The 57,671-nt window shown below is 69.1% G+C and carries 50 protein-coding genes and 1 pseudogene (2 of these 51 only partly in view); 27 read left to right on the top strand and 24 right to left on the bottom strand.

Features of this window, described 5'->3' with window-relative positions; genetic code table 11:
• Window positions 1–647: the 3' portion of a sulfate adenylyltransferase subunit CysD gene (gene cysD / locus LOK44_RS26120; protein ID WP_237572994.1), read on the top strand. 274 nt of this gene lie to the left of the window's left edge; the window shows 647 of its 921 coding nt (coding positions 275–921); its start codon lies beyond the left edge, outside the window; the stop codon is at window positions 645–647.
• A complete protein-coding gene (gene cysC, locus LOK44_RS26115) occupies window positions 622–2,553 on the top strand; it encodes a sulfate adenylyltransferase subunit CysN (protein WP_308192798.1) in 1,932 nt (643 codons plus the stop codon). The genes cysD and cysC overlap by 26 nt, the downstream gene beginning before the upstream one ends.
• Before the next feature lie 10 nt (window positions 2,554–2,563).
• Here the strand turns inward: cysC and LOK44_RS26110 are convergent, their stop codons facing one another.
• Together LOK44_RS26110 and LOK44_RS29870 are read right to left on the bottom strand one after the other, a co-directional pair.
• The gene (locus LOK44_RS26110) at window positions 2,564–3,328 is read right to left on the bottom strand and encodes a trans-aconitate 2-methyltransferase (RefSeq protein ID WP_237572992.1); all 765 of its coding nucleotides are present in this window, start codon (window positions 3,326–3,328) and stop codon (window positions 2,564–2,566) included.
• 22 nt (window positions 3,329–3,350) lie between these two features.
• Window positions 3,351–4,766: a serine/threonine-protein kinase gene (locus LOK44_RS29870; protein ID WP_283817925.1), complete on the bottom strand. Its 1,416-nt coding sequence runs from the start codon at window positions 4,764–4,766 to the stop codon at window positions 3,351–3,353.
• 81 nt (window positions 4,767–4,847) lie between these two features.
• Between LOK44_RS29870 and LOK44_RS26100 the strand changes: the two genes are divergently transcribed.
• Together LOK44_RS26100 and LOK44_RS26095 are read left to right on the top strand one after the other, a co-directional pair.
• Window positions 4,848–5,741: an amidohydrolase family protein gene (locus tag LOK44_RS26100; protein WP_237572991.1), complete on the top strand. Its 894-nt coding sequence runs from the start codon at window positions 4,848–4,850 to the stop codon at window positions 5,739–5,741.
• 10 nt (window positions 5,742–5,751) lie between these two features.
• Window positions 5,752–6,960, top strand: a complete 1,209-nt coding sequence (locus LOK44_RS26095; protein ID WP_237572990.1) for an alpha/beta hydrolase family protein — start codon at window positions 5,752–5,754, stop codon at window positions 6,958–6,960.
• 9 nt (window positions 6,961–6,969) lie between these two features.
• On the opposite strand, the gene eccE is transcribed toward LOK44_RS26095, so the two are convergent.
• The 12 genes from eccE to LOK44_RS26035 form a co-directional block, all read right to left on the bottom strand.
• The gene (gene eccE / locus LOK44_RS26090; RefSeq protein ID WP_237572989.1) at window positions 6,970–7,902 is read right to left on the bottom strand and encodes a type VII secretion protein EccE; all 933 of its coding nucleotides are present in this window, start codon (window positions 7,900–7,902) and stop codon (window positions 6,970–6,972) included.
• Window positions 7,902–9,284 (bottom strand): type VII secretion-associated serine protease mycosin, encoded by a 1,383-nt coding sequence (mycP, locus tag LOK44_RS26085; protein WP_372481324.1) that lies wholly within the window; start codon window positions 9,282–9,284, stop codon window positions 7,902–7,904. The genes eccE and mycP overlap by 1 nt, the downstream gene beginning before the upstream one ends.
• Window positions 9,281–10,732: a type VII secretion integral membrane protein EccD gene (eccD, locus tag LOK44_RS26080; protein WP_237572988.1), complete on the bottom strand. Its 1,452-nt coding sequence runs from the start codon at window positions 10,730–10,732 to the stop codon at window positions 9,281–9,283. Before eccD ends, mycP begins: the two co-directional genes overlap by 4 nt.
• A complete protein-coding gene (locus tag LOK44_RS26075; RefSeq protein WP_237572987.1) occupies window positions 10,705–11,574 on the bottom strand; it encodes an ESX secretion-associated protein EspG in 870 nt (289 codons plus the stop codon). Before LOK44_RS26075 ends, eccD begins: the two co-directional genes overlap by 28 nt.
• A 21-nt stretch (window positions 11,575–11,595) precedes the next feature.
• Complete coding sequence (locus LOK44_RS26070; protein ID WP_237572986.1) at window positions 11,596–11,889, bottom strand: WXG100 family type VII secretion target; 294 nt, start codon at window positions 11,887–11,889, stop codon at window positions 11,596–11,598.
• A 29-nt stretch (window positions 11,890–11,918) separates the two neighbouring features.
• A complete protein-coding gene (locus tag LOK44_RS26065; RefSeq protein ID WP_163919501.1) occupies window positions 11,919–12,212 on the bottom strand; it encodes a type VII secretion protein EsxS in 294 nt (97 codons plus the stop codon).
• Window positions 12,213–12,279: 67 nt separating this feature from the next.
• A complete protein-coding gene (locus LOK44_RS26060) occupies window positions 12,280–13,863 on the bottom strand; it encodes a PPE domain-containing protein (RefSeq protein WP_237572985.1) in 1,584 nt (527 codons plus the stop codon).
• A gap of 1 nt (window position 13,864) precedes the next feature.
• Window positions 13,865–14,173 carry a PE family protein gene (locus LOK44_RS26055; protein ID WP_237572984.1) on the bottom strand — a complete coding sequence of 103 codons (309 nt, stop codon included), beginning with the start codon at window positions 14,171–14,173 and terminating at the stop codon, window positions 13,865–13,867.
• Window positions 14,170–18,141, bottom strand: coding sequence for a type VII secretion protein EccCa (gene eccCa / locus LOK44_RS26050; RefSeq protein ID WP_237572983.1), 3,972 nt, complete (start codon window positions 18,139–18,141; stop codon window positions 14,170–14,172). The genes LOK44_RS26055 and eccCa overlap by 4 nt, the downstream gene beginning before the upstream one ends.
• Before the next feature lie 30 nt (window positions 18,142–18,171).
• The gene (eccB, locus tag LOK44_RS26045; RefSeq protein WP_237572982.1) at window positions 18,172–19,752 is read right to left on the bottom strand and encodes a type VII secretion protein EccB; all 1,581 of its coding nucleotides are present in this window, start codon (window positions 19,750–19,752) and stop codon (window positions 18,172–18,174) included.
• Window positions 19,749–21,560: a type VII secretion AAA-ATPase EccA gene (gene eccA / locus LOK44_RS26040; protein WP_237572981.1), complete on the bottom strand. Its 1,812-nt coding sequence runs from the start codon at window positions 21,558–21,560 to the stop codon at window positions 19,749–19,751. Before eccA ends, eccB begins: the two co-directional genes overlap by 4 nt.
• A gap of 334 nt (window positions 21,561–21,894) precedes the next feature.
• Complete coding sequence (locus LOK44_RS26035; protein ID WP_237572980.1) at window positions 21,895–22,788, bottom strand: oxygenase MpaB family protein; 894 nt, start codon at window positions 22,786–22,788, stop codon at window positions 21,895–21,897.
• 83 nt (window positions 22,789–22,871) lie between these two features.
• Between LOK44_RS26035 and LOK44_RS26030 the strand changes: the two genes are divergently transcribed.
• From LOK44_RS26030 to LOK44_RS25980, 11 genes are all read left to right on the top strand, one after another.
• Window positions 22,872–23,507 (top strand): TetR/AcrR family transcriptional regulator, encoded by a 636-nt coding sequence (locus tag LOK44_RS26030; protein ID WP_237572979.1) that lies wholly within the window; start codon window positions 22,872–22,874, stop codon window positions 23,505–23,507.
• A gap of 318 nt (window positions 23,508–23,825) precedes the next feature.
• Window positions 23,826–24,962 (top strand): alpha/beta hydrolase, encoded by a 1,137-nt coding sequence (locus LOK44_RS26025; RefSeq protein WP_237572978.1) that lies wholly within the window; start codon window positions 23,826–23,828, stop codon window positions 24,960–24,962.
• The gene (locus LOK44_RS26020; protein WP_237573010.1) at window positions 24,953–25,924 is read left to right on the top strand and encodes a 2-hydroxyacid dehydrogenase; all 972 of its coding nucleotides are present in this window, start codon (window positions 24,953–24,955) and stop codon (window positions 25,922–25,924) included. Before LOK44_RS26025 ends, LOK44_RS26020 begins: the two co-directional genes overlap by 10 nt.
• Before the next feature lie 54 nt (window positions 25,925–25,978).
• Window positions 25,979–28,171 (top strand): acyl-CoA dehydrogenase family protein, encoded by a 2,193-nt coding sequence (locus LOK44_RS26015; protein ID WP_237572977.1) that lies wholly within the window; start codon window positions 25,979–25,981, stop codon window positions 28,169–28,171.
• Between the two features lie 22 nt (window positions 28,172–28,193).
• Entirely contained in the window at window positions 28,194–30,950 is a 2,757-nt protein-coding gene (locus tag LOK44_RS30015) for an ATP-binding protein (RefSeq protein ID WP_237572976.1), read from the top strand.
• Between the two features lie 106 nt (window positions 30,951–31,056).
• Window positions 31,057–31,485: a thiol-disulfide oxidoreductase DCC family protein gene (locus LOK44_RS26005; protein ID WP_237572975.1), complete on the top strand. Its 429-nt coding sequence runs from the start codon at window positions 31,057–31,059 to the stop codon at window positions 31,483–31,485.
• 171 nt (window positions 31,486–31,656) lie between these two features.
• Window positions 31,657–33,783: a hypothetical protein gene (locus LOK44_RS29855; protein WP_283817924.1), complete on the top strand. Its 2,127-nt coding sequence runs from the start codon at window positions 31,657–31,659 to the stop codon at window positions 33,781–33,783.
• 64 nt (window positions 33,784–33,847) lie between these two features.
• Window positions 33,848–34,825: a LysR family transcriptional regulator gene (locus LOK44_RS25995; RefSeq protein ID WP_308192795.1), complete on the top strand. Its 978-nt coding sequence runs from the start codon at window positions 33,848–33,850 to the stop codon at window positions 34,823–34,825.
• A gap of 91 nt (window positions 34,826–34,916) precedes the next feature.
• On the top strand, window positions 34,917–36,419 hold the full coding sequence (locus LOK44_RS25990; protein ID WP_237572973.1) for an APC family permease: 1,503 nt from the start codon (window positions 34,917–34,919) through the stop codon (window positions 36,417–36,419).
• A 22-nt stretch (window positions 36,420–36,441) separates the two neighbouring features.
• Window positions 36,442–37,458, top strand: coding sequence for an aminotransferase class IV (locus tag LOK44_RS25985; RefSeq protein WP_237572972.1), 1,017 nt, complete (start codon window positions 36,442–36,444; stop codon window positions 37,456–37,458).
• A gap of 192 nt (window positions 37,459–37,650) precedes the next feature.
• Window positions 37,651–37,875 (top strand): acyl carrier protein, encoded by a 225-nt coding sequence (locus LOK44_RS25980; RefSeq protein ID WP_237572971.1) that lies wholly within the window; start codon window positions 37,651–37,653, stop codon window positions 37,873–37,875.
• Window positions 37,876–37,935: 60 nt separating this feature from the next.
• Here LOK44_RS25980 and LOK44_RS25975 read toward each other — a convergent pair whose 3' ends face one another.
• Both LOK44_RS25975 and fadD2 read right to left on the bottom strand, forming a co-directional pair.
• Window positions 37,936–38,724, bottom strand: a complete 789-nt coding sequence (locus LOK44_RS25975; RefSeq protein WP_237572970.1) for an SDR family NAD(P)-dependent oxidoreductase — start codon at window positions 38,722–38,724, stop codon at window positions 37,936–37,938.
• Between the two features lie 29 nt (window positions 38,725–38,753).
• On the bottom strand, window positions 38,754–40,538 hold the full coding sequence (gene fadD2, locus LOK44_RS25970) for a long-chain-fatty-acid--CoA ligase FadD2 (protein WP_237572969.1): 1,785 nt from the start codon (window positions 40,536–40,538) through the stop codon (window positions 38,754–38,756).
• Window positions 40,539–40,619: 81 nt separating this feature from the next.
• On the opposite strand from fadD2, the gene LOK44_RS25965 reads away from it, so the two are divergent.
• Window positions 40,620–41,867 (top strand): DNA polymerase domain-containing protein, encoded by a 1,248-nt coding sequence (locus LOK44_RS25965; RefSeq protein WP_237572968.1) that lies wholly within the window; start codon window positions 40,620–40,622, stop codon window positions 41,865–41,867.
• A 123-nt stretch (window positions 41,868–41,990) separates the two neighbouring features.
• The gene (locus tag LOK44_RS25960) at window positions 41,991–42,446 is read left to right on the top strand and encodes an STAS domain-containing protein (protein WP_237572967.1); all 456 of its coding nucleotides are present in this window, start codon (window positions 41,991–41,993) and stop codon (window positions 42,444–42,446) included.
• A gap of 105 nt (window positions 42,447–42,551) precedes the next feature.
• Here LOK44_RS25960 and LOK44_RS25955 read toward each other — a convergent pair whose 3' ends face one another.
• From LOK44_RS25955 to LOK44_RS25945, 3 genes are read right to left on the bottom strand one after another with little or no spacing between them, the layout of a single operon-like run.
• Entirely contained in the window at window positions 42,552–43,220 is a 669-nt protein-coding gene (locus LOK44_RS25955; protein ID WP_237572966.1) for an NAD(P)H-binding protein, read from the bottom strand.
• Between the two features lie 23 nt (window positions 43,221–43,243).
• Window positions 43,244–43,408, bottom strand: coding sequence for a hypothetical protein (locus tag LOK44_RS25950; RefSeq protein WP_237572965.1), 165 nt, complete (start codon window positions 43,406–43,408; stop codon window positions 43,244–43,246).
• 56 nt (window positions 43,409–43,464) lie between these two features.
• Complete coding sequence (locus tag LOK44_RS25945) at window positions 43,465–43,896, bottom strand: VOC family protein (protein ID WP_372481323.1); 432 nt, start codon at window positions 43,894–43,896, stop codon at window positions 43,465–43,467.
• 147 nt (window positions 43,897–44,043) lie between these two features.
• On the opposite strand from LOK44_RS25945, the gene LOK44_RS25940 reads away from it, so the two are divergent.
• Window positions 44,044–45,174, top strand: a complete 1,131-nt coding sequence (locus LOK44_RS25940) for a ferredoxin reductase (RefSeq protein WP_237572963.1) — start codon at window positions 44,044–44,046, stop codon at window positions 45,172–45,174.
• Window positions 45,175–45,183: 9 nt separating this feature from the next.
• Window positions 45,184–46,413 carry a fatty acid desaturase family protein gene (locus LOK44_RS25935; RefSeq protein ID WP_237572962.1) on the top strand — a complete coding sequence of 410 codons (1,230 nt, stop codon included), beginning with the start codon at window positions 45,184–45,186 and terminating at the stop codon, window positions 46,411–46,413.
• Window positions 46,414–46,432: 19 nt separating this feature from the next.
• On the opposite strand, the gene LOK44_RS25930 is transcribed toward LOK44_RS25935, so the two are convergent.
• The 3 genes from LOK44_RS25930 to LOK44_RS25920 form a co-directional block, all read right to left on the bottom strand.
• The gene (locus LOK44_RS25930; RefSeq protein WP_237572961.1) at window positions 46,433–47,125 is read right to left on the bottom strand and encodes a TetR family transcriptional regulator; all 693 of its coding nucleotides are present in this window, start codon (window positions 47,123–47,125) and stop codon (window positions 46,433–46,435) included.
• A 129-nt stretch (window positions 47,126–47,254) separates the two neighbouring features.
• Complete coding sequence (locus LOK44_RS25925) at window positions 47,255–48,121, bottom strand: LysR family transcriptional regulator ArgP (protein WP_237572960.1); 867 nt, start codon at window positions 48,119–48,121, stop codon at window positions 47,255–47,257.
• A gap of 23 nt (window positions 48,122–48,144) precedes the next feature.
• Complete coding sequence (locus LOK44_RS25920; RefSeq protein ID WP_237572959.1) at window positions 48,145–49,935, bottom strand: putative bifunctional diguanylate cyclase/phosphodiesterase; 1,791 nt, start codon at window positions 49,933–49,935, stop codon at window positions 48,145–48,147.
• A 148-nt stretch (window positions 49,936–50,083) separates the two neighbouring features.
• Here LOK44_RS25920 and LOK44_RS30165 point away from each other — a divergent pair.
• Window positions 50,084–50,194 (top strand): annotated as a pseudogene (locus tag LOK44_RS30165) (hydroxypyruvate isomerase); the annotation flags it as partial.
• A 20-nt stretch (window positions 50,195–50,214) separates the two neighbouring features.
• A complete protein-coding gene (locus tag LOK44_RS25915; protein WP_237572958.1) occupies window positions 50,215–50,679 on the top strand; it encodes an acyl-CoA thioesterase in 465 nt (154 codons plus the stop codon).
• A gap of 7 nt (window positions 50,680–50,686) precedes the next feature.
• Here LOK44_RS25915 and LOK44_RS25910 read toward each other — a convergent pair whose 3' ends face one another.
• On the bottom strand, window positions 50,687–51,358 hold the full coding sequence (locus LOK44_RS25910) for a hypothetical protein (protein WP_237572957.1): 672 nt from the start codon (window positions 51,356–51,358) through the stop codon (window positions 50,687–50,689).
• Between the two features lie 52 nt (window positions 51,359–51,410).
• On the opposite strand from LOK44_RS25910, the gene LOK44_RS25905 reads away from it, so the two are divergent.
• From LOK44_RS25905 to LOK44_RS25890, 4 genes are all read left to right on the top strand, one after another.
• The gene (locus tag LOK44_RS25905) at window positions 51,411–52,823 is read left to right on the top strand and encodes an NCS2 family permease (RefSeq protein ID WP_237572956.1); all 1,413 of its coding nucleotides are present in this window, start codon (window positions 51,411–51,413) and stop codon (window positions 52,821–52,823) included.
• 54 nt (window positions 52,824–52,877) lie between these two features.
• Window positions 52,878–53,828 (top strand): DUF808 domain-containing protein, encoded by a 951-nt coding sequence (locus tag LOK44_RS25900; RefSeq protein ID WP_237572955.1) that lies wholly within the window; start codon window positions 52,878–52,880, stop codon window positions 53,826–53,828.
• Between the two features lie 107 nt (window positions 53,829–53,935).
• Window positions 53,936–54,937 carry a YihY/virulence factor BrkB family protein gene (locus tag LOK44_RS25895; protein WP_237572954.1) on the top strand — a complete coding sequence of 334 codons (1,002 nt, stop codon included), beginning with the start codon at window positions 53,936–53,938 and terminating at the stop codon, window positions 54,935–54,937.
• Between the two features lie 210 nt (window positions 54,938–55,147).
• Window positions 55,148–56,119, top strand: a complete 972-nt coding sequence (locus LOK44_RS25890) for a helix-turn-helix domain-containing protein (RefSeq protein WP_237572953.1) — start codon at window positions 55,148–55,150, stop codon at window positions 56,117–56,119.
• On the opposite strand, the gene LOK44_RS25885 is transcribed toward LOK44_RS25890, so the two are convergent.
• Entirely contained in the window at window positions 56,116–56,595 is a 480-nt protein-coding gene (locus LOK44_RS25885; protein WP_237572952.1) for a hypothetical protein, read from the bottom strand. The genes LOK44_RS25890 and LOK44_RS25885 overlap by 4 nt on opposite strands.
• Window positions 56,596–56,755: 160 nt before the next feature.
• Between LOK44_RS25885 and LOK44_RS25880 the strand changes: the two genes are divergently transcribed.
• Both LOK44_RS25880 and LOK44_RS25875 read left to right on the top strand, forming a co-directional pair.
• A complete protein-coding gene (locus LOK44_RS25880; protein WP_237572951.1) occupies window positions 56,756–57,238 on the top strand; it encodes an RNA polymerase sigma factor in 483 nt (160 codons plus the stop codon).
• Window positions 57,235–57,671, top strand: the 5' portion of a protein-coding gene (locus LOK44_RS25875) for a methylated-DNA--[protein]-cysteine S-methyltransferase (protein ID WP_237572950.1). The gene runs 154 nt beyond the window's last position; the window shows 437 of its 591 coding nt (coding positions 1–437); the start codon lies at window positions 57,235–57,237; its stop codon lies beyond the right edge, outside the window. The genes LOK44_RS25880 and LOK44_RS25875 overlap by 4 nt, the downstream gene beginning before the upstream one ends.

Raw genomic sequence — 57,671 nt, 5'->3', positions numbered from 1 at the left:
TGATCGTCGGCTCGGTGCAGGAGACGATCGACAGCGGACGCGTGCCCGATCCGGGGCCCGGTGCGTCACGCAACCGCCAGCAGACCCGGACCCTGCTCGACGCGCTGGAGGCCGGCGGTTTCGACGCCGCGTTCGGTGGTGCGCGACGCGACGAGGAGCGCGCCCGTGCCAAGGAACGCATCCTGAGTTTCCGCGACGAGTTCGGGCAGTGGGACCCCAGGGCGCAGCGGCCGGAGCCGTGGTCGCTGTACAACGGCCGGATCCGCAAGGGGGAACAGGTTCGGGTGTTCCCGCTGAGCAATTGGACCGAGCTGGACATCTGGCGCTACATCGAGCTGGAGGGCCTGGAACTCCCGTCGATCTACTTCGCCCACGAACGGGAGGTCGTCGAGCGCGACGGCATCCTGCTCGCGGTCTCGGAGTACGTGCAGCCAAGGGACGGGGAGACCTCCGCGGTCGAGTGGGTGCGCTACCGCACGGTCGGTGACCTGACGATCACCGGCGCCGTGCGCTCGCGGGCCACCGAGATCGCCGGTGTCATCGAGGAGATCTCGGCGGCGACGGTGTCCGAGCGAGGCGAGACCCGTGCCGACGACCGGACTTCGGTTGCGGCGATGGAGGATCGAAAGCGCGAGGGGTACTTCTGATGGGGCGAGCGAAGCGACGAGGAATGTCATGACACGGCAACTGCTCCGCATCACCACGGCGGGGTCGGTCGACGACGGCAAGAGCACCCTGATCGGCAGGCTCATGCACGACACCGACAGCCTGCCGCTGGATCACCTCGACGCCGTGACCGACGAAGCGGGCGTGGCCGACCTCGCCGCGCTGTCGGACGGACTGCGTGCCGAGCGCGAACAGGGCATCACGATCGACGTGGCGTACCGGTTCTTCTCGACCAAGCGCCGCAGCTACATCCTCGCTGACACCCCGGGCCACGAGCGGTACACCCGAAACATGTTCACCGGGGCGTCCAACGCGCACGCCGCGATCCTGCTCGTCGACGCCAGGGCAGGTGTGCTCCGGCAGACCCGCAGGCATGCCCGCATCGCAAAGCTGTTGGGCATCAAGCACTTCGTGGCCGCGGTGAACAAGATCGACCTAGTGGACTTCGACCAGAACCGCTTCGACGAGGTGCGCGCCGAGTTGCAGCAGGTGGCCGACCGGCTGGGCTTCTCGGTGTCCAACGCGGATCTGGCCGTCATCCCCATCGCCGCCAAGCACGGCGACAACGTGGTGCACCGGTCGGATCGGACCCCGTGGTACGACGGTCCGACGCTGCTCGAGTACCTCGAGGGCATCGAACTGTCCGCGCCACACCCGGAACCGACGAAGCTGCGACTGCCCGTGCAGTGGGTGTCGCGGCCCACCGCCGAGCAGCGCCGCCGCTACACCGGCCGCATCTCGGCGGGAACGCTGCGCGTCGGCGACCCGGTGCTCTCGCTGCCAGCCGGGACGCGCTCCACGGTGACCGCGCTCGACACCCTCGACGACGCGAGGACGACTGGTGTCGCGCCGCTGTCGGTGTCGATCGAACTCGCCGACGACATCGACGTGGGCCGCGGCGACGTGTTCGTCAGCGGGGCCCCGGACGCAGTGCTGCCGGTATCGGCCCGCGAATTGTTCGCCACCATCTGCTGGTTCGCCGACACCCCGCTGCGGGCGGGCGACCGGCTGGCGCTCAAGCAGGGTGCACGCACCGTTCGGGCCACCGTCCAGGAGCTGCACAGCCGGCTCGACCCGGAGACGCTCGACGACCTCGACGGTCCGGTCGAGTTGGGGCTCAACGACATCGGTGCGGTGACGCTGCGCACCAGCTCCGTGGTCGTCGCCGACCCGTACGCCGACAACCGGGACAGCGGCGCCTTCATCCTGATCGACGAGACGTCCAACGACACCGTCGGCGCGGGCACCGTCACCGAGGCGCGCGAGATCAAGCCTGGCGAGCAGACCCGCAACGACATCCGTTGGCATCCATCGTCATTGGACCGGAGCTACCGCTGGAAGAAGACGGGACAGCGCGGGGCGACGATCTGGTTCACCGGACTTCCCGCGTCGGGCAAGTCCACCCTCGCCGTCGCGGTGGAGCGCGCACTGGTCGAGTCCGGTGACGTCGCCTACCTGCTCGACGGCGACAACATCCGGCACGGGTTGTCCGACGACCTCGGTTTCTCCGCGGGCGACCGGGCCGAGAACATCAGGCGCGTCGGTCATCTCACCCGGTTGCTCGCCGACGCGGGCGTGGTCGCCTTGGCGTCGCTGGTGTCGCCGCTGAACTCGGATCGCGAGATCGCCAGGACGCTCAACGAGGCGGCGAAGCTGCCGTTCATCGAGGTACACGTCGCGACGTCGCTGGCCGAGTGCGAGAAGCGCGACCCGAAGGGCCTGTACGCGCGGGCGCGGGCGGGCGAGCTGCAGGGACTGACGGGCGTCGATGCGCCCTACGAGTCGCCGGAGAACCCCGACCTGGTGGTGGACACGGCGGGCGCAGACATCGACGCGCTGGTCGTCCAGGTACTCGCCGCACTGCACGCCGCCAGGGACGGCAGCTAGCTCCCGCGAGTCAGACCACCTGGGCCACCACGAACACCCGCCGGAACGGGAAGAACGTCGTGCCGTCGGCGCGCATCGGATACGCCCGGGCCAGCACCGGAATGATCGCCTGCCGGTACTGCTCCCAGGCGTCGCCGGACAGCCTGCTTCTGACCTGGGTGAGCGCGGTACCGGTGATCCAGTCCAACACCGGCGTCTCGCCGGACAGCTGGTGCACGTAGGTGGTCTCCCACGCGTCGACCCGACAGCCGGCGTCGGTGAGTAGGCCGGCGTAGTCGGTGGGCGTGCCGACGACGTCGGCGTCGCGCCACGGCATGTCCGCCAGCGCATCGGCGAACTCAGCGCTCCTGGCGACCTCGCGAACGGCCTGGTGCGACGGGGCGTCGAAGTTGCCAGGCACCTGCATGGCGATCCACGACCCCGCGGGGAGTTCGCCCGCCCAGCGCACCATCAGGTCGGCGTGACCGGGCACCCACTGCAGCGCCGCATTCGAGACGACGACGTCGGTGTCGGGTCGCGGCGCCCACTCGCCGATACCGCCCAGGGTCGAGTCGAGCCCACGCTCACGGGCCGCGGCGACCATCTCCGGCGAACTGTCGAGGGCCTCGACGACCGCTCCGGGCCACCGATCGGCCAGCGTGACGGTCAGATTGCCCGGCCCGCAACCCAAGTCGACCACGCGGCGCGGGTTCTGCGCTCCGACCCGCGAGAGCAGGTCGAAGAACGGCCGGCCGCGATGGTCGGCGAAGGCTAGGTAGACGTCCGGATTCCACACGCGATCATCATCCTCCTCGGACTCATCCCCCGCCGATGCGTTGTGAGTCTTGAATCCGCAACTGGCCGCCGTCCGAGGTGATCTCGAACGACCGTCGCTCCGTGTCGGTGCCGCCGCCGGCGAGCGTGTAGGCCACCCGGGCGGTCACACTGGTGTCGGTAGCGGAACTGACGTCGGAGATCGAGACGGACCGGATGCCCGACCAGAAGTCCCGGTAGTCGCGCAGATTCGTGGCGGCCTGGTAGTTGGGACCCAGCCGCGTCCATGCCTCGTCCGCGTTCCCCGGGAGCAGCGCGTAGTAGTCGATCACGAAGTCGCGCATGGCCGCGAAACCGGCGTCGCCCGTCGTCGCCGACGTGGTCGGTGCCGTACTCGTCGGCGTGAGACGCGGTGTCGCCGTGGTGTCCTGGCCCCACGGGTCGAGGGCGACGACGACGAACGCGACCGCGGCGAGCAGGAGTACGGCGAGCACCGTCACCGCCGCGGGCAGCCGCGACTTCGCCTTCGGCGCGGCGGCGGGTCCCGGTGGTGTGGGGAGCACGGCGGTCGAGGCCCGGCGCACCGGTCCGGCATGCACGGGCGGAGCCGGCGGATGCCCTTGCGCGGGCGGCGCGGACAGTGCCCGGACGAAGGCCTCGCACGAGCGGAACCGGTCGGCGGGGTCCTTCGCCATGCCCGCCGCCAGGATCGGGTCGAGTGCGGCGAGGTCGGGCCTGCGCGCGGCGAGTGACGGCGGTGGAGCGGTCAGGTGGCTGCTGATGACCACCGCGGGGTTGGAGTGGTCGAACGGCACGGTGCCGGTCAACAGGTGGTAAGTGGTTGCGGCCAGGGCATATTGGTCGGCCCGGCCGTCGACCGATGCGTCCGTCAACTGCTCGGGCGCCACGTAGTTGACGGTGCCGATCGCCATGTTGGTCTGCGTCAGGCGGGACACCTCGGTGAGGCTTCGGGCGATGCCGAAGTCCGCCAGCAGGATCCGCCGTCGGCCGCGCTCGGGCCGGGTCAGCAGGATGTTCGCGGGTTTGACGTCGCGGTGCAGCATCGCGTTGGCGTGGGCGTAGTCCAGGGCATCGGCGACGGCGCCGACGATCTCGAGGACCTCTGGCAACGGCATGCCGTACGGGTGGTACTGCTCGAGCAGCCGGGCGGCGTCGGTGCCGTCGATGAAGTCCATCGATATCCACAGCTGCTCGTCGAACTCGCCACGGTCGTGGACGCCGACGATGTGGGGGTGATAGAGCTTGGCCGCGAGGTCGGCCTCACGGCTGAACCGCTCGCGGAACACCGCGTCGGCCGACAGCGCCCGTGGCAGCACCTTGAGCGCCTCTTGCCGCGGGAGCCGCGGATGTTGAGCGAGGTACACCTCGCCCATCCCCCCGGACCCGAGTTGCCGGAGGATCCGGAACCCCGCGAAGTCCGTACCGCTGGTCAACGGCATCAGGTGATCCTACCGATCCCCTGCCGCGGCTCCCGCGCCCGACGGTTGCCCGCCCCCGCGGGCCTGCGATCATCACAGACCATGGAGGAATCGGAGGCCGTCCGCCAGACCTGGGCAACCCTTGGGCTGGCCGGAATCGTCGACGTCCACACCCACTTCATGCCCAAGCCGGTCATGGACAAGGTGTGGCAGTACTTCGACGCCGCCGGTCCGCTGGTCGGGCGGCCGTGGCCGATCACCTACCGCAGCGACGAGGCGGAACGTCTCGAGGCGCTGCGCTCGTTCGGCGTCCGGGCGTTCACCTCGCTGGTCTACCCGCACAAGCCGGAGATGGCGGCGTGGTTGAACCAGTGGGCGGCAGACTTCGCCGATCGGACTCCCGATTGCCTCGCCACCGCGACGCTCTACCCCGAACCGGGCGTCGCCCGCTACGTCGGCGAGGCGATCGAACGGGGCGCCCGGGTGTTCAAGGCCCACGTCCAGGTCGGCCGGTACGACCCGACCGATCCCCTGCTGGACGAGGCGTGGGGCGTGATCGAGGACGCCGGGGTGCCCGTGGTGATCCACTGCGGCTCCGGCCCGCAGCCGGGTGAGCACACCGGCCCCGGCCCGATCCGGACGCTGCTGACCGCGCACCCGCGACTCCGCTTGATCATCGCCCACCTCGGCATGCCCGAGTACGCGGAATTCCTCGACGTCGGCGAACGGTACGACGGCGTCCACCTCGACACGACGATGGCGTTCACGCCGTTCTCCGAGGAGACGATGCCGTTCCCCACCGACGCGTACCCGCGGTTGCGCGACCTCGGTGACCGGATACTGTTCGGCAGCGACTTCCCGAACATCCCCTACCGCTACGTCGACGCCGTCGGGTCGATCACTCGACTGGACGGTTTCGACGACGCCTGGCGGCGAGGTGTCCTGCACGACAACGCCGCGCGACTGTTCGGTTTTGAACTAGCCCGCACGGGCTAACATCGCGCGTGTGGTCGATTTCCCGCCAAGCAATGCCGCTCCGGTCGACCCGCCGATCCCGATCCCGGACGTTCCCGGCGCCGATGCGACCAAGGGCGGGCTCCCCCGCCGGGAAGACCTGACCTGGGAGCAGAAGCTGATCGTCGACTCGTCGGCGATCGCGGACCTCGGTCTGCGCACTGCGCTCGCCTCGGTGATCGGCGCGGCGATGCTGCCCCGCATGGCCATGGCGGCGCTGCGCCCCGCACAGGTGCGCGCCGAGCGCGACGCCCTGGATTTCTATGCCGAGATGGCCGCGGCGAGGGATCCGGTAAAGGCCTTCCCCGCCCCTGTCGAACTCCCCCGCGTCTCGACGCGTCCGGCGAACCCCGTCGCCGAGTGGATGGCACATGGGCGGGTGGAGAACATCCGGTTCACGAGCAGCTTCGAGGCGGTCAATCCCGCCATGCGTGACCACCGCCGAAGCTATCTGCGCAACAACGTCGTTCACGCCCAACACTGGCGTCACGACGACGGGCCGCACCCCACGCTGTGCGTCATCCACGGGTTCATGGGTTCGGCGTATCTGTTCAACGGCCTGTTCTTCTCGCTGCCGTGGTTCTACCGAGCCGGATACGACGTCCTGCTCTACACGTTGCCCTTCCACGGCCGCCGCGCCGAGAAGGGTTCGCCCTACAGCGGTTATGGCTACTTCGCCGACGGCCTCGCCGGATTCGCCGAGGCGATGGCGCAGGCGGTGTACGACTTCCGCTCGGTGCTCGACTACCTGGAGTACACCGGGGTGGACCGGATCGCCCTGACCGGGATGTCGCTGGGCGGCTATACCTCTGCGTTGATCGCGGGTGTCGACGACCGTCTCCAGGCGGTGATACCGAATGTGCCGGTCGTGACACCCGACGCGGCGTTCGACGACTGGTTCCCCGCGAGCGTCCTGGTCAAGCTGGGCAATCGCCTCTCGCGCACCGACAAGGACCTGATGGCCGCGGCGTCGGCATTCCACTCACCGCTGAGCTACCAACCGCTGGTGCCGAAGGACCGAAGGCTCATCATCACCGGCCTCGGCGACCGGCTGGCTCCGCCGGAACAGGCCGAGATGCTCTGGGAGCACTGGGATCGCTGCGCGTTTCACTGGTTTCCCGGCAATCACATCGTGCACGTGAGTCAACCGGACTACCTGCGCCGGATGACCCGGTTCATGAAGGACTTCATGTTCGTCTAGCGCCACCCGCTACGACCGGGCATGCGCTCCCAGCGTCGAGTTGCTCGATCCGACGGGCCATTCGATCTCGTCGAGCAGACTCGACGGCACGGGTACCGCGCCGGTGTCGAGACGTTCGACCGACCGCGGGTCCAGCGCGGTCAGCAGCGGCCGGTGCCTGCCGTTGCAGCCCCGCAGGCCCGGCACGGGTACGACACTCGGTGCGTCGTCGGTGCGGATGGCACACAGTGCGGTAGCGGTCGGGCGGGTCGCGATGCCGCTGAACTCGATCGCCGTCCACGTCGCCCGGTTGGTGTGCGACCACACGTGCGTCAGCCGGGCCGCGAGATCGCCGTCGACCGGGATCGCGTAGGCGACCAGATACCCGTCGTCGTCGCGCATCCCGCGCCACGTCTCGCGTGCACTCGGCGTGCAGGGCCCTTCTGCGGTGTCGACGATCGTGGCGTCGAAGCCGAGTTCGCGCAGTCGGTCCGACAGCCGCCTGCCGACGACCTCGGCGGTGTCGTACAGCGGCAGCTCGGGTGATCGTGCCTGCAGCGCTGCCAGATTGTCGTTGGCGGCCACCGTCATTCCGATCCAGGTCCGTCGGGTTCCCGAGACGTCGAGGTTGGTCACGCGCACCTTCGCGCACCGGATGCCGAACCGGTCCACGTACCTGGCGACGAGGTGCAACGGCACCGTCGTGCCCGCAGGCGCCTCGACCGACAGCAGCACCGCGACCTCGTTCGTGGACGCCGGTTCCGACGTGCCGCGGTTGCGTCGCCACACCGCAAGCCATCTGCCGATCCGCGTGGTGAGGAACATGCCACCCCACCAGGCGAACGTCACCAGCACGACGGCGACGGCGACGCCGAGCACCCAGCGCTGCGTTGGCGTGTGCCATGGGTAGGCCATCGCGGCCGGGATGACGACCAAGAGGGCCAGGGCGATTCGGGCTGTCATCAGCCCTCCTTCCGTCGGTGTGCGGCGATCGCCGTCACGGCCGCTGCGAGCGCCAGCACGCCTGCGCCGATGAATGCGATGGTGCGCGGGGTGGAGTCGGTGGTATCCGGTTCAGCGGGAGCGGCGACTGGCATCGACCGTGGCGGCTGCGCGTCGGCGGACTCGTCGACGTCCCATGTCAGCGCGGCGATGGGGTCGACGACCCCCGATCCGGTCAGGTTCGACGGCGACCGCGCGGCCCCGTGCGCGCTCGCGGTGATGCGGCGCACCACCTGCTCGGCCCTGAGTTCGGGGAACCTGCTGCGCACCAGGGCAGCCACGCCGGACACGTACGCGGCGGCATAGCTGGTGCCGTTGAGACCGAACATCTCGCCGCGGTCGTTGGGCAGCGCATTGGCGAGCCCCCCGCCGTCGGCGTTGCTCACCGATGCGACGTTCTCACCGGGTGCGGCGACCCCGACCCACGGTCCCGCCGTGGTGAATTCAGATGGGCGGCCCTGCGGACCGACCGATCCGACCGACAGCACGTAGGGCTGCCACCACGATGGGATGGACACCGAGGTGACGCCTGACCAGTTGCGTGGATCCTCCGGACGGCCCGGGTCCGACAGCGGATTCGACGGGCACGCCGTTCCCGCGTTGAGCCCGGCGCGGCTGTTGCCCGCTGCCGCGACCACCACGGCGTCCTTCTCGACGGCCGCGTAGCGCAGGGCCGCACCGAGTTCGGTCTGCTCGACGGTCTTGTTGGCCGGCAGGCACGTCACGGTCGAGATCGCGATGACCCGTGCGCCGAGGTCGGCGGCGCGCACGACCGCGCGGGCGAGCGTCGCCACGTCGATGGTCGCCAGCACGAGGGCGGGGTCGTCACCCGTGGCGCGTGGCGAGTAACGGCCCGACGTCTGCCGGATGGAGATCAGCCGGGCGTTCGGTGCGACACCGGAGAAGGCGTCGGGCCCGGGCTGGCCGGCGATGAGCCCGGCGACCAACGTGCCGTGGCCGTCGCAGTCGGTGAGCCCGTCACCGGACTCGACGAAGTCGCCACCCGGCTCGACGTTGGGCAGTCGCGGCCCCGGCCGGACGCCGGTGTCGATGACCGCCACGGTCTGTCCCTCACCGCGGCTGTACCGCCACGCCCCGGCCAGGTTGAGCAACTGGTCGTTCGGTCCGGCTGCGCCGGGATTGGTGCCGGGCAGCTGACCCGACGCGATGCACGGGCCGCGCTGCGCCATCGGCTGCACGGGGCCTGCCGTGCCGGTGGGTGGCGCCGCACCCGGGTCGAGTTCCGGTGGTGTGATGGCGCCTGCCGCAGGACAACTCGTCACTGCGACCGCGACGGTCACGGCGAGTGTCGCGACACCCGCACGCACTCGCCGATGCGTCACCGATCCAGCACCCAGGCGAACAGACCGATGAGGTAGGCCATGACGGGGATCAGCGACGCGTCCAGCGCCGAGGCGAGGAACCCGACGATCCGTCGCATCGGCAGCGAGTAGGTGTCGGGTGCGGCGACGCTCGGGTACAGCGCTGCCACGGCCCACGCGATCGTCAGCACGGCCAGCGCGATGAGCGCCCACCAGGCGGCCCGGTACCGCTCGTCGGCGAGGTACGTCACCGCCAGCGCCAGCGTGACCAGGTAGGGCTGAGCGAGCAGCCACGCCTTGCACGGCGCCGGGTCCCAGACCCGTGCGCGCAGAGCCGCGCCGAGGCCGGCCGCCGCCACGACGAACCACGCCCACGGCGACGCGCCCTCGGGTACGACCAGCGACAGCGATCCGGCGACGGCGAGCAGCACGCCACCCGAGATGAAGCCGGTTTGATGCGAATCGCTCACCCGGACCCGGCGCGGCAGGTCCGCCAAGACTCGCAGCGGGGGTGCGTCGGGCGCGGGGTCACCGGGTGCGGGGATGACCGGCACCGGGAAGCGCGCCCACAGTGCGGACAGCTGCGCGGCCCGAACCGTGACGAGGAGGCCGAGAACGATCAGCGCGCAGCCGATCACGATGGCGTCGAGCGACCACAGCGCGGCTGCGCCCGCCACGATCGCCGCACTGGTTCCGACCGAGGCCGCGGCGGTGAACACCGCGATCGCCCGCTCGGCCACGGTGATGCTGATGATCGACCACGCCGCCACCCCGGCCGCGGCAAGTAGCACCTGCGCGGCGCCGAAGTCGCCGGGCACGGCGAGCGCGAACGCCGCGGCGATCGGAAGCAGTGCGGTCACCGACAGTGCGGTCGCGAGTCGAGGCGATCGGGACCGGGTCACCAGCGCGCCGAGGACGGTCAGCGCGGCGACGCCGCTGACGGTGAACAGGCCGGCGTGGTCGCCGGTGGCCAGGCGGTGCAGCGTGGCGACGACCGTGGCGAGCAGGATCAGCCCGATCACCGCGACCGATGCGCCACGCTCGACGTGGGGCGTACCCCAGGGCTTCTCGCGTGCGGCGGAGAAGATCACCGCGGCGTCGGCGATGTCCTCGACGATGCGCGGGGCGGGCGGCCCCACCGGAACCGGCTGCAGAGCGAGCAGATCCCCGTCGGCGACGCCGACGGTGTCGAGGGTTGCGTCCAGGCTGAACGGCGCTCCGCCGACCGGCGCGAGCGACAGCTGCACCGGCGCGTCGGCGTCGTCGCCGGCCGGCAGCGCCATGCGCCGTACCGCGGGCAGGATTTCGCGTAGCGGCAGCTCGGTGGGCAGCGCCATGTCGACGAGCCGACCACCGTCGTCGCCGCCGGCGAGCACGGCGACCCGCACGATGGGCACCACCGCGGATCCCGTTGCGGCACCGGATGGGACACCGGGCGAAGTCAGGCCCGGCGTGAGGGTGTCGGACATCTTTGGTCTTCCGTTCTCTGGTCGAAGTCTCTGGTGAGGTGGGCTTCGGGGAACCACTCCCCGTCGGGCAGCGTGGCGGTGAGGCGTTCGACGGCGGTCGCAATGGACAGCGGGGTGCCGGGCGAGAATGTCGACACCCACTCGCCGTCGTAGGCCTTCGATGGGCTGACGAGCACGCGTCCCGCGCTGGTGTCCACGACGCTGACGCCCACCTCGGTGCTGACCCGGTGACCGTCGCGATGGTCACCCGCGACGATCTCGACGTAGCAGCGGTCGGGTGCGAAGGCGGCCGCCACCACGTGCCGCGCGCTGGCAGGGATGCCGAGGTTCTCCACCACGTCGGCGAGCGCGGCCCCGTTGCGGAGCCGTTCGTCGGCCTTCGCACCGATCCGCGCCGCGATGCCGAACTCGTCGAACGACGCGGGTGGCCGTCCGGACAGCCCGACCGTCAGCACGGGAACCAGCGCCTGCGGATGGTCGACGTCGACGTGGCTGAACGTCACCAGCCCGCCGTTTCGCAGTGCGACGACCACGTCGTCACCCCGACGAGCGACCAGCCCGCGCAACATGTTTCCTGATCCCGAGACGAAGCGCAGCTCGAGCCAGCGCGTCGGACGGCACGCGGTGGTGACCCACCGGGTGACCGGTGCGGTGACGCGGTCGGCCACCATCACCCCGAGTTCGGACAGCTCGGCACGCATGCGAGCCTCGAACGCGGGGCGAAGGGACTCTTCGGCGTACGGCGGCGTGATGGCCAGCACCCATGGGAAGTATCCAGCCCCAGCCGATTCGGCGACGAACCAGGCCTGCTCCGCGGTCAGCTCGACGGCGTTAGCGCCCACTGCTCATCAGGCCCGAATCCATCAGGCCGAGCCCCACTTGGCGCCCTGCGCCGCGTCTCGAGCGCTCATCGACATCGTGTTCATCTCGTGGGTGCTCGACATCGCGCGGTAGGCACGGACCAGTTCCTCGAGGCTGGCGTTCCACTGCGCCTGCCACGCCTGGTACGACATGCCGGTGTCGCCCTGCCAGCCCGCCGACAGTGCCGCCTGCTCGCTCGCGACGTCGGCGCCGACGGCGTGCAGGGCTCCCGAGTAGCCGTTCATCTCGGCGGCCAGCGCCAGCATGGCCGGGTAGTTGTACATGATCTGTGACATGTGTTGTGTCCCTTCAGCTGCTCGGCGAATCAGATGGCGGTGTAGGTGCTCGACGCTGCGGCGTCCTCGGCGACGTACGTCGACGCGGCGTCGCCGATGTTGGCCTGCGCGATGTCGAGCAGGGCGTTGACCCGTGCCGACACCTCGATGAAGCGGGCGTGGGCGGCCTGGAACGCGACGGCCGACTCACCCTGGTGGAACGCCTGCGACGCCTGGGCTGCCTGTTCGGCCTGGGCGATGGTGCTGCGCATCAGTCCCGCCTTGGCGGAGAACGCCGCCTCGGAGGCGACGAGTTGTGGGATGTGAGCATCGAGGAGGCTCATGGGGTTTCCTTCCGGATCTTCGACTGCTGCTCGTTATCGATTGACGTGCTTGGACTCTCGGCTCTGTTCAGGTGGGCCGTCCCCCTTCCGGGTCCCAGTTGCCCGGCAGCAGCGGATCGACCGGTCCGCCGCCGTAGGGGTCCTCCGGCAACTGGGTCAGTCCGCGCGACCGGTCGGTCTGGTCGGCCCGTTCGGCGGTGATGGTTCCCGTGAATCCGACCGCACCCGCACCCCGCGACGAGGCGCCGACGCGCGGCGCGGGTCGCGGTGTCGCCTCGGAGTCGGGACCCGTTTCGTAGTCCATGTAGGCGTCGGCATAGCCACGCTCGTGGACTTCGGCGCCGCGCTTGCGCCGCGCCTTGCGCTTCGCGAGCGACGACGCGGCAGCCGCCGCGGCGGACGACGCTGCGATGTCGGAGGCGGGGGCCTTGGCGCCGCTGCCCTCGCGGAACGTCGGCGACGCACCGGGGCCGGGGCCGCCGCCCGGGACCACGTACGGAACGAACGGCGCTGCGGCCGCCGCGGGTGCGGCGGGGGCCGTCGCGGTGCCTGCGGCCACCGAGGCCGCGGGCGCCGCGGGGGCGCTCGGCACCGTCGGCGCCACGGTCGCGGCGGGCAGCGGGTTCTGCACCTCGGCCCGCGGTACCTGAACCTGCTGAGGCGCGGCGGCCGGTGCGGGTTCGGGCACCGGCTCCGGGGCGACCGGCCTGTTCAGGTACTCCTGCAGGAAGTACCCGCCGACGCCGAGACCGATTGCCAACAGCGGCTGCAGCAGCAGCTGCGGGTAGGTGAGTGAGGCGCCGATCCACGAAATCGCCTGATATGCGACGGCGAACAGGAACGGACCGTACTCGACCAGCGTGGGACCCGGGTTGGTCAGCAGGCCAGTGATCAGGTCGATGCTGTTGCCGATCGGGTCCTGCAGGAATTTCGTGATGGGCTCGAAGAGCGAGTTCGTATAGTCGGTGTAGGCCTGGAAGAACTGGTTGAGCGCCTGCAGGAGCTGCTGCAAGAAGTCGGCGTTGTTCAGCGCCCCGCCGGCGTCGGCGGCCTGCGCGTGCGCCATGGCCTGGCGCGACGTGGCCCCGGCATCGCCCGCCTCGCCAACGCCCGGCGCGAGGAGGAACGGCGCGGGCGGCGTGGCAGGCGTGGCCGCGACCGTCGCTCCCGCGACTGCCTGGTAGGTGCTCATCGTGGTCGCCGCCTGTATCCACATGCGGACGTAGTCGGCCTCGTTCAGCGCGATCGGAATCGTATTGATGCCGAGGAAGTTGGTCGCCATCAGCACGCCGTGCATCGTGTGGTTGAGCGCGAGTTCGGGCAGCGTCGGCATCATCGCCAGCGCCGTCGTATACGCAGCCGCCGCCGTCTCGTGCTGGACCGCCGCGGCCGCACTGTTCGCACTGGCCTGCGCCAGCCACGTCAGATACGGCGCATGCGCCGCGACGTACTGTTCGGCGCTCGGCCCCTCCCACGCACCCGACTGCACGGCGGCGAGCAGAGCGGTCAACTCCGCTGCCGCCGTGGAGTACTCGACGCTCAAGGACTGCCACGCCCCCGCGGCGGCGAGCATCGACCCGGGCCCGGGGCCGCTGCTGAGCAGCCCCGAATGCACCTCGGGCGGTAGCGCCATCCAGACGGGGGCGGTCATGTCAGCTGCCTGCGATGAGGTATGAGCTTGCGGCCATGGCGTCACCGGTGGCGTAACTGGTGCCGCTCTCGGCCACGCCGATGCCCGAGCGGCCGAGTTCCTCGGTGCCCTGGGCGGCGACGGCGCCGTGCGACGCCCCGTGCGTGCTGAACGACACCGCGGTCTGCAGCGACACCGGGTCGGGTGCCGGAGGCAGGACGGCCGCGATCATCGGTGCGGCAGCGGCATGGGCTGCCGCCAGCCGCGCGGTGAGTGCCTCGACCTGTGCGCCTGCGGCGTTGAGGCCTTCGGGAACCACTCGCAGGGTCATCGGTTGAACTCCCTTCCTTGGTTGATGCGTGCTGCCTCGTCCGCGAACGGATTGACCAGCTGGACGAACGTCGGGGTATCGCCGTCGTCGAGCAGGATGCCCCGGCCGGCAGGCATGCGCGTGAAGCGCTGTCCCCGGATCTTCCCGCTGTCCTGCGGATTACCGGACAGCATCAGGGTGGTGGCCTGCAGCTCGTTGAGACGCCGGAGCAGGGGTGCGGTCATGATCGCGTGCGCCGACCCGGCGGCCCTTGCGGTGACGATGACGCGCAGCCCGAGTTCGGCAGCCTGGGCCAGCAGGCCGATCAGGTTCGTCCACGGACGCTGCCCCACGTAGGGCCCGCTGACCGCCGGTGCGTCCGGGATCTGGTCGACGTCGTCGACGATGAGGTAGTGGACGTGCCCGTCCTCACCCGACCGGTACGTCCAGTCCTTCAGCTGCTGAGAGGACAGTCCCATTGGCGGACGGCGCTTCTCGAGCAGTGCCGCCAGCCCGAGCATCGCCGGCGTCACGCGGTCGATGTTGGGGGTGTACTCGTTGTCCGGGAACAGCGGTTCGTCGACGAGGTGCAGCCTGCGGTCGATCACCGTGAACGCGACGCGGTCCTCAGTCGAGTTCTCACGGATGGTGCGGATCAGGTGACGCAGCAGCGTGGACTTGCCGGACTTCCCGTCGCCGAACACCATCAGCAGCGGGTTGTTCGCGAAGTCGACCTCGACGGCAGCGAGATCCTCTTCGCGTTGGCCTATGACGATGCGTTCGGGACCGCGGTACAGCGGAGCAACGGTTTCGGGCAGCAGCACCTTCGGCAGCAGCCGCACCGGCGGTGCCGACTGTCCCGGGTAGCGTGCGTTGACTCCGGCGATGTGCGCTTCCAACGGTCCCGGTGCTGCGAACAGGAAGTGCTCGGCGGCCATCGTCAGGCCACGGCCCGGCTGGTCCGCAGGGACGCCGTCGGCCGCCCGGCGCAGGGCGCCGACCACGCGGACGTTGCTGTCCTGGGAGTCCGACAACTTGAGTTCCAACCGCATGCCGAGGCCGTCGCGCATCGCCAGCGGCACCTCGAGCCAGTTCGGCGTGGTGATCACGACGTGGATGCCGTAGGACAGGCCGGTGTTGGCCAACTCGGTGACCCTGGCCAGCAACGGATTCCGGGTGTTGTAGGCGTCGGTGTTGTCCCGGCTGAAGGCGTACAGGTTGTCGATGACCAGGAATGTGTGGGGGTAGACCTCTCCGCTCCTGCCGCTCGCACCGCCTGCCGCGCGGCGCTGACGGGCCAGCAGCAGCTGCTCCAGCTCGCCGAAGGTGCGGCGGATGCGTTCGGGCTCCAGCGGTGAGGCGACACTGCCGACGTGAGCCAGCTCGCCCATCTCGCGCAGCTGGCCGCCGCCGTAGTCCAGGCAGTAGAACGTGACGTCGTGCGGTGAGTGCAGCGCGGCCGCGGACAGCATGAATGTCTGCAGCGCCGTGGTCTTGCCCGACTTCGGGCCGCCATGGATCACCAGGTTGGCCCCCGACGAGGTGGCGTCGAAGATCAGCGGATCGCGCCGCATCTGGAACGGTCGGTCGATCTCGCCGAGCGGCCACCGCCACTGGCTGCCTTCGACACCCGCGCGGTGCAGGAGTTCGGCCAGTGGGATCGGCTCGTCGAGCGGAGCCAGCCACAGCGGCGGCGCCTTGGGACCGTAGTGCGACAGCTGGTCGCCGATCGTGGCCACCAACTTGCGCGGGGGCAGGTGATCGGTGTCGGAGCCACCGGTGACCACCACGGTGTCCGCGGGCGCCTCGACGTACGAGGCCGTGAACGGTTGCGGGGCGGGGATGGAGTGCCGAACCACCGACTTCGGCTTGCGCGGCGGGTCGTAGATGCCGTCGACGTAGGTGCTGCGGAACTTCACGGGCATCGCGCCGGGCGTCGGCACCAGGAAGCCCTCGCCCTTGTGCTCGGGCCCCGCCTCGATGTGGAATGCGTCCTCCACCCCGATGATCTGCCGGCTGATGCTGGGGCTGGCGACCTTCAGGCCGATCCGGTAGGAGGTGTTCTTGTCGATGTCCTTGATCCGCCCGACGTCGAGGGTCTGCGACGCGAACAGGACGTGGATGCGGAACGACCGGCCCTTGCGCGCAACGTAGTCGAAGAGTTCCGCGTACTCGGGATGGTCGGCCAGCATCAGCGAGAACTCGTCGGCCACCACCAGCAGCGTGGGCATGGGCGGCAGGTCGTGGCCGGCGGCCATGGCTGCTTCGTACTCGAGCACGGAGTTGAAGGCGCTGCCCTGGACGCGGCGGCCCGTCTCCATCAGCAGCTTCTCGCGGCGGGCGACCTCACCGCGCAGCGTGTCGGCGAACCGGTCGGCCAGCGACTTCTTCTCGGCCATGTTCGAGATGACGGCGACCACCTGCGGGAAGTCGCGGAAGATGTCGGCTCCCGCCTCGCCCTTGAAGTCGGCGTAGATGACGATGAGGCGTTCGGCCGAGTGAGTCGTCAACAGCGCCAACAGGATCGACATCAGGGTCTGCGACTTGCCCGAACCGGTCATGCCGATCATCAGGCCGTGCGGACCCATGCCGCCCTCGGCCTCGTCCTTCAGGTCGAACATCATCGGCTCGCCGGTGGCGGTGACGCCGATCGGCACGCGCAGCTCGTCCTGCCGGTTGCGCGGCGCCCACAGATCGGCGACGTCGAGTGCGGCCGCGTCCGGGATGCCCAGCAGCGTGCCGAACGTCGCCACGCCCGCGCTGCTGGTCCTGGCCTGGCGCGGGTTGGTGTCCCACCGCGACAGCAGTCGTGCGACGTGCCGTGCGTCGGCGCTGGAGTAGCGGTCGGCCACCGTCACGTAGGGCTGCCAACCTCCGGGTTGCCAGCGTTCCAGCGTGCCGTCGACGAGGCGCAGGACGGGACGCTCCGGATCCGAATACTGTTCCCGGTGGGGCTCTTCCGTCGACCGGTGTACGACGGTCACGCCGGCCAGACCCGACCGCGGCACCACGACCTCGGGATCGGCGTCGGGGTCGTCCACCACGATCAGCAGATGCCTGGCCACGGACTCCGTCGCACCGAAGACGTCCCGGTCGTCGAGGGCGGGCGCCAGCAGGTCACGGAGTTCGGCGACGTTGGGCGCGAGGTAGCGCGCGGGGCCGACGCCGTCCACCTGGCCGGGAATGTCGCAGTGCGGCAGCCACTTCAGCCACGACCAGTCGTCGCCCTCGAGATCGGGGGCGGCCAGCGCGACGCCGAGCACCGCGGGGTCATGCCACGTCACTGCTTGCGCGATCCAGGCCCGCAGTGCGCCGCGGACGTCGGCGGCCTCGCCGATTACCGTGATGCGCGAGACCTCGGCGAGGTCGATGCCCGCGGGCACCGAGCGCACCGTGCGCTGCACGTCGAGCAGACTCCGAAGCGCGGTGTGCGACACCGGCTCCAGGTCGATCTCGTTGGCGATGTCCTTCACCCGCAGGCTCGCGCTGAGCGGGGCGTCGTGCAGTCCCGCGCGTACGACGAGGAAGTCTGGATCGTGGGGGTCGCGTTCCCACTGCCTGCGGGTGCCGGGCACCTCGGCTAGCAGCGCCGGGTCGGGATGCGACCACTCGCACGCGGCGCGCTGTTCGGCGGCGTGGGCCCGGACGTTGTCCCGGACCACCGACAGGTAGCGCAGGTAGTCGGCCCGTTCGGCGTCGACCTCCTCGGTGCGCATCTTGCCGTCGGTGCCGCGGTACATCGCGGTGGCGGCGAGCAGCAGCACGAACGGGAAGAACAGCATCGTCGGGGAGATGAGCCGCATGCCCGTCGCGAACAGCGCCACGATCATGCCGACGATGAGGAGCACGATCAGGTAGGGCAGCACCCGGCGCAGCAGCGACGGGGGGACGAGTCGCGGCAGCTCCGGCGGCGGCTCGATGGTGATGGTGCCCTTGCGGGTGGCCGGCACCGGAATGCGGCGGCGGGCTTCGAAGATCAACCTAGACATGCGCGATCCCGCTCCGCTTCTCGCTGATCATCACGGGGTCTCCCTCACCACGGCCGGGCTCGGATCGGGCGTCAGCCCGTCGTGCGCGAGCAGCGCATCGGCGCGCGACAGCGTCGGTCCTTCCGCGAATTGACTGAGCATCGCCCAGGGAATGGGCAGTGCGGGCGGCGTCAGACCCAACGCCGAGAGGGCGTCGGTTCCGTCCTGTCCGGCGGCGTCCTGATCGATGCCGTAGCGCACGCCGGTGTCGCTGATCCAGAACACCGATCCGGCAGCGGGCGAGGCCGGCTGCTGGCGGACGTCCTGTCCGGCGGTCTGCACCAGGAAGCCGGTGCCGGGAGCGGCGACCACGCGATTGGCGGTCGTGCCCGTGCCCGCTCCGACGAGCTGGATTGCGCGTAGCCCGTCCTGCACGGGAAGCGCTGCACCGGCGAGCAATTCGAGCGTGCCACTCGTCGCGTCGACGGGGTGGTCCCAGTGTGCGCACGTCAGCGGCGATGCGGCGGCGTCCACCAGCGTGACGGGCTCACTGGGATAGGCGTCGACGTCGATGGCGCGGGACACCGGCAACCGGGAGACCTCGTCGGCGCCGAGCCGCGGCGGCTGGTCCAGCCCGTGCGAATCGCTGTTGCGCAGGATGGCCGCCACCACGGGTGAGATCGGCTGCAGCCCATCGGTGAGCACCGCGTAGTGGCGCAGCGTGTTGTCGGCGTCGAACGCGGCGACGACCCCGCCGACCGGCGCGGGTACCGAGAAGCCCGGCTGCGATCCGGCGCCGGGGATGGCCGGGACGCGCAGTGCCGGCGCCTCTGGCACGGCGTTGAAGAGGCCCGGCGAAATGGCCCGGGGCTCTGGCAGATCGGCGGTGAGGCCAAGGGCGCCGGTGACGGCGCGGTCGTCGAGGTCGATCTGGCTCCGTCGGCCCTGCCACAGCAGCCAGGTGCCCGCGTTGGGGCCGCCGTCGTTGCGGACCAAGACCGCGTCCTGGTCGGGCAGTGTGGCGGCACGCTCGCTGTCGTCCTCGCCTGAGTCAGTTGCCAGGGGTCCGGCGATCACCGTGACCCCCGCGGCGGGGCCCGACGCGGCATCGCACACCGTCCAGTCGGCGTCGCTCGCGGTGCTCTGCACCATTCGTTCCGGCGCGCCGGGGATGCCGATCAGGTTGCCGCGCGGGAACTGATCGATCTCGCTGCTCTTGACCATGGTCGGGTTGTCGGCCCGGTTGGCGATGAGGCGGGCCGACGTCAGGTTGAGCACGGGATGGACCTGTTCGCCGAGGCGCACGTACAGCGCGGCGGTGTCCCGGTCGGCCAGGATCGCGCTGTCGCCCGCATCGCCCGCGGGTCGGATCAGCGAGAAGATGAAGCATCCCGCCAGGCCGGTGATGAGCAGCAGCGCGCCGACGAGCACGGAACGCGACTGGGTCCGCAGCGGATCGACGAGCATCCGCGTGTCGTGCAGTGCGACTCCGGATGCGATGCGGCGCTGGATGAATCGCCATCCCGACACCTGATGCCGGGTGACGAAACCGCGCCGGTAGGCCACCCGTTCGGGGTTGTCGTTGTCGGGCGTGCGCGACGTGAACGTGCGGCGGTCGCCCTGCTCGCTCATGCGGGCACCTCGAGGCCGAGGCCGCGCAGGAGCGGTATCGCGGAGTTGTTGACGTCGGTGTCGGTGATCGTCATCAACTCGTCGTCGGTGAAGTCCTCGGAGTCGGAATGGTCGAGCCGGTACTCGCGCTCCTCCTCCGCTCGTTCGACCAGGTTGCGGACGAAGCGGCCGTTGCCCGCGATGTCGAGGCTGCGCCGGGCGACCCCGTTGGCGTCGGGCATGGTGGCCGTCGCGAGGTGGGCGAACAGTCTCTCCATGTGCTCGCGCGCGGCTTCTTCGAAGATGCTGTCGCGCTTCTCGGCCATGCGCATCGCGATCTCGACGAGTTCGTGCGACGAGTAGGACGGGAAGTCGATGCTGCGGGTGAAGCGCGAACGCAGGCCCTCGTTGGTGTCGAGGAAGTTGTCGAGGTCGGCGCGGTAGCCGGCGACGATGACGACCAGCCTGTCGCGGTCGTTCTCCATGCGCGCCAGCAGCGTGTCGATGGCGACGAGACCGAAGTCGTTCTTCGCGCCGGTCGACACCAGCGCATACGCCTCGTCGAGGAAGAGCACGCCGTCCAGCGCGCTGTCGATGAGCGCGTTGGTCTTGGCCTCGGTCTCGCCGATGTGCTGGCCGATCAGGTCGGCGCGGTGCACCTCGCGGACGGTCTCCTTCTTCAAGATGCCGAGGCCGCAGTAGATCTTGGCGACCACTCGGGCGATGGTGGTCTTGCCCGTACCGGGTGGGCCTGCGAAGACGAGGTGGTTGGTGCGCTGCGCGACGGCCAGGCCGCGCTCCTGGCGGCGGATCGCCATGGCGACCGACGACTTCAGCCGGGCGACCTGGTACTTGACCTCTTCGAGCCCGATGAACTCCGCGAGTTCGGCTTCGGCCTCGACGAGCAGGTGGGCCTTGCGTTCCTTCGCGCCCGGGTCCACGAAGTCGACCTCGGTCGGCTCCGTCGCGGGGTCCCACGGGTCGAGGCGGGCTTCGATGCGGGCAGCGGTGGTCGGCACGATCCCGTAGGACGTGTCCGACAGCGCCACCTCCACGTGTTCGTGCTCCGGGTTGGCGGCGTACAGCTCGGCCAGGGTGTCGGCGGCGTCGAGGTCCTCGCCCTGGGCGCGCAATGACAACGCCTTGACCAGCGTGCCGTCGACGACAGCGACCTCGACCGGTCCGGACGGGTCCTCGAGGTAGGACAGGGCCGGGGCGAACATGCCGAGCCTGGCCAGTGAGGTGCCCAGAGCGACGCGGGCGGCGTGCGCGTACGTCGCGTCGAGCTCGGGATCGTTGACCACCGGGGTGAGCAACCGGACGACGTCGGACCACCGCTCGGTGCGGTAGTACATGGCGACGCGCACCCAGCGGGCGTTCAGCCAGCTCGGCTTGCGCTGGATCAGCTGCTCGACCAGGCGGTCGGCCACGGCGTAGTCGCCGCGATCGGACAGCGTTGCGGCGTAGGCGAGTTGGAAGTCTTCGGCAGTGGTGGCACGGAACTTCAGGTAGAGGCCGGTGTCGTAGTCGAAGCCGAGATCGCCTGGCGTCATCTCGAGCTGGCGCTGCAGCAGCCCTGCGGTCGAAACGGTGCGCCACACGGACTCCACGACCCTCGCGCTGGTGTCGCCGGCCGCGGCCAGTCCCGTCCAGGCGTCGCACTGCTCGTGGGCGATGCGCGTCAACTCGGCGAAGCCGCTGCGTGCTGCCGCGAGGTCGACTGGGCGGCGCCGGTCGTGGACAGTCAGCCCGAGCGTCCGGCTGCACGTCGCAAAACGACTCAGAACATCGCGGTCGACCCGCGCCCCCGCAAGCGTGTCACTGCCCATATGCGTCACGGAGGCAATCGCCCCCGCCATCTCCTTATGTATGCCTAAGCTAACCCGGCGAAGTTAGCATTGCATAACTTAACTGTCGAGACGCACGTCCTCCGTTGCTGCAGGCAATGGGCGTGACCGCGGTCACCCCTCGACGACGGTCACCAGGCTGTTGACAGACCAGGGTGAAGAACGAGCCAGCAACTCCCGCGTCCCGTTCCTCCTGCAGCTTTGCTGCGGACGCCTCGCCCGGCTCGAGCAAGCATGCCTGCCACCAACATCGACTTTCCGGGCAGAAGTGCGAGTGGTTTCGACGAGAAGTCCACGTTCGAGCCGACGCGCTGGCTCAGACGAGCGGGATTCCCTTGCGGATCCGCCGGTCCACGTCCTTGAGCAGAACGTTGAACGGGAACTGCCGGACGAAGGCCGGCAGGGCGTGGTTGACGGCTCGCAGGACGGCGATCACCCGGTCGAATCGCTGCTGTCGCCGTTCGTCCCACGGCAGCCGCATTTCGTCACGGAATCGCTGTGGCAGGAATCCGGTGGTGATCAGCAGCGCGAAGTCCTCGGACCGGCGCTGGATCGGCCCTGGCAGCCTGACGCCCCGAACCCGGCTGGCGGCAATGGGATAGAGGTAGTCGCGGACGGTGTCGTCGATGTGCACCCGTTCCAGCGAGCGCTGCCAGTACTCGTCGAAGGCGGCGCGATCGGGCGGCCACATCTCCGGCGGCACCTGCAACGTGGTGCCGAGGTTCATGCCGTCGACGTAGTGCTGGTCGGCCTTCTCGCCGTCGAGTTCCCCGATGAACAGCCGGTGGATGTCGACGCCGCCCTTGTACAGGCAGGCCGCGACCCACAACTGCAGGTCCTTGTCGAAGGCGTGGTACTTCACCGGGCTCTCGTCGGTCGAGTAGACCTGCGCGTGCGCCTTGTTGACCGCCCTCCGGTACGCGGCCTTCTGCGCCTCGGTGCCCTTCGTCGCCACGGCGAGGTACGTGAACGTCGTGCGCGCCCGCTTGATCGGGTGCAGGTCGACGCGGCCGCTCTCGACCCGGCTCTCCAGCACGCCGTAGCCGACGCCGGGGCGGGCCAGTTGCATGATCACGTTTGCCGGCCCGGCCAGCAGTGCAACGCCCATCAGTCCGTCGTCGAAGCTGGCCCCGCGCCGCCCGGTCGAGCCGGCCGTGACCCGTGCCGGTGCGCTGACCGGCAACTCCACCGGATTCTCGCTGATCGTCATCGACCGACCTCTCACCCCATAAATCTGCGAACGCGTGTTTCCTGATATTGCCGCTCACCGTAGACGGGTGTCAAGATGGTGCGATGGCTCAAGTCAGGCCGTATGGCGGCGTCGAGGCGGCGGAACGACTCGCCGACCGTCGGCGGCGGTTCATCGACGCCGGCTTGGAGCTGCTGGGCGGCGAGGCCGTGCCCGCCGATCTGACGGTCCGGGCGATCTGCCGCGAGGCCGGACTGGCCGCGCGCTACTTCTACGAGGGCTTCATTGACAAGGACCAGTTCGTCGGCGCCGTCTTCGACACCGTGATCGCCGAACTCGCCGCCACCACACAGGCCGCCGTCGCGGCAGCGCAGTGCTCCGATCAGAACCGGGCGGGCATGGCCAACATCGTGCACGCCGTGGCCTCCGACGCCAGGATCGGCAGGCTGCTCTTCAGCGCGCAGCTGTCGAATTCGGTGGTGGCGGCCAAGCGCGCCGAGTCCGGAGTGCTGCTCGCAATGCTCTACGGCCGCGAGATCGGCATGGCGCTACGCGTCGATCAGGGCGAACGAACTAGCCGCAAGGGCATGGCGACTGCCCACTTCGCGGTCGGCGGCGTTGGGCAGACCATCAGCGCTTGGCTGGCGGGTGACGTCGACCTGACGCCCGATGAACTCGTCGACCAGCTGGCGGCGATCCTCGACACCATCACCCGCCCGCGCCTGCATGGCGGCGACTGACCGCCGAAAGTACGGTTGTCGACCCGACACGCCGAGGATCGCGTCATCGAGCGGAGTGTCGGCGCAGTCGTGCAGTTGCCGAAGCTGGTCACGACCGGAATCTGAATCTAACATCAGGAACAGGTCGGTAAAACGAGCCGATGCGACGGGAGATCCAGCACTCGTGATCGTCATTCCCCGCGTCCGCCTGCACGCCCGCCCAGACATGGAGTGCACTGCCGTGAGCGTACGAAAGAGACTCGCGCGGAATGCAATAGCGGCTCTCTCATTCATCGGTGTCCCCCGCCGCGCCAGTCAACGCGAGGGGGCGCCGTCGACATGAGCAGGAATCCAGGGACCGCACCGGGCGTCACGCGCGAGTTCATCGGACTCGACTCACCGTCGGCTCGACGGGCCGCCTCCGGCGGGCACCCCTGCCAGGGCGTCTACTACCGCGGGGTCGGCCGCAAGCCGAAGGTGGGCATGATCGCCACCCACTATCAGGTCGACTTCTCAGAGCACTACCTCGCCGAGTACATGGCCACCCGCGGCATCGGATTCCTCGGCTGGAACACCAGATTCCGCGGCTTCGAGAACAGCTTCCTGCTCGACCACGCGCTCGTCGACATAGGCGTCGGCGTTCGCTGGCTGCGCGACGTTGCGGGCGTGGAATCCGTTGTCCTGCTTGGTAACTCCGGTGGCGGATCGTTGATGGCCGCATACCAGGCGCAAGCCGTGGACCCGCACGTCGTGCCCGTGGGCGGAATGCGGCCGGCCGCGGGCCTAGGCGACCTGATCGCCGCCGACGGGTACGTCGCGAGTGCAGCGCACCCCGGCCGTCCCGAAGTGCTCACCGCCTGGATGGATGGCGCGGTCGTCGACGAAGCCGACCCCGTGCCAAGCGATCCCGATTTGGACCTGTTCGACGAGTCCAACGGCCCGCCGTACGCGCCGGAGTTCGTCGAGCGGTATCGCGCCGCGCAGGTGGCCCGCAATCACGCGATCACCGAGTGGGCTGGGGACGAGCTGAAACGCGTTCGCGCAGCGGGCTTCTCGGACCGGCCGTTCACCGTGCACCGCACCTGGGCGGATCCGCGCATGGTCGATCCCACCATCGAGCCGACTAAGCGCCCCGCGAACACCTGCTATGCGGGCGAGCCGGTGCGGGCCAACCGCTCGGCTCGCGGGATCGCCGCCGCATGCACGCTGCGAAGCTGGATGGGCATGTGGAGCCTGCGCCACGCTCAGACCCGCGCCGAGCCGCACCTCGCCCGCATCGAGTGCCCGGCGCTGGTGATCAACGCCGAACAGGACACCGGCGTCTTCCCGTCGGACGCCAAGCGGATCTACGACGCGCTGGCGAGCACCGACAAGACGATGTGCGTCATCGACTCCGACCACTACTTCACGACACCGGGCGCGCGCAGCGAGCAGGCCGACGTCATCGCCAAGTGGATCGGCAAGCGGTGGCGGTGACACCCGTACGCGTGCTCGCCCACTTCGTGCCGGGCGACAAGGTGCTCGACTTCGTTGCGGAACAAGCGGATTGGTTGGACGTCCGGTTCTGCGCCGAAGACGACGACGCGACGTTCGAGCGCGAGCTGCCCGAGGCCGACGTCATCTGGCACGTGCTGCGGCCGCTGTCGGGACCCGACGTCGAACGGGCCGCACGCTGCCGGCTGATCCACAAGCTGGGCGCCGGGGTCAACACGATCGACGTCGACGCTGCCACCCGGCACGGGATCGCCGTGGCGAACATGCCGGGCGCCAACGCGCCGTCGGTCGCCGAGGGCACGCTGCTGCTGATGCTGGCCGCGCTGCGTCGCCTGCCCCACCTCGACCGGGCGACCCGGGCCGGGCGGGGCTGGCCGTCGGACCCGTCGCTTGGCGAGACCGTCCGCGACATCGGCGGGTGCACGGTCGGCCTGGTCGGGTACGGCAACGTCGCCAAGAGCGTCGAGACGATCGTTTCCGCGATGGGCGCCGACGTGGTGCACACCAGCACGCGTGATGACGGCCATCCCGGGTGGCGTTCGCTGTCCGAACTGCTTGCCCAAAGCGACGTCGTGTCGCTGCACCTGCCGCTGACGGCTGCGACCGAGGGCATGATCGGCGCCGACGCGCTGGCGACGATGAAGGCCGACGCGGTGCTGGTGAACACCTCGCGCGGCGCGATCGTCGACGAGGCGGCCCTGGTCGCCGCCCTGCGCGACGGTCGTCTCGCCGCGGCGGGACTCGACGTCTTCGCCACCGAACCCGTCGAGGCCGACAATCCGCTGCTGCAGCTCGACAACGTCGTCGTCACGCCCCACGTCACCTGGTACACGGCCGACACGATGCACCGCTACCTGGTCCACGCCGTCGACAACTGCGAGAGGCTTCGAGACGGCCGGCACCTGGTGAACCTGGTGAACGAGGTGCCTGACGCACCTGGGTGAGCGCCGGGTACCCTCGGACCCAACCGACCGGTTAGTTATCCAGAGGAGGCGACGATGCCCATAGCGATCCTGTCCGAGCACACCGACTTAGCCGAGTCCGTGCGCTCGTTCGTCAAGCGGGTGGCCCCGTCGGAGGTCCTCCACGAAGCGCTGGAGAACCCGATCCCCAACCCGCCCACCTACTGGAAGGGCGCCTCCGAGCAGGGCCTCAACGGCGTCCACCTGTCCGAGGACGTCGGCGGCCAGGGCTTCGGCATCCTCGAACTGGCCATCGTGCTCGCCGAATTCGGCTACGGCGCGGTACCCGGCCCGTTCGTCCCCTCGGCCATCGCCAGCGCGCTCATCAGCGCCAACGACCCGGCAGACAAGCGCCTCGAGGGCCTGGCCTCCGGTGAGGTCATCGCCGCCTACGCTCTTGACTCCACGCTCACCGCCACCAAGCAGGGCGGTGGCCTCGTCATCCGCGGCGAGGTCCGCGCCGTGCCCGCCGCCGAGCAGGCGTCGGTCCTGGTGCTGCCGGTCGCCATCGATGGTGGCGAGGAGTGGGTCGTCCTCGACGCCGACCAGGTGGAGATCGAAGCCGTCAAGAGCGTCGACCCACTGCGTCCGGTCGCGCACGTGCGCGCCAACGCCGTCGAGGTCGCAGACGATCGCGTCCTGTCCAACCTAAGCCGGCCGCTGGCCCGCGCCCTGATCACCACGCTGCTGTCGGCAGAGGCCATCGGCGTCGCACGCTGGGCCACCGACACCGCGGCCGAGTACGCCAAGATTCGCGAGCAGTTCGGCCGCCCGATCGGTCAGTTCCAGGCCATCAAGCACAAGTGCGCCAACATGATCGCCGAGACCGAGCGCGCCACCGCCGCCGTGTGGGACGCCGCCCGCGCCATCGACGAGTTGGCCGAGAAGGGTGCCGAGGGCAGCGCCTTCGAGTTCGCCGCAGCCGTCGCCGCCACCCTGGCTCCCGCTGCCACCCTGCACACCACGCAGGACTGCATTCAGGTGCACGGCGGCATCGGGTTCACCTGGGAGCACGACACCAACGTCTACTACCGGCGCGCAATCGTGCTCGCGGCGTCGTTCGGCCGTGCCGCCGACTACCCGCAGCGCGTGGTCGACGTCGCCACGTCGACCGGCATGCGCCCCATCGAGGTCGACCTCGACCCCGACACGCAGAAGCTGCGCGAGGAGATTCGCGCGGAAGTCGCTGCGCTGAAGGCGATGCCGAGCGAGGACCGCACCACCGCGATCGCCGAGGGTGGCTGGGTGCAGCCACACCTGCCCAAGCCGTGGGGCCGCTCCGCCAGCCCGATCGAGCAGATCATCACCGCCCAGGAGTTCTCCACCGGCCGCGTGAAGCGCCCGCAGATGGGCATCGCCGCGTGGATCATCCCGTCGATCGTCGCGTACGGCACCAACGATCAGCAGCAGCGCTTCCTCCCGCCGACGTTCCGCGGCGAGATGATCTGGTGCCAGCTGTTCTCCGAGCCCGGCGCCGGCTCCGACCTGGCGAGCCTCACCACCAAGGCCACCAAGGTCGACGGCGGCTGGCGCATCACCGGCCAGAAGATCTGGACCACGGGTGCCCAATACTCCGAGTGGGGCGCACTGCTGGCCCGCACGGACCCCAGCGCGCCGAAGCACCAGGGCATCACGTACTTCCTGCTGGACATGAAGTCCGAGGGCGTCGAGGTGAAGCCGCTGCGCGAGCTGACTGGCAACGCGATGTTCAACACCGTCTTCATCGACGACGTGTTCGTGCCCGACGATCTGGTGCTCGGCGAGGTCAACCGCGGCTGGGAGGTCAGCCGCAACACGCTCACCAACGAGCGGGTGTCGATCGGCGGCAGCGAGCCGCCGTTCCTGGCGAGCCTCGACCAGTTCGTGTCGTTCCTCGCCGAGGGGCACTTCGACCAGATCGAGCAACACGAGGCAGGGAGGCTGATCGCCGAGGGCCACGCAGCCAAGCTGCTGAACATGCGCTCCACGCTGCTGACATTGGCCGGCGGTGACCCGATGCCCGCAGCCGCGATCAGCAAGCTGCTGTCGATGAAGACCGGCCAGGGTTACGCCGAGTTCGGCGTCTCCTCGTTCGGCACCGACGGTGTGATCGGCGATCAGGGCGAACTCTCCGGCAAGTGGGCGGAGTACCTGCTCGCCGGTCGCGCCACGACGATCTACGGCGGTACCTCCGAGGTGCAGCTGAACATCATCGCGGAGCGTCTGCTCGGTCTGCCTCGCGATCCGTAGGTCGGCGTGAGATCGTTCCCATGTGTCCACCGGACGTGTCTCCCGCGCCGGTGAGACGCGTGCGGTCGACGATCTGCTGGACGCGGCGGCGCTGGGGCCCGCGGGCCTGATCTTCGAGGGCGAGCCCGGGATCGGGAAGACCACGGCGTGGCTCGATGCGATCGATCGGGCCACGGCCCGCGGCGTTCGCGTGCTGTCATCACGGCCCGCGCAAACGGAGTCGGTGCTCGCCTACGCCGGGCTGACCGATCTGCTGAGTTCGGTCGATCCGAGCACCTGGCCCGATCTGCCCCGGCCACAGCAGCAGGCGCTCGACCGCGCGCTGCTGCGGGTCGACGTCGACGATGCGGGAACCGACCGACGCGCCGTCGCCGCTGCATTCATGTCGGTACTCGACGCGCTGGCCACGTGGGGAACGGTGCTGGTGGCCGTCGACGACCTGCAGTGGATCGACCCGTCGACCGCTCACGTGCTTGCCTTTGCACTGCGCCGGATGACGGGTTCGGTCGGTGTGCTGGCAGCGGTGCGCACGTCGCCCGACACGTCGGCTGCGTCGTGGCTGGAACTGGCGCGCCCCAACCGGCTGAGACGGATGTCGTTGCAGCCGTTGGACGTCGAAGTACTTCATGACGTACTCGTCGATCGCCTCGGCGGATCGTTCCCCCGTCCAACGATGCTCGAGATATTCGAGACGTCCGGCGGAAACCCCTTCTACGCGTTGGAATTGGCGCGCTCCATTCGCAACGAGCCCGATCGTGGGCAGCACCTGCTGCCCGCGTCGTTGACCGAGTTGGTGCACAGCAGGATCGGTAGCGTCGACGAATCCACCGGACAGGCTCTGTTGGCGGTCGCCTGCCTCGCATCCCCGAGTGTCGACGTGGTCGCCGAGGCACTCGGAACCGACGGCCAGGCCGTCGTCGCGATGCTGCAGGACGCCGAGGGGCACGGCATCATCGAACTCCGCGGAGCCGGTATCCGTTTCACCCACCCGCTGATCGCGAGAGGCGTCTACTCGGGTGCGTCGGCGGAACGACGTCGCGCGATGCACGGCAGAGTGGCCGGGGTCGTCGTCGAGGAAGAGCTTCGGGCCCGACACCTGGCACGGGCCGCGACACGCGCCGACCCGACGACGCTCCGAGCGCTCGACGCCGCGGCCGAGCTGGCCCGCCGCCGTGGTGCCCCCATGGCCTCGGCCGAACTCGTCTCCCTCGCCATCGATCTGGGTGGCGACACACCTCTCCGTCGAGTCCAACTGGCCGGGCACTACTTCAATGCCGGGGACTCCGACCGTGCGCGAAGCCTGCTCGAGCAGACCATCGACGAGGTGCCAGCCGGCGAAGATCGCGCCAGGGCATTGCATCTACTCGGTGTGGTCCGAATGTTCGACGACAGCTTCGTCGAGGCGGCACCGCTTCTGACGAAGGCGCTCGATGAATTGGGCGACGACCCGTCGCTACGCGCGGAGATCCTGATAGTCCTCTCCTTTGCACAAGTCAACGCGGGCCGCGACACCGATGCGATGCGGAGCGCCGAGGATGCGGTGACCCTGACCGAAGCGCATGGTCCGCCTGGCTTGCTCGGTCAAGCGCTCGGCATGCGGACCGTCCTGGGCTTCATGGCGGGCGAAGGGGTCGACGACGCGGCGATGGCTCGCGCGCTCGACTTGGACGACCAGCCATCGGGGCCAATCGCCACCCGACCCGAAGTGCAGAGCGCGGTCCTTGCCGTCTGGAGCGGTCGCTACGTCGACGGCGGAAAGGCGCTCGACGACGTCAGACGACGGTGCATCGAGCACGGCGAGGAAAGCGAGCTGATGTTCGTCAGCTTCCACAGTGCACTGGCAGCGCTCTGGCGTTCGGACTTCGAGGCGGCCAGGCGTGCAGCCGAGGATGCAGCTGCTCGGGGCCCGCAGCTCGGTGGCGACGTCTCGCGGTATGTCGCACTCATCACCCGCGCACTACTCGACTCCCTCACCGGTGACGTCGAGGCGGCACGCCGCGATGCCGACGAGGCATTGGCCGCAGGCGTCCGCTCGGGGGCGAAGAATCTCGCGCTCTGGCCGGTCATGGCAATGGGTGCCCTCGACGTCTCGCTCGAGAACTACGACGCGGCGTTGAAGACGCTGCAGCCGTTGTTGTCTCGCATCCCTGGCACACCGCCCACCACCGAGATCATCTACGCCTGGTTCCTTCCCGACGCCATCGAAGCCATGATCCAACTCGGTCGACTCACGGATGCCGAACCGTGGACTGCGCTCCTCGAAACGAACGGCCGCAGGCTCGACCGTCCGTGGATGCTGGCCATGGCGGCCCGGTGCCGCGCCATGCTGGCGGGCGCTCGGGGTGACGTCGACAGGGCCCTCGAGTACGCGAACGAGGCGCTGACTCAACTTGATCGGATCGAGATGCCGTTCGAACGCGCGCGGACTCAACTGCTGCTCGGGCAGCTGCAACGCCGACGGCGGCGCCAGGACGCCGCAGCCGCCTCGATACGGCAGGCGCTGGACACGTTCGACCGGCTGGGCACCCTGGTGTGGGCGGAGCGCGCCCGAGTCCAGTTGACCCGGACCAACGTCGGCCCCCGCGGGTCGGCCACACTGACTCCATCCGAACAGCGAGTGGCCGAACTGGCCGCCACGGGCATGACCAATCGAGACATGGCCGCCGCACTGTTCATCAGCCCGAAGACGGTGGAGGCCAACTTGTCTCGGGTCTATCGCAAGCTCGGCATCCACTCCAGGGCCGAACTCGGCAGGTGGGTGGGCGACGCCTCGCGCTGACGTCGCCGGCATGTGACGCGAACACCCGGTGCCCGTGCTCACATCTCGTGGCCAGGCCGCCCTCCCCCTGGGACGATGGAATCAGGACGGAAGAGAGGAGTGCGACGTGAGCACCGACGCCACCGCACCGGTTCTGCTGTACGACGGCGTCTGCGGAGTCTGCAACCGCGGAGTGCGCACCATCCTCCGGTTCGACCGGCGCGGCACGCTCCGATTCGCTGCGCTGGACAGTGACTTCGCCCGGGGCGTCATCGCCCGCCATCCGGAGTTGGCCGACGTCGATTCCGTTGTATACGTGACCGATCCCGGCGGAAGCGACGAAGCCGTCGACGTCCAGTCGGCGGCCATGCTCCGCGTTGCGGAGTACTTGGGCGGCCCCTGGCGGCTGACGCTGGCGGCCCGTGCGATCCCGCCCGGCCTCCGCGACTGGGCCTACACCCGCTTTGCCGAGATTCGCTATCGCGTCGGCGGCCAATACGACACCTGCCCCATCCCGCCGCCCGAGGTCCGCAGCCGGTTCGTCGACGCCGCATAGAACGCACGCCCCACGCGTCGACTCGACGACGTTCTCCGTGTGTGAGACGCCGATGCTAGCGTCCCTGTGACACATCACATGCGAGAACGGGACGTCGGGAACATGGGTCACAAGCATCGCGCTCGACGGGTTCGAAACTCCCGATTCGGGCGACATTCGACCGTCGCGCCGATGGTGACGGCCGGCTTGGCCCTGACCGGCGCAGGCTTGTTCCTCGCCACCCCAGCCGAAGCCGACGTCGTTGCCGACCGTCCGTCGACGCACGATGCGGCGGCGTCCTCGGTACGGACGATGCTCGCGTCCAACACGCTGCCGTGGTGGATCGTCGACCCCGCCACGTCCCCGTCCACCGATCGCGCTGCGGCGCCCACCACCGGACGGGCCGCGGCTTCGGCTGCGCCCGACCTGTACGCATTGATGGTTCCCGCCGCGGCCGGACCGACGCGATCTGCCGGTGTTGCCCTCAATCCGCTTGCGGCTCTGATCGGGGCCTTCGTCGGCAACGGTGTCGACGCGGCGGCGGACTGCACCGGGTCGGCCTGCAACGGCGGCAACGGCGGCTTCTTCTTCGGCAACGGCGGTCGGGGGGCCAATGGCGGCCACGGCGGCAGCGCCGGGCTGATCGGCAACGGCGGTCGCGGTGGCGATGCCACGGTCGCCGGGATGGCAGGCGGTGACGGCGGCCGTGGCGGCGTGTTGATCGGCAATGGCGGCGGAGGTGGTCGCGGCGGCAACGGATCCGTCGGATCGACCGGTGCCGCTGGCACGAATGGTGCGACCGGCGTGAGCGGTGATAGAGGGAACGACGGCACCGACGGCGAAGCCGGGACGGACGGGAGTAACGGCGTCGACGGGGCCCCGGGAAGCCGTGGAGTCGACGGCGCAAACGCGAACGGCGTGAACCCCACGCCCGGATCTGCCGCCGGCCCCGCCGGCACCAACGGCGCCACCGGCGGCACGACCAGCGACGGCTTCGGTCAACCTGGTGGCGCCGGGGGTCTCGGCAATCCCGGCGGCAACGGCGGCAACGGCGGCACGGGGATCAACCAAGGAGGCGCCGGCGGCGCTGGTGGTCCCGGAGTCGTTGGCGCCGTTGGCGGTAACGGCGGCACGGGCGGGACTGCCGTGGAAGGCGGGACGGGCGGAGTCGGCGGGACCGGCGGAGCCGGCGCCAGCGGAGGCAACGGCGGTGCCGGCGGCGACGGCGCCGCGGGGGGCGATGGTGGAGCCGGAGGAGTCGGCGGGACCGGCGCCAACGGGGGCGCCGGGGGTCGAGGAGGCTCGGGCATCGGGTCGCTCGGGGCGGGCGGAGCGGGCGGGGCCGGCGGCTCGGGAGCCAATGGAGGGACCGCTGGCGCCGGTGCGGACGGCGCGTCGGGCCTGAACGGCACCAACGGCACGAACGGCACTCGCGGCGGGAACGGCACCGATGGCACCAGCGGGGGCACCGGAGGCCCCGGCGGCAACGGCACCGCAGGCGGCGCCGGATCGTCGGGCACGGCCGCCGGCGCGGGTGGACGCGGTGGCGCCGGTGGACTCTTCGGATCGGGTGGCGCAGGCGGCGCAGGCGGCATGGGTGGCACAGGTGGAACCGGCGGTGTCGGCGGCTCCGGCGGCAATGGCGGAGTTGGTGGCGACGGCGGCAACGCGGGCAACGGCGGTACGGGTGGACGCGGTGGCGACGCAGGCAACGGGGGCGCAGGAGGCGACGGCGGCAACGGGGGCAGCGCCAACGGCGCGGCGGGCGGCAACGGGGGCCGCGGTGGCGATGGCGGCCAGTTCGGGCTCGAACGTGGCCCCGGCGGCGTGGGTGGCGCCGGTGGCGCCGGTGGCGCCGCAGGCACTGCGGGATCCGGCGGTTCGGGCGGATCCGGCGGCGCCGCAGGACAAGCCGGTTCGGGCGGGTCCGGAGGGCTGGCGGGGCAGGCCGGTAACGGCGGAGCAGGTGGCACGGGTGGATCGGGAGCCGTCGGCGGCGTCGGCGGATCGGGTGGATCGGGCGGTGCGGCAGGCGCGGGTGGCTCCGGCGGACTGTTCGGCAACCGCGGTGCCACTGGACAGCAGGGCGCCGCAGGCGGGAACGGAGCCTCTGGCGAGGACGGCCGCGACGGAACCAGCGGCGCGGTCGGTGCCAACGGTGCCGTCGGCACCAGCACGGGCGGGACGGACGGCACGGCGGGAACGGGAGGCTCCGCGGGCACGAACGGTGCGGCCGGCACCGCCACCAAGGGAGCCGACGGCCAGAAGGGCGCCGACGGTCGGCCGGCCGCGAACGGCAACCCATCCGGCGTCGACTGACGCCGCCTGACGCGCGTTCCGCCGACGGGTCGTTGTCGCCCGCCAACCACCACGCTGGGGCAGAATTCGTCTGACGTCGGCCGGCAGGAGGTGTGCGACGAGCGACCCCAAGTCGGCTGTCACGCTTCGTCAGCTGCGGTACTTCGCCGTGCTCGGCGAGGAACTGAACTACCGGCGCGCCGCCGAGCGACTGTTCATCACCCAGCCCGCGCTGTCGACCGCGATCAAGGCGCTCGAGCACGCATTCGGCGTCACCCTCTTTACCCGCAGCACCCGCGAGGTCGCGCTGACCGATCTCGGCGCTGCGTGGCTACCGCAGGTACAGCAGGCCCTCTCAGGAGTGGACGCCGTCGTCGCCAACCTCGTCACGCTCTCGGGCACCCGACACGGCGTACTTCGACTCGGCTACCTGATCGGCACCGGCGCGGATCTCCTGTTCCGGTTGGTTCGGCACTTCGAGGCGGTGTACCCAGACGTCACGGTCGAGCCGATCGAGTACGACTTCGGTGACCCCACCGCGGGCCTTGGCGACGGCACCACCGAAGTGGCGATCATCCGGCCGCCGGTCGATCTGCCCGAACATCGCATGCTGATGCTCGACTCCGAGTCCTGGGTGGCATGCCTGCCGCGCGACCACCGACTCGCCGAGCGCACCGAGGTCCAGATCGCCGAACTGCTCGACGATCCCATCGTCTGCGCGCCGCTGACGGCCGGGCCCTGGCGGGACTACTGGCTGGCGATGGACGTCCGCGGCAACCGGCCGCCCACCATCGCCGCGATCGCGGCGACGTACGAGGCGGAGACGACGTCGATCGCGCGCGGTCTGGGCATCAGCTTCACGACGTCATCGGTGGCCCGGTTCTACGACCGGCCGGGGATCGTCTACGTGCCGATCACGGATCGACCGCCCAGCCATACGGCTCTCGCGTGGCATCCAGCCAGACTCTCGCCGCAAGCGGATGCCCTGGTCAGGCTGGTCCAATCGCAGTGGAGCTTCGGTGACGCATCCACCGTCGCACCGATTGATAACTCCGCGTTATGAGTAGATCAAATCATTGAACTTCCGGTGAACGGCTGACGGGGCTTTCCTGTCATCAGTCGTTTTCCCGACCCGTCACCCCGCTGGAGTGCTCATGACCGACACACCCGTACGACCGACCGACCCGGCGCCGCCGGCGCTGAACGCCGAGGACGCCAAGCTGGCGGAACTCGGCTACACCCAGAAACTCGACCGCTCGGTCGGCACACTCGCGTCGTTCGCGATCGGCTTCGCCACGATCAGCGCCACCACCGCGGTGTTCACCGGCTTCGGCGCCGGCTACTTCACCGCAGGCGCACCGTTCGTCTGGACGCTGCTGCTGGCAGGCGCGGTGTTCGCGCTGTGGACGTTCATTGCGGCCGACCTCACCGCCAAGCTCCCGCTCGCCGGCTACTCATACCAGTGGATCAGCCGCATCAACGGTCCCGACCTCGCGTGGTTCACCGGCTTCATCGCCCTGATGGGCTGGGTGTGCGGCATGACCGGAGTCGGCTTCATCCTGTCCGGGTACCTCGGCGGACTGATGGGCTGGACGCTGACCCAGAGCACGCAGATCCTGCTCGCGATCGCCGTCGTCTTCGTCTGCGTGCTGATCAACATCTACGGCGTGCGGTTCGCCACGATGGTCAACAACATCGGCGTCAGCCTCGAACTCGTGATCACCGTCGGCGCCACCGCACTGATCGCCATCATCGCGTTCTCGGCGCCGGAGAACCACCAGCCGATTTCGGTGCTGTTCACCGGCGGCGAGTCCGGCGACAAGGACTCCTACATGCTGGCCTGGCTGGCCGCCGCACTCGGCCCGTTCTTCGGCCTGATCGGCGTGGAGTCCGGTGCCGACGTCGCCGAGGAGACCAAGAACGCCCGCCACGTCGTGCCGAAGACCATGTTCTACGCACTCGTCACGTCGATCGTGATCGAACTACTCATGTACGTCGTCTACGTGCTCGCCATCAAGGACGTGGCGGCGGTCGAGGCCAACTCATCCGCACCGATCGAGGAGATCATCACCCAGCAGGCCGGGCCGCTCGTCACCAAGATCATCGTGGCGGTCGCGCTCACCAACATCCTCGCCTGCCTGCTGGCCAACATCCTGGTCGCGACGCGGCTCACCTACTCGATGGCCCGCGACAACATGCTGCCGTTCTCCAAGGTGTGGCGGCACGTCTCGCCGACGCGAAAGACGCCCACGTTCGCGGTGATTGGGCTCGGAGTCCTGTCCACGATGCTGCTGCTGTCGGCGCTGGTCAACGAGAAGGCGTTCAACTACATCATCGGCATCGCGTCGCTGCTGTTCTTCTTCGTCTACATCCTGCAGACGATCGGCCTGCTCGTCGGCTACCGCAAGGGCACTATCCCCGCACCGGAGCCCGGCACGTTCGACCTCGGCCGCTGGCGCCTGCCCCTCTACGTCACCGCCCTCGTGGTGTTCCTCGGCGTCGCCGTGGCACTGCTCTTCCTCCCGCAGTTCACCAGCAACAAGTGGGTCTTCCTCGGCATCGTCGTCATCGCGGCGATCTGGTGGGCCACCGGCCTGAAGTCGCGGCTACGCAATGGCGACGCCGGTGCCACCTACGCCAAGACCCACGACCTCTGATCCCCGAAAGGACCTACTCCTCATGACTTCGACCTCCCTGGGTACCAGCAACCTCGTCGCCGTCGAACCCGGCGCCATCCGCGAGGACACCCCGCCCGGTTCGGTGATCCAGTACAGCGACTACGAACTCGACACCTCGAGCCCCTTCGCCGGCGGCGTGGCGTGGATCGAGGGCGAGTACATGCCCGCCGAGGACGCGAAGATCTCGATCTTCGACACCGGGTTCGGCCACTCCGACCTGACCTACACCGTGGCCCACGTGTGGCACGGCAACGTCTTTCGGCTCGGCGACCACTTGGACCGCCTCCTCGATGGCGCACGCAAGCTGCGCCTGGACGCCGGGATGACCAAGGACGAACTCGCCGACATCACCAAGCGGTGCATCGCGATGTCCCAGCTGCGCGAGTCGTTCGTGAATCTGACCGTCACGCGCGGGTACGGACGGCGCAAGGGCGAGAAGGACCTCAGCAAGCTGACCCACCAGGTCTACATCTACGCGATCCCCTACCTGTGGGCGTTCCCGCCCGCCGAGCAGATCTTCGGCACCACCGCGATCGTGCCGCGGCACGTGCGCCGCGCAGGCCGCAACACCGTCGACCCGACGATCAAGAACTACCAGTGGGGCGACCTGACGGCGGCCAGCTTCGAGGCCAAGGACCGCGGAGCGCGTACCGCGATCCTGCTCGACTCCGACAGCTGCGTCGCCGAGGGCCCGGGCTTCAACGTCTGCATCGTCAAGGACGGCAAGCTGGCCTCGCCGTCACGAAATGCGTTGCCGGGCATCACCCGCAAGACGGTGTTCGAGATCGCCGACGCCATGGGCATCGAGGCCACGCTGCGCGACGTCACCAGCCACGAGCTGTACGAGGCCGACGAGATCATGGCCGTGACCACCGCCGGCGGCGTCACGCCGATCAACTCGCTCGACGGCGAGCCCATCGGCTCCGGTGAACCCGGCCCCATGACGGTGGCGATCCGCGACCGGTTCTGGGCCCTGATGGACGAGCCGGGACCCCTGATCGAGGCGATCGACTACTGATCGACGCGATTCGTGGAACTTTTCCTGCGCGCACCGCGGGAAATGTTCCACGAATCGCCGTTGGGCGCGAGATCCGTTGTGATCATGACTGTTTCCCGTCCTCCGATCGGTCGAACTGCCCGCCGTTTGCGACGGAAGTCGCCGGGTACCGCCCGCGTCGTCCCAGTCCGATACGCACTCAGGAGGCACACGATGGCGACAGGAGAAACCGGGTTCGACGACGTGACGTTCGATCTCATCTCGGTGCAGTACCACTCACTCAAGGCGGGCCACGACTACGGGCAGTACGTGCGCGACGCACGCAACGCCGGTCTCGACGACGTGGCGTCGTTCTTCGAGGAGGTCATGTCCCAGGACTCGGAGCGGGCAGCGCGCTGTCACCAATTCCTCGGGCAGCTGCAGAGTTCCAACGCCTAGGAGCGACTCGTGGAACATTTCCTGCGCGCACCGCAGGAAATGTTCCACGAATCGCCATGGTCAGGGGAGGATCGAGTCCACGTAACCCCCGTCGACGCGCAGGGCGCCCCCGGTGGTGGCCGAGGACAGCGGAGACGCCAGGTACGTCACCATGTTGGCGATCTCGTTCGGCTCGATCAGCCTCTGCAGCAACGACTGTGGGCGGTGCTTGCGCACGAACTCGCGCTGCGCGTCGTCCCACGACAGGTCCTTGTCGACCAGTTCGTAGACGAAGTCCTCGACACCCGCGGTGTGCGTCGGGCCCGCGATCACGGAGTTGACCGTCACGCCGGTACCCGCCGCGTCCTTGGCGAATCCGCGCGACACCGCCAGCAGCGCCGTCTTGGAGACGCCGTAGTGAATCATCTCCTCGGGGATGACGACCGCGGAGTCGCTGGCGATCTGGATGGCCCTGCCCCACCCCCGCTCGACCATTCCCGGCAGGTACGTGCGGATCAGCCGGACCGCCGCGAGGACGTTGACGTCGAAGTAGTACCGCCACTGCTCGTCGGTGATCTCGCGGGCGGGCACGGCGCCGAAGATGCCGAGATTGTTGACCAAGACGTCGACGGCGGGCAGTTCGCGCAGGAGCTGGTCCACGCCGTCGGCGGTGCTGACGTCGACCGCGACCCCGACGACGTCGGCGCCCGTCTTGCGCAGGTCCGCGACCGCGGCGTCGACGCGGTCAGCCGAGCGGCCGTTGACCGCGACCCGGGCGCCGCTGGCTGCCAGTCCCTCGGCGATGGCGTACCCGATGCCCTGGGTCGAGCCGGTGACGAGTGCGGTCTTGCCCGAAAGGTCGATGTTCACGGGTTGGTACTACCACCGCGTGACCGCATCTATTCCGACTTGGATTCCTCGGAGTTGGATTCCTCGGCATCCGGCTGCACCGTCTCGTTGTCGATCTGGCCCGGCTGGCCATCGACCTCGTGCTTGGCGAGTTCGCGCTTCAGGATCTTGCCGGTCGGATTGCGCGGCAGCTCGTCGAGGAAGACGACCTCGCGGGGCACCTTGTAGCGCGCCAGGTTCTCCTTGACGTAGGCCTTGACCGTGTCCTCGTCGATGCTCGCACCGTCGGTCTTGACCACGAACGCTCGCAGGCGGTGGCCCCACTCCTCGTCCTCGACGCCGATCGCCGTGGCCTCCACCACCTCGGGGTGACCGCTGATCAGGTCTTCGACCTCGGCGGGGAAGACGTTCTCGCCGCCGCAGACGATCATCTCGTCGTCACGACCGCTGACGTAGAGCAGCCCGTGCTCGTCGAAGTATCCGACGTCGCCCGACGACATCAGCCCGTCGATGATCTGCTTGTGTCCGCCGCCGGTGTAGCCCTCGAACGGGAAGGTGTTGCCCACGAAGATTCGGCCGACCTCGCCCTGGGGAACCTCCTTGCCGTTCTCGTCGAAGAGCTTCACCCGCACGCCCTTGACCACGGGGCCGACGGTGGTCGGATTGATCTCCAGGTCCTGCGGCCGCGCGATCGTGGCGTACGCGATCTCGGTCGACCCGTAGAGGTTGTAGACGACAGGACCGAGCGTCTTCATAGCGCGGGTGGCCAGTTCACCACCGAGCTGTGAGCCGGACACGAACACGATGCGCAGGCTCGACAGGTCCGGCTTCTTGTCCATGGCGTCAAGCGCGTCCAGGATGCGCGACAGCATCACTGGCACGACGACCATCGCCGTCACGCGGCGCTTCTCGATGTCGGCGAGCACGGTGTCGGGCTTGAACCGGCGGCGCAGCACCAGCGTGCATCCGAGCATCATCGCGATGGTCGCGTGCAGCAGGCCCAGCGCGTGGAACATCGGTGCGGGCAACGACGTCACCTCGCCGGCCTTGAACGGCACGTGTGACAACACGCCGCCGATCGGCGCGAGCGACGGCGGGGAACTGCGGTTGGCGCCCTTGGGCGTTCCGGTGGTGCCACTGGTGAGGATGATGATCTTGGCGTGCTTGTCGACCTTCGGCGCCGGGCCGCTGTTCGCGTTGCGCTCGATCAGGTCGGCGAGCGTCTCGTCGTTGCTCTCGTGCGGCTGTTCACCGGAGGCATCGGCGGCGTCGGCCTTGTCCGGGTTGGTCGGCAGCGCGCGCAGCTTGCCCAGCTCCGGACTGGCTGCCGACACCGCCTTCGTGTACTCGTCGTCGTGAATGATCAGCTTGGCGCCCTCGCGTTCGGACACCTCCTTGATCTGCGGGCCCGAGAACTCGCTGTTCAGCAGGATGATGCGGGCACCGACGCGGGCCGCGCCGTAGAAGGCGATCGGGAACCAGCGGTGGTTGCGGATCAGCAACGCCACGCCGTCACCGCTGCGCACGCCCTTCGCCAGGAGGCCGTGAGCGACGGCATTGGCGGCGTCGTCGAGTTCGCCGAAGCTCAGCTCGCCGTCGTCGTCGATGACGGCCTTGCGGTGCGGCCACCGGCGCGCGTTCAGCGCCGGGATCATCCCGAACTCGCCCCAGCGCCGGATGTCCGCCAACATCGCCGCCATCGCTTGCGGCGCTTCGACTTTCAGCGCACCCGCCTCGAACATCTTGCGGGCGTAGTGCAGTTCGGCAGCGCCGCGCTCCACGTACCGCCCGGCGGACTCGCGCACCAACGTCGACAGGTCAGTGATGTTCACCATGCCGTCAGCCTATGTGACGCGCGTCCCGTCGAGGCCGGATCCGTGACCCATTTCTGGCGGTTGCGCGCCTACCATGGCGACATGGCGAACGCGCTGTCCCTGGACGTCGGCGGGCGCACGCTGAAGATCACCAATCCGGACAAGGTGGTCTTCCCCGGCCAGGATGGCGACGCCGACGTCGCCAAGCTCGACCTGATCCAGTACTACCTGTCGGTGGCCGACGGGGCGCTGCGCGGGGTCGCGGGCCGACCGATGATCCTGAAGCGCTTCGTCAAGGGCATCACCGAAGAGGCGGTCTTCCAGAAGCGCGCTCCCGAGAACCGGCCGGACTGGATCGACGTCGCGGAGTTGAAGTACGCCTCGGGCACGTCGGCCAAGGAGGCCGTGCTGCGCGAGCCGGCCGGCCTGGTGTGGGCGGTCAACCTCGGCTGCGTCGACCTCAACCCGCACCCCGTGCAGGCCGAGGATCTCGAGCACCCCGACGAACTACGCGTCGACCTCGACCCGATGCCGGGGGTCGAGTGGCCCCAGATCGTCGACGTCGCTCTGGTCGCCCGCGACGTGCTCGCCGACTTCGGCCTCACCGCCTGGCCCAAGACCTCCGGATCCAAGGGCTTCCACGTGTACGCGCGGATCGCGCCGCACTGGCCCTACAAGCAGGTGCGGCTGGCGGCGGAGACCATCGCCCGCGAGGTGGAACTGCGCGCGCCGGACCTGGCCACCAGCCGATGGTGGAAGGAGGAGCGCGAGGGCGTCTTCGTCGACTTCAACCAGAACGCCAAGGACCGCACCGTCGCTTCGGCCTACTCGGTGCGTTCGCGACCCGATGCCAGGGTGTCCACCCCGTTGCGGTGGGACGAGGTGCCCACCTGCAGGCCCGAGGAGTTCACCGTTCGCACGGTGCCTGCCCGCTACGCCGATCTCGGCGATCCGTGGGAGGGCATGGACGACGCACCCGGCGGCCTCGACCAACTCCTCGAGCGCGCGAAGGAACTCGGCCCGGCCGAGAAGGCGCCGCGCGGCGCACGCCGCGCGAACGGCGCCGGTGGTCGAGTCTCACCCATGCCGCTGATCGAGATCGCCCGCACCAAGACCAAGGACGAGGCGATGGCCGCGTTGGAGACGTGGAAGGGCAAATACCCCGCGGCCGCCGAACGGCTGAAACCCGTCGACGTCCTGGTCGACGGCATGCGGGGGCCCAGTTCGATCTGGTACCGCATCAGGATCAACCTCCAGCACGTACCCGAGGACGAGCGGCCACCACAGGAGGCCCTACTGGCCGACTACTCGCCGTGGGAGAAGTACACCGGCCCGCAGGGACGGCCCTGATCCGGGCGGCGCGGGAGTTCTTAGCAACTGTTTAGTGCTGACTCCCCAGTACCTTAACTTCGGCCCATAACTTCGGTACTACGTCGAAGACCTCTTCGACCGAGCATCGAAGGGAGACTGGCCATGGGCATCACCACCCACGTTCCGGCTTCGAAATCCCCGTTCCGGTACGGCAACCCGACGATCGACTGCAAGGGCGCAGAAGTACACACGCTCTGCAGGCAGATGGCCTCGGTCATGTCCATCACCGGTGCCGTCGATGCGACCAACGTCGGCTGCCTCGTCGACCGTGCTCTGCACTGCGTCATCCCCGAGAAGGCGTTCATCCTCGACCTCAGTGGCGTGGAGTCGTTCGCCAAGGCGGGCGTCGAACTGCTCGACGCGATCGACCAGGCCTGCTACGACGCAGGCGTCGAGTGGTCATTGGTGGCCGACGAGGAACTGGCCCGCGTCCTGCGCTCGCATGCCCAGGATCCGCAGTTGCCCATCACCCGCTCGGTTCCCGAAGCGCTGCACCACTTCTCGGACGTCGCCGACGAGCGTCGACGCCTCCTGCCCATCCTCACCAAGTCCGCTTAGTCGAGAAGGATAGAAACCATGTTGCTCGACGTTCGTTGGTTGGCCCATCTGCTGCGCGGTCGGCGCAGGCACCACGCGGCCTTAGGCCACGCACACCCGTAGTAGTCAGTTCACCAGCGACGCGACGGCGACCGCGATGGGGGTCTCCCCGCCGATCACCTCGAAGGTGACCCCCGCGGTCCCGTCGTCGTCGACCACCGCCGCCAGCACGGCAGCCACGTCGCTGCGGGAGATGCTGCCGCGGCCCGTCTTCTCGGCCACCGTCACCTGACCCGTTGCCGGCTCGTCGGTCAACAACCCGGGCCGGATGATGGTCGTGGCCAGTTCGCGTCGACCCAGTACGTCGCGGTCTGCTGCGGCCTTGGCCCGCAGGTACGCCGAGAACACGGCGTCGTCGCCGTCACCTTCTGGCGCCTCGTCGGCACCCATCGCAGACACCATGACGTAGCGGCGCACGCCCGCGGCGATCGCCGCGTCGGCCAGCAGCACGGCTGCGGCCCGATCCACGGTGTCCTTTCGCTCGACACCGCTACCGGGGCCCGCGCCGGCGGCGAACACCACGGCATCGGCGCCGCGCAAGTGCTCGGCGACCTCGTCGACCCCCGCGTTCTCGAGGTCCACCACGAGCGCGCGGGCACCGTTGGCTTCGAGGTCGGGCGCCTGATCGGGGTTGCGGATCAGGCCCGCCACCGAGTCGCCCCGGTCGCTCAGCAGGCGCTCGAGGTGCAGGGCGATCTTGCCGTGCCCGCCGGCGATGACCACGTGTTTGTTCACCCGTCCCACAGTAGGCCCGGTCATCAGGTGGCCGATGAGCCAGTCGGCCCGTGGGGTGAGAACACACCCGTGTTCGACACGGAGTCCGTGATCAGCAGCGCCGTGAAGCCGACCGCGAGGGCTACCAGGCACACCACGACGCACATCAGTGCCGTTCCCAGGAACTCACCGAAGTCACGCTTGGTCATCGTCATCATGATCAGTGCAACCGCGAGGGCCCCCGTTTAATGCCGGTTTCAGGTCGTCACGATGCGAAGACCTGGGAGTCGTCCGCGAAGGCCTTGAACTCCAGGGCATTGCCCGCGGGATCCAGCAGGAACATGGTCCACTGCTCCCCCGGCTGACCCTCGAAGCGGACGTAGGGCTCGATCACGAACTCGACGTCCGCGTTCCGCAATCGCTCCGCGAGGTCGTGGAAGTCGACGACGGTGAGGATCAGCCCGAAGTGCGGGACCGGAACGTCGTGGCCATCGACGGGGTTGTGAATCGGCCGCACCCGACCCGGCGCCAGGTGCGTGACGAACTGATGGCCCCTCAGGTTCCAGTCCACCCACGACTCCGAGCTGCGGCCCTGCTCGAGCCCGAGCACCTCGCCGTAGAACCGGCGCGCGGCAGCCAGGTCGTCGACCGGCATGGCCAAGTGGAACCTCGGTAACGGTAATCCGAAATCGGTCATGTCAGCCATCCTCCGCTGTCAGGAAACGCCCAGCTAGCGCGGTAGAAACATTGCCCTCGAATGTTCTGCGGATACAGGTGTCGCGCCGCCGCGAAACGGGCACTGTTGTGTGAGGTACCGCACACGCGGTCGGAGAGGCAGCGACGCATGGGCGGCAAGTTGCGCAGTTTGACGCGGTGGAGTGTGGCTCCCGCGCGAGACGTCGAGACGGCGACCACGCCGAAGGTGAACGTCCTGCGGGGGTTGGCGGCCAGGGCGACCACACCGCTGCTTCCCGACGACTACCTGAAGCTGATCAACCCGCTCTGGTCGGCACGGGAACTGCGCGGCGTCGTCGTGGACGTCCGCCGCGAGACCGAGGACTCGGCGACGGTCATCATCAAGCCCGGCTGGGGCTTCAGCGGGAACTACCTCCCCGGCCAGTACCTGGGCATCGGCCTGCGGGTCGACGGCAAGTGGCATTGGCGCTCGTACTCGCTGACGTCGGTTCCCAAGCAGGACGGCGGCCACGTGTCGATCACCGTCAAGGCCACACCCGAGGGTTTCCTGTCCACCCACCTCGTCAACGGCGTGCAGCCGGGCACGGTCGTTCGATTGGCCACGCCCAAGGGGGATTTCGCGCTGCCAGATCCGGCGCCCCCGGCACTGCTGTTCATCACGGCGGGCAGCGGCATCACGCCGATCATGGCGATGCTCCGTTCGCTCAAGGCGCGCGGCGAACGGCCGGACATCGTGCACGTCCACAGCGCCCGCACCGCCGAGGACGTGATCTTCCACGACGAGTTGCGCACGCTGGAGCGCGAGCAGCCCAACTACCGGCTGCATCTGCAGCTGACGGCGGAGATGGGCAAGATCGACTTCGCCGAGTTGGACGAGGTGGTCGCCGACTGGGCCGACCGCTCCGCGTGGGCGTGCGGCCCAGCGGAGATGCTCGACGCCGCCGAGGACACCTGGACCCAGGCCGGGGTGCGGGACTCCCTGCACACCGAGCGCTTCACGATCGCCCGCACCGACAAGGGCGGCGAGGGCGGGACGGTCCTGTTCAAGAAGTCCGGCCAGAGCGTCGACGTGGACGGCGCGACCACGCTGCTCCAGGCCGGCGAGGACGCCGGCATCCAGATGCCCTTCGGGTGCCGCATGGGCATCTGTCAATCCTGCGTTCTCCCACTGGAATCCGGTTACGTCCGGGACATCCGGTCGGGTAACGAGCACGGCGAAGGCGACCGAATCCAGACCTGCATCTCGACCGCATCCGGCGACTGCACCATCGACATCTAAGGCGACGACATGGCCATCAGCGACATCAAGCAGTACACCCACCTCTCCGCGGAGGACGTCGAGGAGTTGGGACGCGAACTCGACGCGATCCGAGCCGACATCGAGGAGTCGCGCGGCGAGCGCGACGCCCGCTACATCCGCCGGGCGATCCAGTTGCAGCGCGGCCTCGTGGTCGGCAGCCGCGTGGTCCTGATGGCGAGCCGCAACCGGTACGCCTGGGCTTTGGGCACCGCGATGCTCGCCACCGGGAAGATCATCGAGAACATGGAACTCGGCCACAACATCACCCACGGTCAGTGGGACTGGATGAACGATCCCGAGATCCACTCCACCGAATGGGAGTGGGACACGACGTCTCCCACGGAACACTGGAAGAAGTCGCACAACTACATCCATCACAAGTACACCAACATCGTCGGCCTCGACGACGACATCGGTTACGGCATCATGCGTCTCACGCGCGACCAGCGCTGGGAGAAGTGGATGATCGGCAACCCGATCTACAACCTGTTGCTCGGCACGCTCTTCGAGTGGGGCGTCGCCCTGCACGGGGTCGAAACGACCAAGTGGCGCAAGGGCGAAAAGTCGATGGCCGAGGTCCGCAAGGACCTGAAGATCATCGGCAAGAAGGTCGGCAAGCAGGTCGGCAAGGACTACGTCGTCTTCCCGGCGCTCGCAGGGCCAGGGTGGAAGCACACCCTCGGCGCGAACGCGGTGGCGAACCTGATCCGCAACTACTGGTCGTACATGGTCATCTTCTGCGGCCACTTCCCCGACGGCGCAGAGAAGTTCACGAAGGAGGAGTTCGAGACCGAGACGCAGGCCGAGTGGTACCTGCGCCAGATGCTCGGCTCGGCCAATTTCAATGCAGGCCCGCTGATGGCGTTCATGAGTGGCAACCTCTGCTACCAGATCGAGCACCACATGTTCCCCGACCTGCCGAGCAACCGCTACGCCGAGATCGCGGTCCGGGTGCGTGCACTCTGCGAGAAGTACGACCTGCCCTACACGACGGGGCCCATCCTGCGGCAGTACGGGCAGTCGTTCGTGACGATCGCGAAGCTGGCGCTGCCGGACAAATACCTCAAGGGCACGCCCGACGACGCGCCGGAGACGAACTCGGAGCGCAAGTTCACCCGGACCGATCGGCTACGGAACGCGTACGTCGACCCCGCGACGGGACGCCGTCGTGGGCTGCGGACCGCGATTCGGGAACTGCAGACGGCCAGCGCGGCGTAGCCGGCGCGCCGGTGCCGGCTCAGTACGGCCGTTCACCGGCGGAGTGCCGACACTGCTCGCGGAGGTAGCCGAGGAAGCGCGGCGCCACCTCGGGGACGACGATTGCGGGCAGCATGACGTCCCACAGGTCGGCCATTCGGGTGACCACGTTGGAGTCGCCAGGGGTCAAACCGGCAACGGCCCACGCACCGTATGACGCCGAGGCGACCGATCGGCCGACGACCTCGGGGTCCAGGTCGTTGCGCACGTCGCCCTGCCGCTGACCCCTGTCGAACTGGGCACCCAGCGCATCGGACCACGCCGCGAAGTACCTGCCCGCCTGGCCCGTCGTCCGGCCGACGGTGTGCAGGAGCTGCGACCCGACGCGCACGCTCGCGTCCCTGACGTGCAGCGACGCCACGGCGAACGTTCCCCGGATCGCAGCCTCGACGGCCGGCCCGCCCGCGTCGGTGGCGACGAACGCCGCCAGGACCCTGGTGTTGGCCTCGGCGAGGATGGCCTTCGCCACCGAGTCCTTGTCGCCGAAGTGGTGGTAGAAGGCCCCTCCGGTCATTCCCGACTTGGCGATGATCTCGCGCGTCCCGGTCGCCGGATAACCCTGTTCGGCGAACAATCGGATCGCCGAGTCCATGATCCGGCGACGCGTCACGACAGACCTCGTCTGCACGCGCTTCTCCGACGGGTGTCCACCGTCATCGATCGTCGTGTTCACGTGTCTGGCTTCTTCCGGTAGGCACGTCGCCACCGCATTTCGGTGTACGACTGTTTACTCACCGTACCAAAATGGTGCCGCCAGGGTTAGCGACGTTGATCACAGCCCACAGCAGCGGGCGGGTCCGAGTCAGTTCTGCAGGCCGGCGTCCGCCGCTGTGCGCACGGCGTCGGTCAGCCTCGCGACCAGGGAGCTGTCGAGTTTCCAGCACTGCCAGAACAGTGGCACGTCGAGGTGCGCGTCGGAGATGCGAACCAAGTCGGCGTCGGCTCCGGCCAGCGGTTGTGGGAACATCCCCCACCCCAGACCGGCGCGGACGGCGGCGGCGAAGCCCTCGGCGGTCGGGACGTAGTGCGTCGGCGGCGCGATCGGCCGTTTGAACACCCGGCGCAGGAACATCTCCTGCAGTGCATCGTCGCGATTCCACGCGATGTGCGGCGCGGAGGCGGCGCTGCGAGCGGTGAAACCGCCCCCAAAGTACCGGGCCAGGAAGGAACTCGACGCCGTCGGCACGTAGCGCATCACGCCGAGCCGGCGTACCCGGCAGCCGGGCACCGGCGTCCGCTCGGTCGTGACGGCCCCCATCACGACGCCCTCGCGGAGCAGCCGCGCCGAATGGTCCTGATCCGCGATGCGCAGGTCGAACAGGACCGAGCCCAGGCGCTCGAACACCGACGGGAACCACGTGGCCATCGAATCTGCGTTGACCGCCAACGCTATTCGCGGTGCCGCGACCTGGTCGCCGCCAACCTCGGCCAGCGCCTCGGCCTCCAGCAGGGCGGTCTGCGCCGCCAGGCGCAGCAGCGGCACTCCGGCCGGGGTGACCGTGCAGGGACGCTCGCGGCGCACGAGCACCTGGCCCACCCGCTGTTCGAGTGCCTTGATGCGCTGACTCACCGCCGACGGTGTGACGTGCAGCGACGCTGCCGCGGCGTCGAACGATCCGGTCTCGACCACGGCGGCGAGTGCTGCGAGCTGTTCACCGTCGAGCGCCACGTCGAAATGCTATGTGACGTGGCTCATCGCAGGAGGTTGGGACGCGAGGACGGTGCCGGGGCCATCACGTCGAGCAGTTCGGCGGGACGCTGCGCCTTCCCGAAGTAGAAGCCCTGCGCGAACTCGATTCCGAGACGCCGCAGCACCGACGCCTGCTGCGGCGTTTCGACGCCTTCGGCTATCACCGTCAGGTGCAGCGCGTCGGCGAGTGCTGCGACCGCTCGTAGGAGCGGCGGCGGCTCGCACGACGTCGGCGTCACCACCGCCACGAACGACGCGTCGAGCTTCAAGAAGTCGGTGGGCAGGGCCTGCAGCCTGCTCAGCGACGAGTAGCCGGTACCGAAGTCGTCAATGGCGACCTTCACACCGCCCCGGCGCAGTGCCGTCAGGGCTTCTAGTGCCGACGGCCGATCGACGTCGACCACGCTCTCGGTGACCTCGAGCACCAGACGCTCGGCGGGCCAGCCGGTCTCGGCGAGAGTGTCGAACACCTGATTGGCGTAGCCCTTCTGTACCAGCTCGAGCCCAGAGACGTTGACGCTCAACCACATCGACGAGTGCAGGGCGTCGCTCCGGATCCGCTGCGCGTCCAGACACGCACGGCGCAGGACGTAGTGATCGAGCGCAGCGATGAGGTTGTTCTCCTCCGCCACCCGAATCACCTCGTAGGGCGACAGATCGGGACGCGACGGCGGCGACCAGCGCAACAGCGCCTCGATGCCCACCAGATCGCCGTCCGACAGTGCTACGACGGGCTGATAGCGCACGTCGAGCACCGCTGCCGCGAGCGCGTCGCTCAACTCCACCGCCACGGGAGGCAGGTTCGCGGATTCGACCATCGTCCGGTTCCTCCCGCTGCGCTTGGCCCGCCGCAGCGCGGTGTCCGCACGCGCGACCACGACCGACACCGACTCGCCCGGCTGCCACGTCGTGACGCCCGCCGAACACCCCATCGACACTGCGTCGCGCAGCCGGTGGGTGAGCGAAACCGCTTGCTGGTCAGTGCCGTTGGGTAGCAGCACGGTGAACTCGTCGGCGCCACGGCGAGCGAGGACGTGTTCGGGTTCGAGCGCGTTCCGCCACGTCGCGACGATCTCCTGCATCACCTCGTCGGCGACCCCGCCACCGAATTGGTCGTGGATGGCCCCGTATCCGTCGATGCACACGAAGACGACCGCCGGCCGAAGGCCGCCCGACCGTGCTCGTCGAACGGCCACGCCGAGGAGGCGGTCGAAGCCGCGGCGGTTCAGCAGGCCGGTCACGTCGTCGAGTTCGGCGTTGAACACCAGTCGGCCGAGGATCGCGATCACGATCCCGATGGCCACCGTGGTGCCCGACGCGACCAGACCGGACCACCATGGCACGGTCGACGTCATCGCCATGGCCGTCGTGCAGCACACCAGTGCCACGCTCAACTGCAGCGCTGCCGCGGGCCACGCGACGAAGAATGCTGCGCAGGCGATGAAGACGTAGAGGGTGGCAAACGAGACGGCCACCGAGGGGTTTGCCGACTCGTACACCGACACGGTTATCTGGAGAGTCGCCGTCAGCACCATGAGATGGAACTGCCACAACCGCAGCCGCTCACCCCACAGCAACACCGTCAATCCGACGACGCCTGCGACGGCCGCGTTGCCGCACTGTACGGACGTGTCGGTGAAACTCGATGGTGCGAGGCTGGTCATCAGCACCACCAACAGGCCTCCGAACAGGAAGCACGAGCCACCGATGCGTGTCATCAGCAGCGGCGTTGCGATACCCGGCCACATGTCGACGCGCGTCAGGGCCGTCCACCCACCAGGTTCCCACCCCACGTCGGCATCGTAGCGTGGCAAAGTCATCACGATGGCTCAATCCGCGTGTTTTCGATCGTCGGCGCGGTACTGCCGCGAACCACGAGCGAAGGTGGGACGACGACGTCGTCGGCGTTCGGGGCGGTGTCTCCGCTATCCCACCGCGTGGGTCGAGTGGATCGCCGAATTCGGCTTCGCCGTGGAGATCTGAAGCTGGCACGACAAGGACCTCGCCGCGCTCGCGGCCACCGGGGCACGGTGCACCTCGATGACGGGCTACCAGCGTCCTACGCTGACCCGATGAATCTGGTCGGCACGGCGCCGCGTCCGCACCCCGCACGCCTGCTCGCGCAGACCTACCCGGTGCACGACGCCATCGACGCCCGCTACGGCGACATGGACACCAACGGACACCTCAACAACCTCGCGCTGGCGTCACTGCACGAGAACTGCCGCGCAACGCTGAACAGGACGGTGTTCCCCGGCGTGTACGACCTCAGCAGCCGTCGGATCCGCATCGTCACCGCATCCACCGTCGTGCACTTCGTGCGGGAAGCCCACTGGCCTGCGAGGATCGGGACGGCCATCGGGGTCGGCCGGATCGGACGCACGTCCTACGTCGCGTCCACCGCGCTGTTCGTCGCCGACGAATGCGTCAGCCTCTGCGACACCGTCCTGGTAACGCTGGACGACGACGGCCCGACGCCAATCCCCGACGAGGCACGCGAACGACTCGCCGCGCTCGGGCTCATCGCGCAGGACTGACCGGTCGCTAGCGGCCGAGTTCGCCCGCGATGCCGCGCTCGATGCCGAGTCGCGTGGCCTGCGGCAGCACGACCAGACCCTGGAGTTCGCGGTCGGCGAGTTCGAGCGACTGCGCGCGTTCACGTGGCGTCGCAGACGAATCCGCTGCCACCCGCAACAGGTTCTGCGCGCGCGACATCCGCTGCTGCGCTTCGCGTGAGAAGTCGCTGCGGCGCAACCGTTGCGCCTCGGCTTCGGCGGCATTGAAGGCCGTCACGTAGTCCTCGACGGCGCTCAGGTACTCCGCAGCGGACTGACGGTCGTCGAGCAGGTCCTCCGCCCGCGCAGGCCGCAGCAGATCGGCACGCAGCTTGGCCTTGTGGAAGGCCATCACCTTCGGGTCCCCGACGTCGGTCATCAACGGGAAGTCCAGCAGCTTGGCCGCATCGAGTTCGTAGTCGAGCCATCGCGCGTCGATGCGGTCGTGCTCCTCGACGGTGCGGACGATGGTTCGCCACAGGACGGTCCGGTCGCGACCGGCGTCGGAGTCGGGCAGCGGTCGCGCGGCAGGGGCGTCGTCGCCCGGCACCTCGTCCCGCGGGCCACCGACGCGCCGGAACGTCCGCCAGCCGGCATAGAGCGCTCCTGCCAGCGGCACGAGGATGAGCAGCAGCTCGGCCAACCGGAACAGAATGCCCACGCTTCCAGCATGCCACCGCCCACGATCGCCTCCGCGAACTTAGGGTCGACGCATGAATCGTCTGGACCGCTACTTCGAGATCACCGCCCGGGAGTCGACGTTCGGCACCGAGATCCGCGGTGGCCTCGTCACGTTCATCGCGATGGCCTACATCATCGTGCTGAACCCGATCATCCTGTCCAGCTCCGAGGACGTCGAAGGCAACACGCTCGACTTCGCGCAGGTCTCGGCCACGACGTCGCTGGCCGCAGGCGTCATGACGATCCTGTTCGGCCTGATCGCCCGGCTGCCGTTCGCGTTCGCGGCGGGCCTGGGCATCAACTCATTCCTCGCCACGACGGTGGTCGGCAGTGTCACCTGGCCCGAGGCGATGGGCCTGGTCGTGATCAACGGCCTGATCATCGTGGTGCTGGCCGCGACGGGCCTGCGGCGCCTGGTCTTCGACGCGGTGCCCATGGCGCTCAAGCTCGCGATCACCGCGGGCATCGGCCTGTTCATCCTGTTCATCGGCCTGGTCGACGCGGGCTTCGTGGGATCCACCGGCAGCCCGTCGCCGCCCGTGGGCCTCGGCACGGGTGGCGTCGGGTCCATCACGACCGTTCCGGTGCTCGTCTTCGTCTTCACCCTGCTGATCACGGGCGTGCTGGTGGTGCGCCGGGTGCGCGGAGGCATCCTGATCGGCCTCGTCACCGGCACGATCGTCGCGGTCGTGATCGAGGCGATCTGGCACTTGGGCTCGGCCGTCGACAAGCCCGGCGGGTGGAGCCTGTCGGTGCCCACACTGACGGGCTCGCCCTTCGCCATGCCCGACCTCTCCCTGGTTGGCGAGTTCAGCCTGTCGAGCTTCAGCCGCATCGGCATCCTCGCCGCCGTCATGCTGGTCTTCACGCTGGTGTTCGCAAACTTCTTCGACGCGATGGGAACGCTCACCGGTCTGTCCCGTGAGGCGAACCTCTCCGACGAGCAGGGCAACTTCCCGCGGCTCAAGGCGTCGCTGATCGTCGAGGGTGCGGGCGCGGCCGTGGGCGGCGCGACGTCCGCGTCGTCGAACACGGTGTTCATCGAATCGGGCGCGGGCATCGAGGAGGGCGCCCGGACGGGCCTGGCGAACCTCGTCACCGGCGTGCTCTTCCTTGCCGCGATGTTCATCTCGCCCCTGGCGTCGATCGTGCCGACCGAGGTCGCCGCGGCTGCGCTGGTGGTCGTCGGCGTGATGATGGTGTCGCAGCTGAGACACATCGACGTCTCCGACTTCTCCGTCGCCCTGCCCGTCATCCTCACGGTGGCGGCGATGCCGTTCACCTACTCGATCGCCAACGGCATCGGCATCGGCTTCATCGCGTGGGTCGTCACGCGGTCGGCGACGGGCAAGGCCCGCGAGATCAGCCCGCTGCTGTGGATCGTGACGGCGGGCTTCGTCGTCTACTTCGCGCGCGGGTGGATCGAATCCCTCATCGGAATGTGAGATCGACACCTTCCCGCACGTCTGGGAACGAGTTGTGCGGGTAGCCTTCCGGCCATGAGTGCGGGTCTGTTCGGGCTTCTCGACGACGTCGCCGCGTTGGCCCGGCTTGCGGCGGCCTCGGTCGACGACATCGGGGCCGCGGCGGGGCGGGCGACCGCCAAGGCGGCCGGCGTGGTGATCGACGACACCGCGGTCACGCCGCAGTACGTCTCGGGCATCACCGCCGACCGCGAGCTGCCGATGATCAGGCGCATCGCGATCGGCTCGCTGCGCAACAAGCTGCTCTTCATCCTGCCCGCGGCGTTGCTGCTGAGTCAGTTCGCGCCATGGCTGCTGCCGGTGATACTGATGGTCGGCGCCACCTACCTGTGCTTCGAGGGCGCGGAGAAGGTAGTGGCACGGATCTTCCCCGGAAAACACGGCCACGACGCGCATGCCGCGCCCGCAGCCGTCGCCGGCGAGGACGCCGAGAAGACCATGACGGCGGGCGCGATCCGCACCGACTTCATCCTGTCCGCCGAGATCATGGTGATCGCGCTCGACGAAGTCGCCGATCAGGCGTTCTGGTCGCGTTTGGTCATCCTCATCGTCGTGGCCATCGTCATCACCGCCGCCGTGTACGGCGTGGTGGCCGTGATCGTCAAGATGGACGACGTCGGGCTGCACCTGGCGCAGCGGTCGTCGGCGTTCGCGCAGAAGTTCGGCCGCGGCCTGGTCACCGGCATGCCGAAGGTGCTGGCGGCGCTGTCGGCGATCGGCACCGTCGCGATGCTCTGGGTGGGCGGCCACATCTTGCTGCTGCAATCCGACAAGCTGGGCTGGCACTGGCCGTACGGCACGGTCCACCACTGGGAGGAAGGCGTCCACCACGCCGTCGAAGGCGCCGGTGGCGTGCTGGCGTGGCTGCTCAACACCGGGGTCTCGGCCGTCATCGGCCTGGTCGTCGGCGCGGTCGTCGTGGCGATCGTGCACGTGCTGCCGTTCGGCAAGAAGGCCAAGCACTAGCCACATCGCCGGGAGCACCTCGCGGTTGAGCGAGCCCGATGCGGGGTACTTCGGGCGCGATTGAGCGGTTCCGCCAATCGAGGCACCTCGGAAGTGGAGCGCCGGACGTGGTGGAGTGGCTCGACAGGCTGCAGCGGCGGCACCGCGGCATCGGCTTCGCCGTCGGAGTCGTCTACAAGTACGTCGACGATCAGGGCGGGTACCTCGCCGCACTCATCACCTACTACGCGTTCGTCTCGCTGTTCCCCCTGCTCCTGCTGCTGACGACCGCCCTCGGCGTCGTCCTCGCCGGCCATCCCGACCTGCAGCAGCAGGTCCTGCAGACGGCGCTGACACAGTTCCCCGTCATCGGCAGTCAGCTGGAACGCCCCGAGCAGCTCAGCGGCGGCACGGTCGCCGTCGTCGTGGGCATCGCCGGTGCGGTCTACGGCGGCCTCGGCGTCGGGCAGGCCGTACAGAACGCCATGGACACGGTGTGGGCGGTGCCGCGCAACAACCGGCGCGACCCGATCCGGTCGCGGCTGCGCAGCCTGTTGCTGCTCGTCGTCCTCGGCACGGCCGCCTTCACGGCCACGGGACTGTCCGCGGTCGGCCGCGCGACGGAGTCACTGGGGTGGTTCGGCAAGGCCGTCATCATCCTGGCCGCGATCGCGATCAACGCCGTCATCTGCCTGATCGCGTTCCGCGTGACCACCGCCCGTCACCTGACGTACCGCCAGGTGCTGCCCGGGGCGCTGACGGCCGCGGTCATCTGGCAGCTGCTGCAGTCGTTCGGCGCGACGTACGTCTCGCACGTCACCAAGAACGCCAGCGCCACCAACAGTGTCTTCGCCCTGGTGCTCGGGCTGCTGGCGTTCCTCTTCCTGGTCTCGATCAGCCTCGTCATGTGCGCGGAGATCAACGTGGTGAAGGTCGATCGGCTGCATCCGCGCGCGCTGCTCACCCCGTTCACCGATCACGTCGACCTCACCCCCGCCGACCGAAAGACCTACGCGCGCAAGGCAAAAGCCGAGCGGGTCAAGGGTTTTCAGCGTGTCAGCGTGCGCTTCGATCCGCTGCGCGATGACGCCGTGCAGCCCGACGCCGAGCCGGCCGACCCGACGAAGTGACCGGCGCGCGCCGGCGAGCCCGGCGTGGGCGGGACGCCGTGCGCCACCCCGTTCGCGGCGTGGACGCCGGCGGCGAAGCGAACCACCGTTCGAAGTGCGACGTTGCGGCGCAATGACTTCAGGCGAGTTTCGTAGAGCATGACTTCAGCCTTGCCTCGCGGGATCGCCACGACGAGTGGCCCTAGTGCCGGGTATCGCTAAGATAGCGCCATGCACACGGTGTCGATCCTCGCCTACGACCAAATGTCGGGTTTCGAATCCGGCCTCGCCGCGGAGATCTTCGGCATGACCGAGCTGTCCGAGTCGTTCTCGGCAGGCATCGCGCGCCCCTGGTACACGGTGCGACTGTGCGCCGAGACGCCCGAGATCGGGATGATCGGCGGCGCGACGCTGAGGACTCCGTACGGACTGTCGGACCTCGCGGCCGCCGACACCGTCATCATCCCGAGCGTCCGCGACGTGCACGTGCCGCCCACACCCGAGCTGCTCGAGGCGATCCGCACGGCGCACGACCGCGGCGCACGGCTGGTGTCGATCTGCTCCGGCGCGTTCGCACTCGCCGCCGCGGGCGTCCTCGACGGCCGCTCGGCCACCACCCACTGGATCTACGCCGAGCTGCTCAGGACGCGTCACCCCCTGGTGACTGTCGACCCCGCACCGCTCTACGTCGACGAGGGATCGGTGCTCACCAGCGCGGGATGCGCTGCGGGGCTTGACCTTTGCCTGCACCTGGTGCGATCCGACCACGGCGCGAAGGTGGCCAATGACGTGGCGCGGCGCCTGGTGGTCGCGCCGCACCGGGCCGGCGGTCAGGCCCAGTTCGTCGACAGTCCGGTGCCGGAGCCGACGACGGACGGCCGCATCGCGGCGAGCATGGAGTGGGCGCTGGAACACCTGGACCGCGCGATCAGCCTCGACGAGATGGCCGCCCGCTCGTCGATGTCGAGGCGGACCTATCTGCGCCAGTTCGCCAGTGCCACCGGCACCACGCCGATCAAGTGGCTCATCGAACAACGCATTCAAGCCAGCCTGGCGCTGTTGGAGTCGTCGTCGCTGTCAATCGAGCAGATCGCCACGCGGGTGGGGTTCGAGTCACCCGTCACCTACCGCCACCACTTCGGACGCAGCGTGCAGACGACGCCGAGCGACTACCGCACCTGCTTCGCCGAGCGCTCGGCCTAGCCGCCGCCCTCTTCTGCGGGCAACGGTGGGGGCAGCGGTGCGGTCTTGGTGGGCGACGTCGACGGCGTGGTGGTGGTGGCGCTGTTCGGGCTGTGGAAGTCGACCCACGGTTCCTCGCGGATGACCTTCTCGCCCACGCTGATGATCAACGACTTCGCGGCCACGGTGTACTCGATGCCGTCGTTCTCCGCGACGAACGCACCGCTGTCGGTCTGCTCGGCGGACAGGATCAGCCTCGCGCCGTCGCGCACCCGCACGCCCCTGTACTGGTAGTCGCCGTCAGGGCCCTGACATATCGCCACGCGCGACGCCTCGGTACTGCCGAACTCGACCGCGGTGTTCGTCGAACTGCACCGAGCCGTCGAATCGAGGTAGCCCTGATCGTCGAAGTCCGGCGCCGCGGCCGCAGACGGCACGCCGAGCGCAAGAAGGGTCAGACCCGCCGCGGCGGCCATGGGAATTCGGAATCGAGACATCACCGTCCACCAGACCACGGACGCTCCGGTTACGCGAGCGTTGATACCGAACCGCGATGCATTCGTTTCCTCCGGTGCACACACCCGGCCGCCCGGCGTCGCGCGCATATCCTGACGCCGTCCACCTCACGTTCGGGGCGGGCGGTGCGTCTACGGGGTGATGACGACGAAGATTCCGTTCGAGCGGGCGATGGCAGACCACGGGCCGACCGTGCTGCGGGTGTGCACCGCGGTGCTCGGACCAGGCCCCGACGCCGAGGACGCCTACTCCGAGACGTTCCTCTCTGCACTGCGCAGATGGCCCGACCTCGCCGACGACACCAACGTCGAGGCGTGGCTGGTTCGGGTCGCGCAGCGCAAGGCGGTCGACGTCATCCGCGCTCGGGCGCGCCACGCCGTACCCAGCGCGGCAGTCCCCGACCCCGAGTCCACTCACGCCGCCGACGCCGAGGTGTGGCACGTCGTCGCGAAACTGCCTGAGCGACAACGCCTTGCCGTCGCCTACCACTACCTCGGCGGGCTGCCCCACGCCGAGACCGCCGAGCTGACGGGCAGCACGCCCGCCGCGGTTCGCCGCGCCGCCGCCGACGGCATCAAGGCGCTGCGAAGCGCACTCGCCGACCCCTCGAAGGACACGCCATGAACGACACCGAACTGTTCCCCATCGACCCCCGGACACTCGACACCCTGCACGACCGGCTGGTCGAGGTTGCTCGACGCGACGGACTGCTCGACGTCTGCTACCGCACCCTCGACACGCCGGTGGGCGCCCTGCTGCTGGCAGCGACCGATGCCGGGCTGGTGCGGGTTGCCTACGAGCGCGAGGACTTCGACGCGGTGCTCGGCACCCTCGCCGAGCGACTGAGCCCCCGGATCCTGCGCGACTCGGCGCGGCTCGATGACGCCGCCCGCCAGCTCGACGAGTACTTCGCGGGGCACCGACGGGCGTTCGACCTACGCCTCGATCACGCTCTGTCGGCGGGATTCCGCAGAACCGTGCAGGGCTGGCTGCCCGACATCGCGTACGGCCACACCGCCACGTACGGCGAGGTCGCCGCGGCAGTCGGGAATCCGAA

The organism is Mycolicibacterium lacusdiani (assembly GCF_021916785.1).
Lineage (GTDB): Bacteria > Actinomycetota > Actinomycetes > Mycobacteriales > Mycobacteriaceae > Mycobacterium > Mycobacterium lacusdiani.
The sequence above is the reverse complement of the archived record's forward strand: the minus strand, read 5'-3'. Positions and strand labels throughout refer to the sequence as shown.

Coding starts and splice junctions, on each gene's coding strand:
- LOK44_RS25990 (WP_237572973.1), top strand. CDS start 34,917: ATGACCGACACACCCGTACGACCGACCGACCCGGCGCCGCCGGCGCTG.
- LOK44_RS26065 (WP_163919501.1), bottom strand. CDS start 12,212: ATGAGCCTCCTCGATGCTCACATCCCACAACTCGTCGCCTCCGAGGCG.
- LOK44_RS25985 (WP_237572972.1), top strand. CDS start 36,442: ATGACTTCGACCTCCCTGGGTACCAGCAACCTCGTCGCCGTCGAACCC.
- LOK44_RS25905 (WP_237572956.1), top strand. CDS start 51,411: ATGAATCGTCTGGACCGCTACTTCGAGATCACCGCCCGGGAGTCGACG.
- LOK44_RS26015 (WP_237572977.1), top strand. CDS start 25,979: ATGCCCATAGCGATCCTGTCCGAGCACACCGACTTAGCCGAGTCCGTG.
- LOK44_RS25950 (WP_237572965.1), bottom strand. CDS start 43,408: ATGACCAAGCGTGACTTCGGTGAGTTCCTGGGAACGGCACTGATGTGC.
- LOK44_RS25935 (WP_237572962.1), top strand. CDS start 45,184: ATGGCCATCAGCGACATCAAGCAGTACACCCACCTCTCCGCGGAGGAC.
- eccE (WP_237572989.1), bottom strand. CDS start 7,902: ATGACAGCCCGAATCGCCCTGGCCCTCTTGGTCGTCATCCCGGCCGCG.
- eccCa (WP_237572983.1), bottom strand. CDS start 18,141: ATGTCTAGGTTGATCTTCGAAGCCCGCCGCCGCATTCCGGTGCCGGCC.
- LOK44_RS25890 (WP_237572953.1), top strand. CDS start 55,148: ATGCACACGGTGTCGATCCTCGCCTACGACCAAATGTCGGGTTTCGAA.
- eccA (WP_237572981.1), bottom strand. CDS start 21,560: ATGGGCAGTGACACGCTTGCGGGGGCGCGGGTCGACCGCGATGTTCTG.
- LOK44_RS26100 (WP_237572991.1), top strand. CDS start 4,848: ATGGAGGAATCGGAGGCCGTCCGCCAGACCTGGGCAACCCTTGGGCTG.
- LOK44_RS26035 (WP_237572980.1), bottom strand. CDS start 22,788: ATGACGATCAGCGAGAATCCGGTGGAGTTGCCGGTCAGCGCACCGGCA.
- eccD (WP_237572988.1), bottom strand. CDS start 10,732: ATGTCCGACACCCTCACGCCGGGCCTGACTTCGCCCGGTGTCCCATCC.
- LOK44_RS25980 (WP_237572971.1), top strand. CDS start 37,651: ATGGCGACAGGAGAAACCGGGTTCGACGACGTGACGTTCGATCTCATC.
- LOK44_RS26025 (WP_237572978.1), top strand. CDS start 23,826: ATGAGCAGGAATCCAGGGACCGCACCGGGCGTCACGCGCGAGTTCATC.
- LOK44_RS26070 (WP_237572986.1), bottom strand. CDS start 11,889: ATGTCACAGATCATGTACAACTACCCGGCCATGCTGGCGCTGGCCGCC.
- LOK44_RS25940 (WP_237572963.1), top strand. CDS start 44,044: ATGGGCGGCAAGTTGCGCAGTTTGACGCGGTGGAGTGTGGCTCCCGCG.
- LOK44_RS25885 (WP_237572952.1), bottom strand. CDS start 56,595: ATGTCTCGATTCCGAATTCCCATGGCCGCCGCGGCGGGTCTGACCCTT.
- eccB (WP_237572982.1), bottom strand. CDS start 19,752: ATGAGCGAGCAGGGCGACCGCCGCACGTTCACGTCGCGCACGCCCGAC.
- fadD2 (WP_237572969.1), bottom strand. CDS start 40,538: ATGGTGAACATCACTGACCTGTCGACGTTGGTGCGCGAGTCCGCCGGG.
- LOK44_RS25965 (WP_237572968.1), top strand. CDS start 40,620: ATGGCGAACGCGCTGTCCCTGGACGTCGGCGGGCGCACGCTGAAGATC.
- LOK44_RS29855 (WP_283817924.1), top strand. CDS start 31,657: ATGGTGACGGCCGGCTTGGCCCTGACCGGCGCAGGCTTGTTCCTCGCC.
- LOK44_RS25945 (WP_372481323.1), bottom strand. CDS start 43,896: ATGACCGATTTCGGATTACCGTTACCGAGGTTCCACTTGGCCATGCCG.
- LOK44_RS25900 (WP_237572955.1), top strand. CDS start 52,878: ATGAGTGCGGGTCTGTTCGGGCTTCTCGACGACGTCGCCGCGTTGGCC.
- LOK44_RS29870 (WP_283817925.1), bottom strand. CDS start 4,766: ATGCCGTTGACCAGCGGTACGGACTTCGCGGGGTTCCGGATCCTCCGG.
- LOK44_RS26030 (WP_237572979.1), top strand. CDS start 22,872: ATGGCTCAAGTCAGGCCGTATGGCGGCGTCGAGGCGGCGGAACGACTC.
- LOK44_RS25880 (WP_237572951.1), top strand. CDS start 56,756: ATGACGACGAAGATTCCGTTCGAGCGGGCGATGGCAGACCACGGGCCG.
- LOK44_RS25960 (WP_237572967.1), top strand. CDS start 41,991: ATGGGCATCACCACCCACGTTCCGGCTTCGAAATCCCCGTTCCGGTAC.
- LOK44_RS26060 (WP_237572985.1), bottom strand. CDS start 13,863: ATGACCGCCCCCGTCTGGATGGCGCTACCGCCCGAGGTGCATTCGGGG.
- LOK44_RS26055 (WP_237572984.1), bottom strand. CDS start 14,173: ATGACCCTGCGAGTGGTTCCCGAAGGCCTCAACGCCGCAGGCGCACAG.
- LOK44_RS25915 (WP_237572958.1), top strand. CDS start 50,215: ATGAATCTGGTCGGCACGGCGCCGCGTCCGCACCCCGCACGCCTGCTC.